The organism is Flavobacterium sp. 90 (assembly GCF_004339525.1).
GTDB lineage: Bacteria > Bacteroidota > Bacteroidia > Flavobacteriales > Flavobacteriaceae > Flavobacterium.
On record NZ_SMGE01000001.1, the window covers coordinates 5,824,429 to 5,882,099 of the forward strand.

General features: G+C 33.6%; 44 protein-coding genes (2 of these 44 only partly in view). 34 read left to right on the plus strand and 10 right to left on the minus strand.

The window, feature by feature from the left end:
• The 3 genes in view from C8C83_RS23760 to C8C83_RS23770 are tightly spaced (at most 5 nt apart) and all read left to right on the plus strand, a layout consistent with a single transcriptional unit that may run on beyond the window.
• On the plus strand, positions 1–923 hold the 3' portion of the coding sequence (locus tag C8C83_RS23760) for a toll/interleukin-1 receptor domain-containing protein (RefSeq protein WP_121331016.1). The gene continues 367 nt to the left of window position 1, outside the view; 923 of the gene's 1,290 nt are visible here — the last part of the coding sequence; its start codon lies beyond the left edge, outside the window; the stop codon is at positions 921–923.
• Between the two features lie 5 nt (positions 924–928).
• Positions 929–1,966, plus strand: coding sequence for a MoxR family ATPase (locus C8C83_RS23765; protein ID WP_121331017.1), 1,038 nt, complete (start codon positions 929–931; stop codon positions 1,964–1,966).
• A gap of 4 nt (positions 1,967–1,970) precedes the next feature.
• On the plus strand, positions 1,971–6,242 hold the full coding sequence (locus C8C83_RS23770; protein WP_121331018.1) for a hypothetical protein: 4,272 nt from the start codon (positions 1,971–1,973) through the stop codon (positions 6,240–6,242).
• A gap of 121 nt (positions 6,243–6,363) precedes the next feature.
• On the opposite strand, the gene C8C83_RS23775 is transcribed toward C8C83_RS23770, so the two are convergent.
• Positions 6,364–6,876 carry a hypothetical protein gene (locus C8C83_RS23775; protein WP_121331019.1) on the minus strand — a complete coding sequence of 171 codons (513 nt, stop codon included), beginning with the start codon at positions 6,874–6,876 and terminating at the stop codon, positions 6,364–6,366.
• A 415-nt stretch (positions 6,877–7,291) separates the two neighbouring features.
• Between C8C83_RS23775 and C8C83_RS23780 the strand changes: the two genes are divergently transcribed.
• The 5 genes from C8C83_RS23780 to C8C83_RS23800 all read left to right on the plus strand — a co-directional run bounded on the left by C8C83_RS23780 (position 7,292) and on the right by C8C83_RS23800 (position 11,492).
• Entirely contained in the window at positions 7,292–7,669 is a 378-nt protein-coding gene (locus C8C83_RS23780) for a VOC family protein (RefSeq protein WP_132011931.1), read from the plus strand.
• A gap of 349 nt (positions 7,670–8,018) precedes the next feature.
• On the plus strand, positions 8,019–8,636 hold the full coding sequence (locus C8C83_RS23785) for a Crp/Fnr family transcriptional regulator (protein WP_121331021.1): 618 nt from the start codon (positions 8,019–8,021) through the stop codon (positions 8,634–8,636).
• Between the two features lie 102 nt (positions 8,637–8,738).
• Positions 8,739–9,389: an NAD(P)-binding domain-containing protein gene (locus tag C8C83_RS23790; RefSeq protein WP_121331022.1), complete on the plus strand. Its 651-nt coding sequence runs from the start codon at positions 8,739–8,741 to the stop codon at positions 9,387–9,389.
• A 402-nt stretch (positions 9,390–9,791) separates the two neighbouring features.
• Complete coding sequence (locus C8C83_RS23795; RefSeq protein WP_121331023.1) at positions 9,792–10,529, plus strand: SDR family oxidoreductase; 738 nt, start codon at positions 9,792–9,794, stop codon at positions 10,527–10,529.
• A 45-nt stretch (positions 10,530–10,574) separates the two neighbouring features.
• Entirely contained in the window at positions 10,575–11,492 is a 918-nt protein-coding gene (locus C8C83_RS23800; RefSeq protein WP_121331446.1) for an AraC family transcriptional regulator, read from the plus strand.
• Between the two features lie 322 nt (positions 11,493–11,814).
• Here the strand turns inward: C8C83_RS23800 and C8C83_RS23805 are convergent, their stop codons facing one another.
• A complete protein-coding gene (locus tag C8C83_RS23805) occupies positions 11,815–14,187 on the minus strand; it encodes an arylsulfatase (protein ID WP_121331024.1) in 2,373 nt (790 codons plus the stop codon).
• Positions 14,188–14,508: 321 nt separating this feature from the next.
• On the opposite strand from C8C83_RS23805, the gene C8C83_RS23810 reads away from it, so the two are divergent.
• The 24 genes from C8C83_RS23810 (at position 14,509) to C8C83_RS23920 (ending at position 46,826) form a co-directional block, all read left to right on the plus strand.
• The gene (locus C8C83_RS23810) at positions 14,509–14,913 is read left to right on the plus strand and encodes a helix-turn-helix domain-containing protein (RefSeq protein WP_121331025.1); all 405 of its coding nucleotides are present in this window, start codon (positions 14,509–14,511) and stop codon (positions 14,911–14,913) included.
• Between the two features lie 300 nt (positions 14,914–15,213).
• The gene (locus C8C83_RS23815) at positions 15,214–16,281 is read left to right on the plus strand and encodes a DUF4291 family protein (RefSeq protein ID WP_121331026.1); all 1,068 of its coding nucleotides are present in this window, start codon (positions 15,214–15,216) and stop codon (positions 16,279–16,281) included.
• Positions 16,282–16,623: 342 nt separating this feature from the next.
• Entirely contained in the window at positions 16,624–17,220 is a 597-nt protein-coding gene (locus C8C83_RS23820) for a DUF4255 domain-containing protein (protein WP_121331027.1), read from the plus strand.
• Positions 17,221–17,222: 2 nt separating this feature from the next.
• Positions 17,223–18,065 (plus strand): hypothetical protein, encoded by an 843-nt coding sequence (locus tag C8C83_RS23825; protein ID WP_121331028.1) that lies wholly within the window; start codon positions 17,223–17,225, stop codon positions 18,063–18,065.
• A gap of 21 nt (positions 18,066–18,086) precedes the next feature.
• Positions 18,087–20,261: a phage tail sheath C-terminal domain-containing protein gene (locus C8C83_RS23830; RefSeq protein ID WP_121331029.1), complete on the plus strand. Its 2,175-nt coding sequence runs from the start codon at positions 18,087–18,089 to the stop codon at positions 20,259–20,261.
• Positions 20,262–20,292: 31 nt separating this feature from the next.
• On the plus strand, positions 20,293–20,721 hold the full coding sequence (locus tag C8C83_RS23835) for a phage tail protein (protein ID WP_008463601.1): 429 nt from the start codon (positions 20,293–20,295) through the stop codon (positions 20,719–20,721).
• Between the two features lie 2 nt (positions 20,722–20,723).
• Entirely contained in the window at positions 20,724–21,170 is a 447-nt protein-coding gene (locus C8C83_RS23840) for a phage tail protein (RefSeq protein WP_121331030.1), read from the plus strand.
• Positions 21,171–21,176: 6 nt separating this feature from the next.
• Positions 21,177–21,341, plus strand: coding sequence for a DUF5908 family protein (locus tag C8C83_RS27285; RefSeq protein ID WP_165877254.1), 165 nt, complete (start codon positions 21,177–21,179; stop codon positions 21,339–21,341).
• A gap of 2 nt (positions 21,342–21,343) precedes the next feature.
• Positions 21,344–22,039, plus strand: a complete 696-nt coding sequence (locus C8C83_RS23845) for a LysM peptidoglycan-binding domain-containing protein (protein WP_121331031.1) — start codon at positions 21,344–21,346, stop codon at positions 22,037–22,039.
• The gene (gene vgrG / locus C8C83_RS23850; protein WP_121331032.1) at positions 22,040–23,785 is read left to right on the plus strand and encodes a type VI secretion system tip protein VgrG; all 1,746 of its coding nucleotides are present in this window, start codon (positions 22,040–22,042) and stop codon (positions 23,783–23,785) included.
• A gap of 72 nt (positions 23,786–23,857) precedes the next feature.
• Positions 23,858–24,148 (plus strand): PAAR domain-containing protein, encoded by a 291-nt coding sequence (locus C8C83_RS23855; RefSeq protein ID WP_121331033.1) that lies wholly within the window; start codon positions 23,858–23,860, stop codon positions 24,146–24,148.
• Between the two features lie 2 nt (positions 24,149–24,150).
• A complete protein-coding gene (locus C8C83_RS23860) occupies positions 24,151–24,561 on the plus strand; it encodes a GPW/gp25 family protein (protein ID WP_121331034.1) in 411 nt (136 codons plus the stop codon).
• A 13-nt stretch (positions 24,562–24,574) separates the two neighbouring features.
• Complete coding sequence (locus C8C83_RS23865; protein WP_132011932.1) at positions 24,575–28,006, plus strand: baseplate J/gp47 family protein; 3,432 nt, start codon at positions 24,575–24,577, stop codon at positions 28,004–28,006.
• Positions 27,994–30,696, plus strand: a complete 2,703-nt coding sequence (locus C8C83_RS23870; protein WP_132011933.1) for a hypothetical protein — start codon at positions 27,994–27,996, stop codon at positions 30,694–30,696. Before C8C83_RS23865 ends, C8C83_RS23870 begins: the two co-directional genes overlap by 13 nt.
• A gap of 11 nt (positions 30,697–30,707) precedes the next feature.
• Entirely contained in the window at positions 30,708–34,163 is a 3,456-nt protein-coding gene (locus tag C8C83_RS23875; protein WP_121331035.1) for a hypothetical protein, read from the plus strand.
• Positions 34,147–35,907, plus strand: a complete 1,761-nt coding sequence (locus C8C83_RS23880) for a contractile injection system tape measure protein (RefSeq protein WP_132011934.1) — start codon at positions 34,147–34,149, stop codon at positions 35,905–35,907. Before C8C83_RS23875 ends, C8C83_RS23880 begins: the two co-directional genes overlap by 17 nt.
• Positions 35,908–35,918: 11 nt before the next feature.
• Positions 35,919–36,497, plus strand: coding sequence for a hypothetical protein (locus C8C83_RS23885; protein ID WP_121331036.1), 579 nt, complete (start codon positions 35,919–35,921; stop codon positions 36,495–36,497).
• Positions 36,494–37,321, plus strand: coding sequence for a DUF6734 family protein (locus tag C8C83_RS23890; RefSeq protein WP_121331037.1), 828 nt, complete (start codon positions 36,494–36,496; stop codon positions 37,319–37,321). Before C8C83_RS23885 ends, C8C83_RS23890 begins: the two co-directional genes overlap by 4 nt.
• Before the next feature lie 19 nt (positions 37,322–37,340).
• Positions 37,341–38,201, plus strand: coding sequence for a DUF6734 family protein (locus tag C8C83_RS23895; RefSeq protein ID WP_121331038.1), 861 nt, complete (start codon positions 37,341–37,343; stop codon positions 38,199–38,201).
• Positions 38,202–38,241: 40 nt separating this feature from the next.
• Positions 38,242–39,609, plus strand: a complete 1,368-nt coding sequence (locus tag C8C83_RS23900; protein ID WP_243653116.1) for a DUF4157 domain-containing protein — start codon at positions 38,242–38,244, stop codon at positions 39,607–39,609.
• Positions 39,610–39,613: 4 nt separating this feature from the next.
• Positions 39,614–43,876 carry a DUF4157 domain-containing protein gene (locus C8C83_RS23905; RefSeq protein WP_233566194.1) on the plus strand — a complete coding sequence of 1,421 codons (4,263 nt, stop codon included), beginning with the start codon at positions 39,614–39,616 and terminating at the stop codon, positions 43,874–43,876.
• Positions 43,877–43,888: 12 nt separating this feature from the next.
• The gene (locus C8C83_RS23910) at positions 43,889–44,506 is read left to right on the plus strand and encodes a hypothetical protein (RefSeq protein WP_121331039.1); all 618 of its coding nucleotides are present in this window, start codon (positions 43,889–43,891) and stop codon (positions 44,504–44,506) included.
• Between the two features lie 192 nt (positions 44,507–44,698).
• The gene (locus tag C8C83_RS23915) at positions 44,699–45,520 is read left to right on the plus strand and encodes a peptidoglycan-binding domain-containing protein (protein WP_121331040.1); all 822 of its coding nucleotides are present in this window, start codon (positions 44,699–44,701) and stop codon (positions 45,518–45,520) included.
• 1 nt (position 45,521) lies between these two features.
• Positions 45,522–46,826, plus strand: a complete 1,305-nt coding sequence (locus C8C83_RS23920) for an ATP-binding protein (RefSeq protein WP_121331041.1) — start codon at positions 45,522–45,524, stop codon at positions 46,824–46,826.
• Between the two features lie 17 nt (positions 46,827–46,843).
• On the opposite strand, the gene C8C83_RS23925 is transcribed toward C8C83_RS23920, so the two are convergent.
• Positions 46,844–47,488, minus strand: coding sequence for a Pr6Pr family membrane protein (locus C8C83_RS23925; protein ID WP_121331042.1), 645 nt, complete (start codon positions 47,486–47,488; stop codon positions 46,844–46,846).
• 284 nt (positions 47,489–47,772) lie between these two features.
• On the opposite strand from C8C83_RS23925, the gene C8C83_RS23930 reads away from it, so the two are divergent.
• Positions 47,773–48,693: a hypothetical protein gene (locus C8C83_RS23930; RefSeq protein ID WP_121331448.1), complete on the plus strand. Its 921-nt coding sequence runs from the start codon at positions 47,773–47,775 to the stop codon at positions 48,691–48,693.
• Here the strand turns inward: C8C83_RS23930 and C8C83_RS23935 are convergent, their stop codons facing one another.
• From C8C83_RS23935 to C8C83_RS23955, 5 genes are all read right to left on the minus strand, one after another.
• On the minus strand, positions 48,694–50,736 hold the full coding sequence (locus C8C83_RS23935) for a DKNYY domain-containing protein (RefSeq protein ID WP_121331043.1): 2,043 nt from the start codon (positions 50,734–50,736) through the stop codon (positions 48,694–48,696).
• A 191-nt stretch (positions 50,737–50,927) separates the two neighbouring features.
• Positions 50,928–51,503 carry an NAD(P)H-binding protein gene (locus C8C83_RS23940; RefSeq protein WP_121331044.1) on the minus strand — a complete coding sequence of 192 codons (576 nt, stop codon included), beginning with the start codon at positions 51,501–51,503 and terminating at the stop codon, positions 50,928–50,930.
• 28 nt (positions 51,504–51,531) lie between these two features.
• Complete coding sequence (locus C8C83_RS23945; protein ID WP_121331045.1) at positions 51,532–52,371, minus strand: SDR family oxidoreductase; 840 nt, start codon at positions 52,369–52,371, stop codon at positions 51,532–51,534.
• A 24-nt stretch (positions 52,372–52,395) separates the two neighbouring features.
• On the minus strand, positions 52,396–52,779 hold the full coding sequence (locus tag C8C83_RS23950; protein WP_121331046.1) for a nuclear transport factor 2 family protein: 384 nt from the start codon (positions 52,777–52,779) through the stop codon (positions 52,396–52,398).
• 85 nt (positions 52,780–52,864) lie between these two features.
• Complete coding sequence (locus tag C8C83_RS23955) at positions 52,865–53,842, minus strand: aldo/keto reductase (RefSeq protein ID WP_121331047.1); 978 nt, start codon at positions 53,840–53,842, stop codon at positions 52,865–52,867.
• Positions 53,843–54,024: 182 nt separating this feature from the next.
• Between C8C83_RS23955 and C8C83_RS23960 the strand changes: the two genes are divergently transcribed.
• The gene (locus C8C83_RS23960) at positions 54,025–54,921 is read left to right on the plus strand and encodes a helix-turn-helix domain-containing protein (protein WP_121331048.1); all 897 of its coding nucleotides are present in this window, start codon (positions 54,025–54,027) and stop codon (positions 54,919–54,921) included.
• Between the two features lie 339 nt (positions 54,922–55,260).
• Here the strand turns inward: C8C83_RS23960 and C8C83_RS23965 are convergent, their stop codons facing one another.
• Both C8C83_RS23965 and C8C83_RS23970 read right to left on the minus strand, forming a co-directional pair.
• The gene (locus tag C8C83_RS23965) at positions 55,261–56,880 is read right to left on the minus strand and encodes an arylsulfatase (protein WP_132011935.1); all 1,620 of its coding nucleotides are present in this window, start codon (positions 56,878–56,880) and stop codon (positions 55,261–55,263) included.
• A gap of 45 nt (positions 56,881–56,925) precedes the next feature.
• Positions 56,926–57,671, minus strand: partial view of a DUF2490 domain-containing protein gene (locus tag C8C83_RS23970; protein WP_121331049.1) — the 3' portion only. It continues 61 nt past the right edge of the window; 746 of the gene's 807 nt are visible here — the last part of the coding sequence; its start codon lies off the right edge, out of view; its stop codon occupies positions 56,926–56,928.

A 57,671-nucleotide genomic window follows, 5' to 3' on the forward strand; every position in this document is an offset into this window, starting at 1 on the left:
ATCTCCCGTATCTGGATATGACGGAAGAGGAATATGAAAACAATGATAAAAACAGATTTGAAATAAAACAGATAGCCTATCAACTATTTGTAGAAATCAAATCCAATTTCGGCAACAACACCAGCGCAAAAACAGATAAATATGTAAAGCCATCGGCAGAATTACTTAAGCTAATAATAAACAGAAATGAAGAAATAGGAGCCTTCAAATCTTTGGTTAGAAGAGCAAATTCACCTAATTGCAATATGTTTGTCTATGGTGCAACAAGACTCGATGTCCCTAAATACTTTAATTATCGTACCGATGAAACAGTAGAAAACATACCAGCATATCTATCAGTTAACAATCCATGCTATATGGATTTAAGAATGTTTAAGAATGCATCTTTTGACCTTGATTTACTTGCAAATTTCATTTCTGAGGTAAGACGAATATTTTCCCCTAAAACGGATACTGAAACTACTTTTGCAACTATTAATGAAGGTGTGTCTTTGTTGTATGATGGCCTTGCTGATTTCAGTATCAAGAGGTTGATAATACCTTTCTCATTTGGGGAATTAGATGCAAATGATGAAATTTATATAAAATGCTTCCTAAAACTTTTGAGTTTTTTTGATTTTGTTAAACCTGACAACTCAAAAACATATCTCTATTTTTTAATCCAAATTCAAGATTATAATGTTAAAGATTCCAAACTCTTTAAGGCTTTGAAAAAACATTATGGCATAAAAACATTTAGCATACTAAATGAAATACAGCTTTCTGATCTTGAGAAATGGAGTGAAATGGTAAATGAAGACAAACAATCAGATATCATGAAAAAAATTGAAAATGAATTAATGGCTGATGATAAAAGATTCCCTACCCGAATGGAATATTTGCGTAAACCTATAGAAAATGCATTAAACGAATTTTATAATTAGAAATCATGGTAAAAACGATACAAATAACACGGGAAAAAGACATTGAAAACTATCTGCCATCAAAGGCTTTAGAAAGTACTATGGATATGGCATTGGCATTAATGCGTCCTTTATTGCTTGCGGGAAAACCTGGTACAGGAAAAACTGATTTTGGGCATTGGTATGTAACAAATGCGAATAAAATGAAAGCCGAAAAAGGTGAAGAAACTGAGTTTAACAATGTATTTCAGTTCAATACAAAATCTACGTCAGTATACAATGATTTATTCTATGTATATGATGCTGTTTCTCATTTTCGGGATAAGGCAGGTGATAAAGATATTAGTGAATTCATAACCCTTACAGCTTTAGGGAAGGCAATGGTCTGCGCTAAAGGACTGAAAAACATTAAGGAAGCTAGATTAAAAAAAATAGCCACCAATTCTCAATTAGACCTAAAAGAGGCCAAACCCAAAAGTTTAGTAATCATTGATGAAATTGACAAAGCGCCAAGAGATTTTCCTAACGATTTACTGCATGAAATTGAGCATCTTTCTTTTACCATAAAGGAAACTTCTCCAATCATAACTATAGAATTAAATGATGAAGAAAAAAAGAATGTGATCATACTCCTCACCAGTAATGATGAAAAGAATTTGCCAGACGCTTTTTTGAGAAGGTGTCTGTTTCACTATATTGAATTTCCTGAACCTATCCCATTAAAGAAAATAATTCTGAGTAAACTGCTGGGAAGAAAACTTACTATTGAAGAAAACAAAAAGATAGATAATAGTGAAGAATTAAATGGATTTGAAGGATTGAATGACAAAATTGAAATTTTCTACAAAATTTTCCATAACAATTCAATAGAAAAAAAAGCTTACACTGCCGAATGTATCCAATGGATCAATTATTTACATGGAAAAAAATTACTACATCTTCCTTTGCAGGATTACCAAGTGACTTTATCGGCACTATTGAAAAAAAATGAAGATTTTCATGAAGCTGTAAAAATGCTAAAAAAAATGGAAGCAGATAAACTAATAGCAGAAAAGCAGGTATAGAATAATGGAAGAAGCTAACAAAAATCTCAATAACCATTTTTTTCTTTATGAGGGTTTACTGGACTCTCTTAAAGAGAAAGGATTCTCTGTGGATATTGAGGATTATGTTGTAGTAGCTCAACTCAAAGATCAATTATTGGATGGAAGTATAACATTTGATGAATATAAATTCTATTTGGCAGCTATTATCTGCAGAACAGAAGACGAACAACGAGAGTTTTATTTATTATTTGAAAATGAACTTCAAAAAAAGAAAAATGAGTTACATACGAAGCACCAAATCCTGAAGGAGAAAGTTGACGATATATACAATCAGAAAGCTGAAGAAGGAAAAATAATAAGTGAAAAACTAAGAAGAATTATCATAATCACTCTAAGTTGTTTCTCTGCTTTGGCTATTGTTATTTTGTTATTTATGCCAATTATAAAGACAGATGATTACAACGTAAAGAATTTTGGAAACCGTTCTATCGGTCATATTACAACAGATACCCCTATTGAATTTTCAATTTATGATAACCCTAAGAATTTACCTAAAAGCGCAACTCATCAGAGTTGTTGCGAACGCTTATTTGGCAAAGCAACAGATACTACCCGTTTAAAGGTAAAATGGTATATTGAGGGAGATACAATATCCAACAGCACCATAAATTATAAATTTAAAACTCCAGGTAAAAAAATGGTACAAGTCACTTTTGGAGACTTTGATACAATACCTAAAAAATATCCCGATATAATGGTCTGCGAACCTTGTCCAAAAATTAATATCCCAAAAAAAATATATCAGGGTGAGGACACAAAATTCGTTGCTAAATCTTCAAAAAACAAGCCGTTTGTCTGGGTGGTTGATGGGCAGAAAATGACTTCAAATGATAGTGTATTGATTAAGCAATTTGAAAAAGGAGAACACCACATCAGCTGTAAGACAGAGGGCCAGCAATGTGATCATAATAAAAGCTGTGACCAACTTTTTACTGTAATTGACCGTAATGAATTTAAAATAGATGTACATGTAACTCCTCCAAGTAATCCAAAACCAAGTTATTCGTCATTTTTTTATACCTTAGTTTTACTCTTAGTATTACTCTTTGTAATTTTGACACTAACTTTATTTGTCCCTTATTTATATGAAAAGTATGCCAATATAATTCGGAATTACTTCAAAAAACTAAACCACAAAAAAGCAGAAAAATACCTAAATGATGTAAGGGAACCTTTATTCATAGGTAACAAACCTCCCATAGATATTTCTTTTTTTAACAAGGAAAGATTAATCAAAAGAAAGGAAGCTATTCGACAATTAGGGTTGGACTTTCAAAAACGAATTGCCACAGAAGACAGCAAACTGAATTTGCCAGGCACTATCAATGCAAGTATCAAAAACTATGGATTAATAACTCCTTTATATCAAAATAAAAACAAAAAACAATCCTATCTTATTATCATTGATACAAGTAATGTTAATAGTCCGTTGGTTAAACTACACATTTTTGTATCTAATTATTTAAAAAATTACCCAGCAGATTTTGACGTTTATTATTATTATAAAGATCCTTTAAAGGTTTATAAAAACGACCCCGAAGCTACGATTGATATCAACACGCTTAAAGATAAATTTTATGAATCTGTACTTATTGTATTTGATGATGGTTACAATTTTTTAGATCCTAATTTTGGTGAGGTGTATAAGCCAGTAACCAAAGAATATAGTTATTGGATACAACGGGTTTTAATAACACCAATCCCATCAGATGATTGGTCTGTTAGTGAAAAAATACTTGCTTCCTTCTTTCATATTGTTCCAGTAGATGATATTGGTTTACTTTCTATTTTTTCATTATTACAAAAAGGCAGTTACAATCAGAAAATTATTGGAGCGAAAGATTTTAATAGCTATAGTATCAATTATGTTGACTTCGAAAATATTGAAGAATTAAAAGATTACATCACCAAAAATACTAAAGAAGGGAATGTTATAAGCAATCCTTTATTTCAATGGATTTGTGCCATAGCGGTATATCCGAAAATTACCTGGGAAATCATCCTCACAATTGGAGCTACCATAGACGAAAATATGGTTACTTATGAAAATGTACTTAAGATATGCCGAATAGCATGGGTACAACACAGTATGTTTCCAACACAGATTAGATTGGAGTTGTTAAAAGAGCTTGATATTTTGGTTGAGATAAAGGCTAGGAAAACCATTATTGTCTTATTGGAAGAAGAGTCGATTATACTTCCAAATACTTTTTCGGATAATGAAAGAAAGATTCAGCTCACCTATAACAAATTCATTTTGTATGCTATTGATCCAAAAGAGTTTCTAAAATACCAAGATGTAGAGAAGGAATTTTTAAAATTGTATCAGCAGGAAAAATTTATTGACTTACCTTTAAAGGTTTACTTGCAGGGGAATAACCCAATGAAACCAAATGAATGCTGGAAAAGTCCTTTAGAAATTAATGAGACAAAAAATCTGGATCATCTGGAGTATTATTACAATACTAAAACCAAAACCATTTCCAAACAGTCCATTGCTAAAAGAATAAAAAAGTTACTAATTTCATTTTGCCTGTTATCATTGGTGTCCCTATTAGCAATAATTTTTGTTGGTAGTAATGACTTAGGGAACAAAAAAGCAACAAAGTTAGTTGGATTAGAAAGAAACCAAGTAACTTCGTCGTGGAAAATTAATCTCACTAAAAACGAATGTTATAATGCCTTTAATCCACAAAGACTAATTGTAAAAAATGGCACAAAAGTAGTTTTTGAGAGTGCATTGCCAGCAAAAGGCAACTCAATTAAGCTAAAAGATTTCCAAAATGTGTATAACCATAAATTAGTATTTCAGCTTTTCTCTGATACTGATAAATATATAACTAAAACCATAAAAGCGGGTCAGGAAATTACTTTAAAAATCACCTCTGAGGATTGTACTAGAATTGATGCCCTTTACTATGGTAAAAACTATGAAATTTATAAAGATATACTCGAAAAACTACCTCTAAAAACAAAGAACGATATTGATAGTCAAATTCCAAATTCTGTGTTATTTTCTAGTGAAGTTGACTCCAGTTTTATTTATAAACTTTGTCTTGATTTGATTAAGAAAAAATTTCCTCTTCAGGAAATCATTATGGACAAAAACTTCATAAATAATAAATTAAAAAAGAATGATGAAAAAATACTATTCGCACCATTAAAAACTAAAAACAGTATAATCAATACTGCGAGCGAACTCGATTTTAGATTTTATAAGAAAGTTAGTAATCCAATAATATATCTACAGTATAATTCCAAAGTTTTAGAGGATAGTATGAACTTGTTTTATCAAAAATTAATCAATTCACAATTTAAAAATGTTGAATCACAATTAGATAATAAACCTGCTGACAAAAGTGAAGTACGTTACTTTTTTGACAGTCATAAAAATACAGCTGATGAATTAGCAAAAATAGCATCGAGTTTTTTTGGTCAACAAATTGTTTCTGCAAAAGTAGATCGTAATCAAAAAAATCAAATTGAGGTATGGATAAAAAAAGGAGAAATCCCCATTTGTAAATCCACACAATCTAGCGATATAAAATATATTATTTATTTTGATTATCAAAAAGTGAATTTGCCACCCGATGGTGCAACGTATCTTGATAAAACTTTAGATCAATTAAGACAAAATCCAAATCTTTCTGCTACAATCATTTCTTACTCAAGCGCTGGTGTGAAAATATCCGAAAAATGGGTGGATTCTGTAGTATTCTGGCTTCTCAAAAATGGTATTAATTCAAAAAGAATACGTTCAGTAGGCCTGGGGAATCAAGGATATCAAAAACAAAAATGTTTTGATCGCATTGAAATTGAGTTTATAGATGATACTCCACCCTTACCAAAAATTCTGTGGGTTGACGATCATCCGGAAAATAACCGTGATGCAATAAATAAGTTTGAATCTATTGGAATTGAAGTAGATTTAGTAAAAACTAATAATGAGGCAATTGCAAATATTTCTAAAAACAAGAATGGATATGATTTTATAATAACAGACATAGGTCGTAACAATGATGAAAAAGGAGTCAATGATAAAACTAAAGCTGGTGTGGAATTAATAAATAGTATAAGTGATAAATCAAAAATTATCATTTTCTCTTTTGCAGAAACAATAAAAAAATACCAATCTGAATTATTAAAAAATGGTGTAACACATTTTTATTCGGATTTTGACGAATTGGAAAGGTATATTTTAGGCACTTCAAAAGAAAGTGAAGTGAAAAGATAGGTTGCAAATCTTATTCTAAAATAGGATTCAAAATAAAACAGCATATGATGTTAAAAGTAAAGTCCCATTTCATTAGAAATGGGACTTTTTTTATAAAGCTTAAAATATAAACAAACTTATATTATTTAGTAAAATTATTTCCTCTAGCTTCAATATCTTTCAGACAATGCATCAAACATCCTCCATATTTATAGAGATATGGCTTATCCATTCTTATTCTGGGTCTATTGGATTCTGGATCTAAATTTTTATAACTATAATTTTCAAAATTTAAAATGTAATCTCCAGCTAAATCATCATAGCTTAAAACTGTAAAATCTGAAAGATTTAATCGTTTTAAAAATTCAACTAAATCTATCTCTTCTAAATCATCTAAATCGGTATTTAATCCTTCATATTCTTCAAGTACACAAGTTTTGTTATCTTCATTTAAAATGAATTCTGTATCAATATAAAAATTAAATAACTCGTCAAGTGTCATTCCCTCTTTGCATATATCTTGTAACCTTTCAACCGCACTACGTGTTTCATCCTTATATGGAATTATTAAGTAACCATCTTCGTAAAAATGTGGTATTTTATTATCAATTTCTATTTTTTCATCTGCGAAAATAAGAGTAATATATTGTCCCATTTTTTGATCAATTCTTTAAAAGATTGGTTATTGAGTAAAACGAAAATACTCCATTTTTTTATTTATTACATTTCTTTCACGCTATTAAACTTAAAAACAATCGAAAATACTATCCGCTTTTTAACATTTAACGTCCACAAGACATACAAACTGCTTCAAATAAAAAAGCAAAACAATTATCACAAATTCAATTGAAAATACGCCAACTCTTTTTAAATCATTCATAAAATGGTATATAATTTGTAGCGTAGACATAACAAAAATTAAATGAAAATCGCTATTCAACTTTTCATAATATTTTTTTTAAAAAAGTTTGGATAAAGGATATTATTTATCTTTGAAATTCATGATTTTTGATAATTTAAAATGACAAAGGAACGAGATCGATAGTGAAAATATTTAAACGATAACTTAAATGAATGCAAAACTTGACGCAATAATTCTATATGTAAAAAACATTCAGCTTCTTAAAAAGTTCTATGTCGAAAACTTCAATTTGAAAGTTCTTGAAGAAGATGAAATTTGGGTTTTACTCAACGCAGGAAATGTAAATATTGGGTTTCATAAAATTGGAGAAAAGTACATGCAGCAAATTAATCCTAATCACAAATTTGACAATAATACTAAAATCGTTTTTGAGATTGACGACGACTTACAAATGATTAGAAAAGAGTTTATTGAAAAAAATATTCCCATGCGGGAACTAAAAACTTTTGACAATTATAACTTTTGGCTTTGTGACGGAATTGACCCTGAAGGAAATGTATTTCAACTCAAGAAAAGGAAAAGCTAATCAAGGATAAGTTTCATAAAATGAAGATCGCTTTAGCTTAAACGTGTTTTTAATGACGTCCAAAAACCTGTAAACAGAAGATTAAAAGTTAGGCTTAGTAGATTTTTGTATTTCCTGTAAAGTTGCCCCAACTGAATTCAAGCAATTTAGTAAACACGAACTAGTATTGCTATTACTAAAAAAACGGACTTTTTCATAGCTTAATCATAACCCTTTATTCTTTATTAAAACTTTACCATAAGATTAATCAATAGTCTTTTTATACTAAACGAAAAGCAGTAATGCGTTTGAAAAATGTATAAATTTGTGTCTGTTAAATAATTTTGTGCAATAGCTTACAAACCAATAAATGAATAAAATAGGATCAATAACCTCTGTAGAACCTTTGCTTGATTACTTCAAGAAAAAGGGTTATGTATTAAATGATAGAGAGAAAGATTTGGTAAAAGAAAAGTTTCATTCCAGACTTTACAGAAAAAGACAATATATTTTACAGGAAGGTGACATTTGCACACAATTTAATTTTGTGATCAAAGGTTGTATTAGAACCTATAATGTTGATAAGAAAGGTAACATCCATATCTTAGAATTTGGAACTGAAAATTATTGGATAAACGATCTTGGAAGTTTTCACAGGATGAAACCTTCTACCCTGAATATTGATGCTTTAGAAGATACGGTTGTTTTACAAATAAGTCACGAAGATCTTATCTCACTATATAAACAATTCCCTATTTTCGACCGTATTTTCAGAGTATTAATAGAAAACGGTTTTATTCATTTACAAGAACGTTTATTGCAAAACATTAGTTCAACTGCAGAGGAACGTTATGAATATTTTTTGAATAACTATTCTCAGCTTCTTAACCGTATATCTCAGGTTCAAATAGCGGCTTTCCTGGGTGTAACTCCTGAGTTTTTAAGCCGATTAAGAAACCAGCGCAGCAAGCTTTCCCAAAATTCTTAATCTACATCAAGACTATTTCTTAAACTACATCATTGGATAACCACTATCCACTGTCGGACATTTGTATCAACAAATTATAGTTAACATTAAATAGAAATAGTTATGACACAAAAATCAAAAGTTGCAGTTATCGGTCTGGGAAATATCGGAGCTGCTATTGCTACAAATCTTACAAAAGGAAATCGTTCCGTAATTGTTGCTGATAAAACAATTGAAAAAGCAAACCAGCTTTCTCAAAAATTAGGTAATCTGGTACAACCAGCAACCATTGCTGATGCCATTAAAGAAGCAGATATTGTTGTGTTAGCCATTTATTTTGATCCTATCAAAGAGTTTTTTAAAACCTATGCAACAGAATTACAAGGTAAAATTATTGTAGATCCTTCTAACCCAATTGCTCTTGATGAAAATGGTGGTTTCAAAAAAATAATTGGTTCAGACGAATCGGCTGGACAAATACTTTCTACATTATTACCTAATGGTGCAAAATTAGCAAAAGCACTAGGAACATTAGGAGCAGCATCTCTTGTAAATGCCTCTTTTCAAACTCCCGAAAAAGCAGTTGAGTTTTATACAACTGATGACATCACTATTAATGACGAAATTGAAAATTTAATTCGTGACAATGGTTTTGAACCATTACGAGTTGGAGGTCTTGATCAATCTATTCGTATTGAAGTATTTGGAGACTTACATGAATTTGGTGCATTGGGCAAAACCGTTACGCTAAGTGAAGCTAAACAGGCTGTTTAATTAACTTTTTTCTTTGTTCGAAAAGGGAACAGACTTCGAACAAAAAAATACCCTGAACTAAATACAGTTCGCTAATCCGATATAAAAAATGTTTGACGATGTAAATCTTTGGCTGAAAACCAATATTTCCCAGCATTAATAATATATTATAATTATTTAAAAATACCTGCTTTTAAGAAAAGCAGGTATTTTTTTAATTTAATACTGCTGCATCTAAACAAAAAAATTGATTTTAAAGTAATAATTTTAAGATAGTTTAAGAGTAATTACTACTTTAAATGGCAAACCACATACCTAATAGTGCAGCTGCAACTATCTGACTTGACTACAATATCTTCCAACTTGACTACATGGAACAAAAAACAACTTACGACTTTTGTACTTCATTATAAAAGAATAAAAATGAAAAAACTTATTGAAAAAGTTGTTGTAATTACTGGAGCAAGCAGTGGAATAGGAAAAGCAATTGCATTAAAACTTGCTGAACATGGAGCAAAAGTTGTCCTGGGTGCCCGTAACAAGGATAAACTTGCAGAACTAGCTGATGAAATAGAAAAAACAGCTGGAGAAGTGAAATATGTTGTTATCGATGTTAAGAAAAAAGAAGATTTAGATGTTTTAATTCATACAGCAGTTAGTTTTTACGGTAGATTGGACGTGCTTATAAACAATGCCGGCATGAGTGAACTTAGCAGAATTGATGATTTAGATATTGATGGCTGGGAAGAAATGATTGATGTAAATATTAAAGGTGTTCTCTATGGAATAGCTGCTGCAATTCCTGTTTTTAAGCAGCAAAAATCTGGACATATTATCAATATAATCTCGACATCGGGAATAAAAATTGTACCCATGCAAGGCGTTTATGCAGGAACGAAAAATGCGGTGCGTACTATAACAGAAGCATTTAGACAAGAGTCAAATGGAGAAATACGTATTACAGGAATTTCTCCCGGATTTGTAAAAACAGATTTTGCAGAAAATATTAAAAATGATGTGATGAAATCTGTTATTAAAGAGAATATGGAAAAAATGGCCATCAGCCCAAATGCTGTTGCTAATGCTGTACTTTATGCAATTGAGCAGCCTGCCGATGTTGAAATAGGAGATATAGTTATCCGCCCGGCAGTACAGAATTAAATTTGCCTGTCGCATACAAAATTAAGTTGTACATTTATGGTTAAGATGAAACACGATAACTCAAATATGCTGGCTTTTTCAAGTATTTCTCAATTGATGCAGTATCTTGAACAACCCTCTCCAAAACATCCACTTATAGTTCTGGTAAATTATGATGAAGCGGCAGCAACTGTGTTTGAAAAAAACCAAAAGATTTGTATTGATTTTTATAAAATTTCATTTAAAACCAATTTTAAAGGACGTGTAAAATATGGACAAGGATATTATGATTTTGAGGAAGGCGGTTTAGCTTTTTTAAAACCAAAACAAGTTGTATTTTCTTCAGATAATCCAGACAGCTATCAAGGTTATTCACTCTACTTTCACCCTGACTTCATAAGAAATTACCCTTTAGGAAGTTCTATAACACAATATGGCTTTTTTTCTTACGCTGTTTCAGAAGGATTGTTTTTATCTGCAAAAGAAAAGGAAATAATCCGAAATTTATTTGATACAATAGGCACTGAATTAGAAAACAATATCGATCATTTTAGTCAGGATGTTCTGGTTTCGCAAATAGAATTGTTACTGAATTATAGTAATCGTTTTTACAATCGCCAATTTATTACCCGAAAAACGCTAAACCATGACATCATAACTGCATTAGACCATTTATTAGAGGTATATTTTACAAAAAATATCACTTCAGAACAGGGTTTACCATCTGTAGAATACTTCAGTACTCAGTTAAATTTATCGCCGCGTTACTTAAGTGATCTTTTAGGTTCAGTTACAGGTCAAAATACGCAGCAATATATTCAGGACAAACTAATTAATCAGTCTAAAGACCTACTTAGTTCCACTTCATTATCTGTAGCGGAGATTGCCTACAAATTAGGATTTGAACATCCACAATCTTTCAATAAACTTTTTAAAACCAAAACGAATCAATCTCCTTTGCAATATAGGGAATCTTTTAACTGATCAATTGTATTATAAATATGCCTAGGGAATAGATATAATACAAAAATCAAACGCTATTTTGACCGGGATTTACATCCTTCTTTTTTACTTCTTTTGATTATAAAATTTAAACCGTTTGATGTTTTAATCTCTATTTTGTAAGTAGTAACTAGTCCGTTATTTTTGTAAACTTCGATTCTAATCTTGAAAAATCAAATCAATTACAGCATAAATTCCAGTTCTTTTTAAATCATTTATAAAATGACTTATAACTTGTATCGCAGAGGTCACAAAAAAATCCCATTTCTAACGAAACGGGATTTTTTTATGCTTCTTTTTTCTTCTACTTCAAATCAATATCAACCTTATCAATTATTCCTGTAAACTTAAATGGAAGTTTATAGGATTTTGCAACCGGAGATCCTGTATCTTCTCCAATTCCGAAAGTATCGATTCCAAAACGAGCCGCGACGGTTTTATCGATTCTGCCTTCTCCGACTAACTTATCGTTAATATAAAGTTTTCCGGTTCCGCCTTTTCCGGTTCCCCCTCCATCATAAGCAAAATCAAATCTGACCGTACTTTTTCCCAATGGCAATGATTCTTTCGAAGTAATCACGTAACGGTTATCATCAAAATAATTATAATGATACACCAGTTTTCCGTTCTGTACATAAAAAACAAATCCTGCTGAACTTCCACCAGAAGCCACAATAACACCGCTGTCTGATTTTGATTTTAGTTCAATTTCAGCCGTAATACTGTGCGATTTATTTTTAGTATTCGGAGAAGCTGTTTCTGCCAGTCTGATTGCCCCTGAATAAAAAGTAAAATGCTTACGTTTAGGATCAGACGGAGTAGGTTTCGGCGAAATCAATCTGCCTGTTCCTCTGTCATCTAACGGATAGACATTATATTTCTTTGCTTCTTCCTCAAAAATTGCCTTTAATTCTTTCAATTTTTCAGGATTTTTCTTTGCTAAATCAACAGATTCACTGTAATCTTCATCAATATTATAAAGTTCCCATTTGTCTTTATCCCAATTTCCAGGTGCAAAGTCCTGTTTCCAGGGAAAAGTATGCTGGGCAGCAGCAACCCAGCCATTATCATAAATGGCTCTGTTGCTAAAAATCTCAAAATATTGTCTGGTTCTAACAGGTTTAGCGTTTTTATCTGCAAAAGTCGATAAGAAAGAAACACCATCCATAGGTTTTTGCTCTACGCCATCAACGGTTTTTGGAGCCGGAAGATGAGAAGCCTCTAAAATTGTAGGAAGCACATCTATTAAATGAACAAACTGACTGCGCATCCCGCCTTTATCTTTAATTACTTTTGGCCAGCTTACAACCATTGGGTTTCGGCTTCCGCCAAAGTGAGAAGCTACTTGTTTTACCCATTGAAAAGGCGCATTTCCTGCCCACGCCCATCCTACAGGATAATGCGGTTCTGTATCAGGATCACCAATTTGATCTAAATGTTTTAAGTTATCAGCCAAAGGTGTTGCTATACCGCTCAATGCTTTTATCTCATTTACCGTTCCTTCCATTCCTCCTTCTGAACTTGCTCCGTTGTCCCCTACTATATAAAATATCAACGTATTATCGGCATCCGGAAGTTTATTAATAGCTTCTAAAAGCCTTCCTGTTTCATGATCCGCAAACGAAAGATATCCGGCATAATTTTCCATTAAACGTGCAAATAATTTTTTCTGATCTTCCGAAAGTTTGTCCCAAGGCGTAACCCAGTCCGGTCTTGGAGTAAGTTTTGTTCCTGGCGGAATAATTCCCATTTTCAACTGGCGCTCGTAAGTCTCTTGTCTTACAACATCCCAGCCTTTGTCAAATTGACCTCTAAATTTTTCGCGCCATTCTTTTGGTGCATGATGCGGAGCGTGTGCAGCACCGGGAGCAAAATACATCATGACTGGCTTTTGAGGTGCAACCGATTTACTGTATTGCAGCCAGTTAATTGCTCTATCTGTCATATCCGTCATAAAATGATAACCTTGTTCAGGAGATTTATCCGGCTCAACCGCTTTTGTGTTTTCAAAAAGAACCGGGTAATACTGATGTGTTTCTCCTGCATTAAATCCATAAAAATAATCAAATCCTAAACCCGTAGGCCAGCGGTCAAAAGGACCAGCCACTGAAGTCTCCCAATCTGGTGTATTATGATTTTTTCCAAACCAACTCGTACTATACCCATTTCCTTTTAAAATTCTGCCTGATGTTGCAGTAGTTTTTGGAATCATGCAATTATAACTCGGATACCCAGTCGCCCATTCCGCCAAAAAGCCTGAACCAGCATTGTGATGATTTCTTCCTGTCAATAACGCAGCTCTGGAAGGCCCACAAATCGAAGTAGTATGAAATCTATTGTATTTTAAGCCATTAGCCGCAAGCTTATCCAATTCTGGAGTAGGAACTGGTCCGCCAAAAGTACTTACTTGTCCAAAACCAACATCATCTAAAAGTATGATTATCACATTTGGCGCTCCTTGCGGAGGTGTAACAAGTTTTGGCCATTCTTCTTTTGAATCTTTATAAGTTTCTCCAATTTTACCGCCAAAAGGAGGTTCTGGAATTGGCAATGTAGTCCGGTCTAATTCTCCAGAATCTGTTTTTTCTGTTACGGAATCCGTTTTCTGAGATTGATTACAGCTGAAAAAAAATACAGCCAAAATCAAAAGCAGTTTTGGGTAAGTAAAGTGTTTCATATTTCTAAATTTTGTGACAACACTAATTTACAAACATGGCAATTACAAAAAATTTTATAAATGTTGCAAATTATAATCTGCAACAAACTTTTTTTAAACTATAGTTAAGTCATCCTTAAACTAAAATCACAAATTCTTATATTATCTTATAAATTCACTTGCAAATAGGCTAATTTCTTCAAATCTTCCCAAAAATGGTTTGTATGAACTTTTCATAATATCGTTTTTAAATTTAGATTACGGATATTTTTCTATCTTTGAAATTCAGGATTTTTATCCGAATGGCTTTACATTTGGGCCTTTAGAAAATTGATATTCATTATGGAACAGAAAATACATCAGGGAAGAAACGTAAAACGATTCAGAGAAATGCTTGGAGTCAAACAAGATGCATTGGCTTTTGATTTGGGAAATGACTGGAATCAGAAGAAAATTTCTATACTGGAGCAGAAAGATATTATTGAAGATGGTCTGTTGAAACAAATTTCGGCAGTATTAAGAATCCCTGTTGAAGCTTTTCAAAATTTTGATGAAGAGCAAGCAGTTAATATTATTTCTAATACATTTGGAGAACACGCCTTTACTAATTCATTTAATGGAACACTTAATATCCATCCAATTGACAAATTGATTCAACTTCACGAAGAAAAAATTGTGCTATACGAGCGAATGTTGAAAGAAAAAGAGGAAATGATGGCAAGACTTGAAAAATTACTTGATAAATAATCTATATTTAAAGATATAATAATTCAAAAAAAGAGACTAGAAAGTCTCTTTTTTTTGATAGTATTTACCCGTGCTGGCGCGAGTGCAATGTCATTAAGTTAAGCTTTTTTGAACTATAATTTTTATAAAAACGCAAAGTCGCGAAATGACAAAACCTTTGCGATTTCGCGACTTTGCGTGAGATTTATGCGATATAGTATTAAAAATATTTTTCCTTAACTTAATGACATTGCGCGCTAGCGAGCAAATTCAGAAAACATTCAGACAACTTTAACCAAAAACCAAATCATTAATAAACAAATGAACCAAAGAGAAACTGATTTAATTACAATAAAAAAATTTATAGCCGAGAAAGACGGTGATGGATTTTTTAATAGCAAAATTTCTTTTATTCACGTCTATGAAGACGATGAAGAAATTCTTTTACTTCTTTGTCAAATCTTCGAATCTGACTGGCATAAAGATCATGAATATATGGCGAGGGATTTTCAGGAAATTTCAAATCCTCTTACGGCAGAATCTTTATTTAAAGTAGCATTTTCTGATTTTGAATACCTTAGATGGAATGAATACTTTCCTTTGCAAAGAAAATGTACTTGGGCACTTGCCGACATTGGTACTAATGAAGCTAAAAAATATTTAGAACAAATAGAAGAACAAGCCAATGAAACAATAGCTAAATACGCCATCAAAAGACTAGACTTATGGGATTTTGAATTCAGAAGAAAAGTTTCTGTCTTAGGAGAATCAAGCTATAAAGGTTTTGCGATAGCGCTTGAAAGTTATTCGGAAAGGCTAAAAGAATTACCCCAAAATGGACAAAATATCATAGGATATCTAATGAAAAACCTTCATACTATTGATACTCCGCCATATAATTATATAGCAAAGGAATATATTGTATTATATCTTGTTAATGAAAAAAGTACAGCTGCTTCTATTATAGAAAGCCAAGATCGTGAGAAACCTGATTATAGTAGTTTGAAAGCAAATTCATTACAACAAAGTTTTCTATCAATAATACACAATTACAACTCGAGAGAAAAAGAAAATCAAGAAAGTGTATTGGCTATTTGGATAAAAAAAGAGGTCTTTAAAGAGATTTTACAAAAAGTAACACCAAATTGGAATCCCGATTATGATTATTTTGGAAAAGAACTCGAAAGGCAAACCATACAACTTGATTTAAAGGAAGAAGATTTTGAGAAATTGATAAAAGAAAATATTGAATTTGTATTCGACATTTCTGATTTTATTAAAGAACAAAAACAATATATCAGCCAAAATCAGATCGATAAACTAATGCTTCCAAAAGAAAGGATAGTTGATTTTGAAACACCCGAACTCATCGATGAGAGATGGATGTAAACAACTTTAACCTCACAAAAACAGAACATAACTAAATTATTTAGTGACAAAACGCAAAAGCTTCGGAGAAATCCGGAGCTTTTTTTTGCTCATAATCTTACTGATTTCAAGGAATCACAAATCGAACACAACTAACTAACAACCAATATCTTAAATAAATCAAAAAAGGGGAATTTTCCCCTTTTCTGGTACACTTACATTTATCTAATTTAGTCAAATCTTAAAAGCCCTGTTAATCACAAGTTTAAAGCACAGTCAGAAGCCCCAATTCTAATTACACTCTGCGCCTCTTATTCCTTTCCATACATTTCAATTAGTATTTATAATAAATTTTATCCAAAGATGATTTTTGAAGTAATACAAATAATTTCAGAACAAGTAAACAACTATCTCGAAGAAATTGGGTTAGAGAAATCTATTGTCCCTGAAAATATTGCTTTTTTAGAATCTCAAAAAGACGATACAGGCGAAGTATTAAAAGATGGCGTGGCACTTACCGTAATCAATTTAGCCGAAGAAGCTACTTTAAAAAACTTCCCAAATCATAGTACTGAAAATACTAAAACAATTTACAAAAACAGTGTCATCAATTTAAATCTCTATATCCTTTTTAGTGCAAATAGAGATAAATACGTCAATTCTCTTAAGGATATTTCGAAAATTATTGAGTTTTTTCAGGGGAAAAAGCTTTTTACTCAAGCCAATACCATCTTTAACAGAAACAGCAGCGCAATGAGCAATGTAGACAACTTTAGATTTACGGTTGAGCTCTACACTCCCACTTTTGAAGAATTAAATTATATCTGGGGAACATTGGGTGGAAAACAGCTTCCATCGGCTTTATATAAAGTGAGCATGATACAAATTGAGCGCAATATTACCCAGGCAGAAGGACAGCTTATTGGTGAATTTTCAGGTGTAACCAAAAGAAAAGAATAGTCATGAGTTATTCTAGTACATACGGATTGTTATTTGAAGTAACGCTTCTTCACAATTATTTTTTGAATAATGGAGAAAAAACTTTTGCAAGCATGCCTCCTGCTGATCAGGAAAAAATGCTTCAGCAATTTAATACAGACGCATTTTCGACAATAACACCAACTTTGGAAACCAATTCTGTACTCAAAAACTACAAAATGGTATTCAAAAAAACTAAAACAGGTTTCAGTATATACATCAAAGTCAAAGAAGCAAATGCATTCGACCCATTTATAGAAGTCCCTGTTGATTTGAACTTGAATTTTTTAATCAAAATTAATGACTATCAATTTGAAAATTATACTAATCTTGATTTTGCTCCTACTCAGGTATATCTTTTCAGTAATGTAAAACCATTAACTGAACCGGTTTCGTTTAAATATCTTCCAAAAATAAATGACAACAAACTTATTTCAAATGCCTATTTAGTATCTGAAAAAACTACTGTCAATTTAATTTCTACACTTCAGCCATCAGAACAGCAAGGTGTTTTTGGGCTTATTTCATTAACCGCAAAAGGCGACAATATTTTGGGGAATATTGTAGACGAATTTGGAAAATTGATAAGTCCAAATTTTAAAATTCATTTTGATAATCGAAAAACACTTTGGAAATATATCAACCGTAAAGCAGGAACCATAATCGAAACCAAAACCGTAAAACCACTAACACGCTCCGGTTTTGTAGAAATTGACCCGCTTAATGACTTTGATCCTTCAGAACCGGCAGAAAGTCAATACCCAAATCCATCTGTAAAATCAATACTAAAAATCGATAGTGATTACTATTCAGAAATATTTATTTAATAATTAAAAAACAATTCAATTATGGCAACAACTTACAAAACGCCTGGAGTATATGTTGAGGAAATCGTAAAGTTTCCCCCTTCTGTTGCCCAGGTAGAGACAGCGATTCCTGCTTTTATTGGCTATACAGAAAAAGCCACTAACAAGATTAATGGAGATTTGAAATTGAAACCAACAAGAATAACATCTCTTTTGGAGTACGAACGTTTTTTTGGCTTTGCAAAACCAGAGACAACAATTAGTGTTACCATTAATGATATAGTTGATAATGGCACGACAGCAAGAACTGTTATTGTAAATCAACCATCGAGCAGACAGCCTTTTTTGATGTATTATTCGCTGCAATTGTTTTTTGCAAATGGCGGTGGTCCATGTTACATTATATCAGTTGGCCGTTATGGCGATGATTTGGATGACGCTGACGCAAAAGTAACCTCTATAAATGATAGTTCACAATTAAAAAAAGGTTTGCTTGAACTAGAAAAAATGGATGAACCTACACTTATCCTTTTTCCGGATGCTACTCAAGTAACCGGTATCAATACAACTGATTTTTATGGCTTGTATAATGATGCCTTAAACCAATGTAGAAATCTGCAGGATCGTTTTACAATAATTGACACGCTTAGCTATGATGCTACCAGCCCAACAGATACAAACGTTGACGACTTGAGAGGAGTTATTAGTTCAGAGAAAGATACTTTAAAATATGGAGCTGCTTATTATCCGCATTTAGAGACTATTCTGGATTACAGATACAATGCAAGCGAAATTATGATTAAGCATTTTACCTCGCCTACGCCTAATGCAATGTCAACTGTATTGAGCGATTTATCAGGTTCAAAAAATGCAATTGTACCATTAATCAACAAATTAAAAACAGTTCCGGGAACAAATGATAATCTAACCGGAAGTATAGCCGACGTTTTGAAGTTTATTGAATCAACAAACGGCTTTAGTAATGCAGCAGCAACTGCAGCGGCAAAAGCAGTTATCACCGGAGGAGGAACACAAGCAGATGCAGATGCCGCAGCTGCAGCCGCAGGAACTTTTACGGTGGCAAAAAACAATGACTTTATACTCTTATTCGAAGCTTTGAATAAAGATCTCGCCAATCTTATAGGAGAAAAAGAAAAAATTAAAAAAGCAGCATTAGCAGCAATAGCTTCTGATGAAGAAGATCAACCAACCAGAGACGCTATTACGGCAGCTTTAAAAACGCTCACTGATCCTTTTGAATTGGACGATAAAATTGAAAGCGTTAAAACCAATTTGGCTGATTTATTAGGAAAAGCAAAAACTGCAAATAACAAAGTAAAAATAACAGCAAATATTAAAGGAGCGCCAGGTGTTCCAACGGTACTATCTGAAATTGCAAAAATCTTGCATTTCACAGCACCGGATTCTATCCTTGACTTGCCTGTAGCTATTACCTTTGATGTTGATCTTTTTGCACCTATTGCAGCTAATATTGATGCAATTACTGCTGCTGTAACACTCGCAAAACCAAATGATACAAATAACGGCGCCATGAATGGTCGTTTTCTGGCAGATATTACAGAGCTTGATAACGTAACCTACAATAAAATACTTTCCGAAATTTCTAATCTTTCTATAACGCTGCCGCCAAGTTCTGCCATAGCAGGAATTTATGCAAGAGTTGATAGTGATCGCGGAGTATGGAAAGCACCGGCAAATGTTAGTTTAAACTATGTCATCACGCCTACGGTAAAAATCACTAATAATATACAAGACGGATTAAATATTGATACCGTTGCAGGAAAATCTATTAATGCTATCAGAACATTTACCGGCAAAGGAACCTTGGTTTGGGGGTCAAGAACCTTAGCTGGTAACGATAGCGAATGGCGTTATGTTCCGGTTCGCCGATTTTTTAATATGGCGGAAGAATCCATTAAAAAAGCAAGCGAACAATTCGTTTTTGAACCTAACGATGCCAATACCTGGATAAGAGTAAGAGCTATGATTGAGAATTTTTTAATTCTTCAATGGAGAGCCGGAGCTTTGGCGGGAGCAAAACCAGAACAAGCATTCTATGTAAGAATCGGACTGGGACAAACCATGTCTGCGGTGGATATTTTAGACGGTAAAATGATAATCGAAATTGGTTTGGCAGTAGTTCGTCCAGCGGAGTTTATCATCCTTCGTTTCTCTCACAAAATGCAGGAATCTTAATTAAATAATCATCATTAAAAAAATATAGATCATGAGTTATCCATTATCAAAGTTTCATTTCTCAGTTGACTGGGGTGGAACAAAAATAGGTTTTACAGAAGTTTCCGGATTAGATGTAGAAACTGAAGTTATTGAATACCGTCAGGGCGCTAGTCCGGAATACAGCAAAATAAAGATGCCGGGCATGCAAAAGTTCTCTAACATTACCATGAAAAGAGGAACTTTTAAAAGCGATAATGAATATTATGCGTGGTGGAATACGGTAAAACTAAACACCATCGAAAGAAGAGATATTACCATCAAATTACTTAACGAGGAACACGAACCGGTGATTACCTGGAAAGTAAAAAATGCATGGCCTACAAAAGTGCAATCAACTGATTTAAAAGCCGATGGAAACGAAGTTGCTATCGAGTCTATAGAATTGGTTCACGAAGGCTTATCTATTCAAAATGACTAATCATGGCTAATTATTATCCACCCGTAGGTTTTCATTTTCTGGTTGAATTTGATCAACTGGGAACAAAAGAAAAAGACCATCAATTTCAATCGGTATCAGGACTTTCTGTAGATCTTGAAACGGAAGAATTTGTCGAGGGTGGAGAAAACAGATTCAAACACAAAGTCCCTGTAAAGACCAAATATCCAAATTTGGTTCTCAAAAGAGGGATCCTTATTGATTCTGACGTGATAGAATGGTGCCGAAAAGCAATAGAAAATTTCGAATTTAAGCCTGTTGATTTAACGGTAAAACTCTTGGATCAGGACCACAAACCTTTAATGCACTGGAAAGTTGTACATGCCTATCCAGTAAAATGGGCAGTTGAAGATTTTAGCGCTTTAGAAAGCAAAATTGTTATTGAAAGCTTTGAGCTTACTTATAATTATTTCACTCTTCATAAAAAATAATTTACCATGCCAATTGAAATCAAAGAGCTTCACATTAAAATAAACGTGAGCGAAAATTCAAATTCGGGTGCAAAACCAGCTTCTTCTTCTTCATCCAGTAATGAAAAAGATAATGTGGCTGAGTGTGTCGAGCAAGTAATGAAGATTATCGAACGTAAAAAAGAACGCTGATTATGACAACGACTAATGGTGAATTAAAAAAACTGAAGATCATTGCTTACAGCGATCCTCAATTCAACAATCCCGTTTCGGGGACTGAAGAGTTTATTACTTTGATGAATCCTGAAAAATATACTTTTCATTACAAGATAGAGCAAGATACAACCCAAGCCGCCGGAACGAGCAGTCCTGCGCCAAGATTTACAGCGATTGCTCCGGAGGAATTAGAATTGGATTTTGTTTTTGATCGAACAGGCGTTATTGCCGGAAAAGAAAGTACCGAAAATGGTGTTATTGACGACATTGAGCATTTTAGAAAAGTAATTTTAGAATATAATGGTACAGAACACAAACCAAATTACTTGAAAATTGCTTGGGGAAGTCTGATATTCAAAGGATCTCTCACAGAAATGACCATTGAGTATAAACTTTTCAGACCAGACGGAACGCCAATTAGAGCTATTGCAAAAGGGAAATTTAAAGGAGTTGTTGAAGATGAGTTAAGAGCAAAACAGCAAAACAACCAATCTCCTGATTTAACACATACCAGAACTGTAAAAGCTGGCGATACGCTTCCGCTAATGTCTTTTAATATCTACGGCGATTCAAAATATTATCTCGAAGTAGCCCGAGCCAACAAGATTATCAATTTCAGAAAGCTAAAAATTGGTCAAAAAATATTCTTCCCTCCTCTTCAAAAACAACAATAGATGAACAATAGCGGCGTCATACAAACCAGTAAAAGTGCAGATTTAGTAACGCACAAATTGCTCATTGAGGGAACTGAGCTGTCTGGTATTTATCAGGTTATGAGCATTGTAGTTCATAATGAAGTGAATAGAATACCGATGGCGCAAATTATTTTGACTGATGGAGATGCTTCTGCAAGAGATTTTAAATTAAGTAACGAAGATTTGCTTGTTCCGGGGAAAAAAATTGAAATAAAAGCCGGCTATCACAGTGACGAAGAAACTATTTATAAAGGAATAGTTGTAAAACATTCGATAAAAATAAAAGACAAATCATCGTTGTTAATTGTGGAATGCAAAGACGAAGCCGTAAAAATGACTATTGGCAGAAAAAGCAAATATTTTTATGACGTAAAAGACAGTGATGCTTTTGAAGACATTATAGGCACTTACGGATTACAAAAAGAAGTTGAAAGCACTAATTATAGTCACAAAGAGTTAGTGCAATACAATACTTCCGATTGGGATTTTATAGTTTCTCGTGCGCAAGCCAATGGAAAATTATGTTTTGTTGAAAATGGCAAAATCACGATTAAAAAACCAGATTTGACTTCTGAAGCAGTTGAAACAGTTGCTTTTGGTGCCAGTATGCTTGATTTTGATGCCGAAATTGATGCTCGAAATCAGTTTGCCAAAGTTTCCTCTTACAGTTGGAATGCATCCAATCAGGAATTATTAGAAATTGAAGCCAAAGATCCCAGTGTAAGTCTAAACGGAAATTTATCTCCTTCGGATTTATCCGATGTTGGAAAGTTAGAAAACTTAGAGTTGCGTCACGGCGGTCATGTTACCGATACCGAATTACAGGATTGGGCGGATGCAAAATTATTATTTCAACAACTGTCAAAAGTTCGCGGAACAGTAAAATTTCAAGGCATTCCCGCAGTAAAACCCAACACGATTATTATGCTTGAAGGCGTTGGAGATCGTTTTAATGGCAAAGCATACATTACAGGAGTTTTCCACGAAATCGCAAGCGGTAATTGGACTGTAAACGCACAATTTGGATTAAATCCTGAATGGTTTTCTGAAACTTATGATGTCAATACGCCATCGGCTTCAGGAATAATTCCATCCATAAAAGGATTGCATATTGGTATTGTAACACAACTTCAGGACGATCCCGACGGCGAAGACAGAATTTTGGTCAAAATACCAATTATCAATAACGAAGAGCAAGGTATTTGGTGCAGAGTTGCGGCTCTGGATGCAGGTGACAACAGAGGTACTTTTTTTATGCCCGAAATTGAAGACGAAGTAATTATTGGCTTTATTAACGAAGATCCCAATGATGCGATTGTAGTAGGAATGCTTCACAGCAGTGCAAAACCTGCTCCGCTCAAAGCATCTGACGATAACCATCAAAAAGGAATTTTTACAAGAAGCGAAATGAAAGTGCTTTTTGATGATGATAAAAAATCGATCGCCATTGAAACTCCCGCAGGCAAAAAAATAACACTCGACGAAGACAAAGGATCAATAGTTATTGAAGACGAAAATTCGAACATCATTACAATCGACAGCGCGGGAATAAAGATGGAAAGTGCCGGCGATATTTCGATAAAGGCAACTGGCGATGTAAAAATTGAAGGTACAAATGTAAATCTAAAAGCAACCGCCCAATTTAAAGCCGAAGGCAATGCCGGCGCAGAAATGTCATCAGCAGCTGTGGCGATCGTTAAAGGCAGTATTGTTCAGATAAATTAGTTTGTTCCTTCGATTACTTTCAGTTCTAAAAATCTTAATCAAAGACCAACAACCAACAACAAACAATAAATCATGGGAGCACCAGCCGCAAGAATCAACGATATGCATGTTTGCCCAATGGTAACAGGAACTGTACCTCATGTAGGCGGACCAATATTACCACCAGGCTCTCCTACAGTACTGATAGGCGGTCAACCGGCAGCATGTCTGGGAGATATGATCGTTTGCACCGGACCACCGGATAGTATTATAGCGGGGTCAAGTACCGTGCTTATTGGAGGAAAATCAGCCGCAAGAATGGGAGATTCCACTGCGCATGGCGGAACAATTGTAATAGGATGTCCAACCGTTTTAATAGGCTAATTATGGAAAATAAAGAAGCTTTTTTAGGTACTGGATGGAGTTTTCCGCCAGAGTTTAAGAAAAATAATAAAGCAGTCGTAATGACCTCTGATGAGGCAGATATTAAAAGCAGTTTAGAGATATTGCTTTCTACCAAAATCGGCGAGCGTATTATGCTGCCCAGATATGGCTGTAATATGGACGAATTACTTTTTGAATCATTAGACAGAACACTAAAAACCTATGTTTCAGAACTAATAAAAACGGCCATTTTATATTATGAACCACGAATTGATGTTGATAAAATTGACATAACACAAAGCGATGATTTAGAAGGAGAGTTACTGGTCATAATCGATTACAGAATAAGAACTACAAACTCAAGAAGCAATCTTGTTTATCCGTTTTATAAAGGAGAAGGCACTAATATTTAAAAGTTTATAAGCTATGAATACCGACGGCAGCCAAATAGACAATGTTATTTTTAAAAGAAATGGAGTCAATCAGGAAGAACGCTTTAGTGACGCATTAGAGCCTGGAAACCTGAAACTTCATGACTTTACTATTGAAGACTGGCTGTTGTTTGCTTATAATTTTGCAAAACAAGTCAACTTTTTCGACACGAATAACGATAAAAAACCAGAAGGAGATTGGCAGGAATTTTTTAGCTATTTTGGTTTTTCAAAAGATAATCTTCCCGATGGTATCTATAAAAGAACAGATAAAAAATATGATGATTTAAAAGAAGGCATTACCAAAACACTATCAAATGCCAATATCAATCAAGACCTTACTCCTCACCTTACCTTGTTTGTGTGTTTCCTGAAATTATTGGAATTATCCCAAAACAAACTTAATGGTATTACAAAAAAGCATTTAGATTTCTTTTATAAAGACATACTTCAAATCGAAAAACTTCCTGCACAAGCAGATAAGGTTAGTATCATTTTTGAATTGGCAAAAAAAATCGCCGAAGAAAAAATCGCCGTAAATACAGAACTTGACGCAGGAAAAGATCCTGATGGCAAAAAATTAATATACAAAACCACAGAAGAATTTATTGCCAATAAAGCCAATATAGCGTACCTAAAAAGCGTGTATAATGATGTTGAATTGGGTCAAATAAAATACAGCGACGTTGCAAATTCGCTTGACGGAAAAGGTGAACCCTTAAAAGAAGACGCTAAATATTGGTTTCCTTTTGGATATACATCCAAAGAAAAAAAATACCCAAAATTGGACGATGCCAAATTAGGTTTTGCAATAGCTTCAGAATTATTTAATCTTAAGGAAGGTGATAGAAATATTGCTATCACAATTACTTTCGTTGATAATCTATTTTTTCATAAACCTATTACTGTAGACGATCTTCTAGAAAACATCAGTATTTTGTATAGTGGAAAAAAAGCATGGATTGGAAATTTTAAACTTAGCAAAAGCACTCTTTTTAAAACTGGAAGTCTATCTTCCGGCATTGGCGGTAAACAATTAACATTGGTTTTTGAGATACCAAAAGATGATCCGGCAATTGTTGGTTATGACCAGAAAGTTTTAAGCGAATTTTTCTCAACAGAACTTCCTGTAATTCGATTTTTAATCCATACGCAAGATCCAAAAGGACACAATCTTTTTAGAACTTTAGTGACAAACACAATAGACCGCATTAACGTAAAAGTTGACGTTAAGGATGTGAAATCTCTATTGTTAGAAAGTGATAATGGTTTGCTTAATGCTGCAAAACCCTTTTATCCTTTTACAACCCAACCCGAAAAAAACAGTTCCTTTATAATAAACTATCCTGAAATTTTTTCTAAAAAATGGACAGATGCCGATATTCATATCAAGTGGAAAAACACTCCATTATCTTTTGAAACTCATTATGCTTCTTACAAAGAAAGTTTTCTTGAAACTATAAGTAAACAAAGTTTTATTGATGCAATTTTCAGCGACGATAGCAGTGAAGCCAAAATGAATGCCAATCAACCTGAAAATGGAATCGCAAAAAGAACCGCTCCGGAACCAAGAAACGTTCCAGAGCCAAGAAACATTCCAGAACCAAGAACTACTGCAGAACCAACAACTACTGCAGGAACTACCGATCCACTTCCAACAAGCCCAAATGATCCAATTGTTACAGAAGGCTATTTTAAAGCAACATTATCTGTTTTAAATAAAGAAGTTTGGGAGGATCAGAATAAAACTGTCAATTTATTTGATGGTCCTAATGATGATAAATTATATGAATCTAACATCAATGTAAAAGGAAACACGTATGACATTGACAAAAGCGGCCCGATACGATTGACATTAAACCATTCGTTTTTACATTCTTTATTTCCAAAAATATATACGCTGGCAATATTGAATATGACTACAAAGCCAACAACGCCTATTCCAAATGAGCCTTACACGCCAGTTGTAGAAAGCATAAGTCTGAATTATTCTGCTGAGGAAACTATTGATTTTGAACACTACGAGTCTAACCGAATAAAATTGTTTCATGAAGCTCCTTTTGGTCAGCGCGAAGAACATTCGTATTTGAAACAACAAGCCATCAATAAAGAAATTTTAGATGCAGAAAAGCCAATTACCAATTGTTTGGTTCCGGATTATTGCAACGGAGGAGAATTTTATATAGGACTTAACGATGCCGAAATATCACAGCAAATTTCATTATTATTTCAAATATTAGAAGGAAGCGAAAATATCAGCGTTGACACTTTTAAAGGAAAAGAAAAAGTATCATGGTACATATTATGCGATAATTATTGGAAAAATCTTGATAAGGATATTTTGGGAAATGGTATCGATAACTTTTTAAAATCGGGAATCGTAAAATTTAATATTCCAAAACAGGCATCTAATGACAATACGTTATTTCCCGCCAATACAATTTGGGTAAAAGCAAAAATGCACAAAGATTATGATGCTGTTTGCAAAGTTATCGATGTGAAAACTCAGGTTGTTACCGCAGAATTCTTTGATAATAACAATAATTTATCTCATTTAGACAGCACATTACCCGCCAAAACTATCTCTAAATTAATTACCAGAGTTCCGCAAATTAAAAGCATTGACCAGCCTTTTAATTCATTTTCCGGAAAACCATTGGAGTCAGATCCCTCCTATTATCTCCGCGTAAGCGAACGTTTGCGACACAAAAACAGAGCAATAACACTTTGGGATTATGAACATCTGATTTTACAGGAATTTCCAAGTGTTTTTAGAGTAAAATGCCTTAACCACACTTTTATTTCGGGTACAAGTACCTCGTTTTTATCTCCGGGAAATGTAACACTTGTAGTAATTCCGGATATCGTGGACAAAAATGTATTCGATATTTACGAACCAAGAGTAAGCACAGCAACATTGAACAGCATAGAAAATTTTATCAATTCTAAAAATTCGATGCAAGTGTCTGCAAAAGTAATTAATCCTGATTACGAGAAAGTTATCATAAAACTGGACGTGAAGTTTTATCCACAATACGATGAGAATTTTTATAAAAAACAGCTCAACGAAGATCTTATAAAATTTTTATCGCCTTGGGCATTTGATACTTCTAAGCAAATCATATTTGGAGTTGAGTTACAACGAAGTATTGTTATAGAATATATCGAAAATTTACATTACGTAGATTTTTTATCTCAGCTTGAAATGGCAATATATATCGATAAAAAAACAAATAAGGATAAACCTCAAACATTAGACGATACAACAGATAATGTGAACAATGTAAAGTTTTTAGACTTTTTAACGACACTTTCCCCATCAAGTCCAAAAAACATTTTAGTCTCTGTTAAAAACCACATTATCGGTACCAACATAATAACTTGTAAAAAAACAACCCCAGAAGAACCTGAAAAATGTCAATACTAAACCAACATATCACCATTCCTAAAAAATCAGCAACAGATGACGATTTGGATTTCTTTTATTTGAGAAAAAAAGGAATCGAATATATAGAGTCTTTTGGCAGTAAATTCTGGACTGATTTTAACGAGCATGATCCGGGTATTACGATGCTGGAAATGCTTTGCTACGCTATTTCGGATCTTGGAATGAGACTCGATCTTCCTATCGAAAATATATTAGAATCTGATGACAGTAATAAAGGCATTCCTAAACAGTTTTTTAAAGCTTCAGAAGTGTTGTCATCAAGTCCTGTCACGCAAAATGATTACCGAAAACTATTTATAGACATAGATGGAGTTAGAAACTGCTGGCTTGCAAAACATAAAAAAACAGTCTATGTAGATTGCCAAAAAGATAAGCTTTCTTATGATTTAAAGGATTATCAAAATCTGCCCGACAATTTGAGAAAATCTTTTGAAATCAATGGTTTATACGATCTTTATGTGGATTTTGTAAGTTCAAAACCTGCAGATATAGAGATCGTTAAAGAAAATATTAGAAAGCAATATCATGCAAACAGAAACCTTTGTGAAGATCTTGTTGACATAAAAAAAGTAGTAGACTACCAAATAAAAATATGTGCAGATATTGAAGTAGATACAGAAGCAGATGAAGAATTAGTTCATGCAAATGTAATGTATGCTCTGGAAAGTTACTTATCGACAACGGTCAACTTTTATTCGCTAAAGCAAATGATTGACAAAGGATATTCGACTTTGGAAATTTTTGACGGTCCATCTTTAGCACATGGTTTTATTGATACTAAAGAATTGCTTATCGCCGATTTGAGAAACGAAGTACGCCTTTCAGATATCATGAGAATAATAATGTCAGTCCCAGATGTATTGTTAATTAAAGATATTTCTCTTGGGAATTGTGGCGGTGATGACTTGGAAAACAAATGGCTTATCTGTCTTGCACCTTACGAAAAACCTGTTATTTGTCCTAAAAGCGTCTTCAATTATAACAAAGGATTATTGCCCTTAAATATCAATTTGGCTCATGTAAAAAAATATTCGGATGACATAAAAGCCGAAAAAGACAAAGCGACAACCAACGCCAGCCAGAATAAAGAATTAGAAATACCAAATGGCGAATATCTAAACACTGATTTTTATACTACCATACAAAATGATTTTCCCGAGACCTATGGTATTGGCGAAGTTGGACTTCCTTCGATAGCATCTGTTGAACGTAAATCTAAAGCAAAACAATTAAAAGGATATCTTTTATTTTTTGATCAGATATTGGGGAGTTATTTTAAACAATTAGGACAAGTTAGCGAATTGCTTTCTGTAAGCGGAAATTTGTCCCGAACTCTTTTTACGCAAGTTGTTAAAGACATTGAAGGCGCGAATGACATTGTGGACGGATATGAAAATTACAACGATGAAACGATTACCGCGCTGCTTTTTGATCAGCAGGACAATAATATCGAACGAAGAAATAAAATTCTAGACCATCTTTTGTCCCGTTTTGCCGAGAATTTTTCGGAATACGTATTTGTAAACAAAACCATTTATGGCAACACCACAGATCAGGTTGTATTGCGAGACAAAGAAAACTTTTTGAAAGATTATAAAGTAGTAAGCAAAGACCGCGGAAATGCCTTCGATTATTACAAACAACCCATTACCAATTTATGGAATACTAATAATGTTTCAGGAGCCGAAAAAAGGATTTCGAGACTCATTGGTATTAGAGATTACAGTCGCAGAAATCTTTCTAATTCGTTTGTCCAAATGTATAATTTTATTGATACAGACAATCAATCGGTTTATAGATGGCGTATTGTAGATAAACATAATGATATTGTACTTTCATCGACAGCAGAATACTTTGATACTTCTGCTGCAAATAAGGAGCTTTATTTTGCTGTATTACAAATCATTCAGACTCGGGAATATAAAATAAAAGAGGCTTTTAAAAACGGAACCGTAACAGATTTATCCATTATCGATAATATTTTAATTCAAAAGTCAGATGCCGGAAAATATTCTTATGACATTATAAACCCGGCAATCACAGGCAAGAAAAACCCAAACCTCATTATTGCCCGCAGATTTGAATACTATACAAATTTACCGGATTTAGAAAAATCGATTCTGGATTTAATTCACTTCATGAAAGAAGATTTTACCGAGGAAGGAATGTTTTTGGTAGAACATATGATGCTTCGTCCGGATGTAAATCTGACTACAGTAAATCCGGATACATTCATGCCAATCTGCGCTGATGAATGCGACAATTGCGAACCAATAGATCCCTACTCCTATCGTGTGAGCGTTGTGTTGCCGGGATATACCTTGCGATTTGCCAATACCGATTTTAGAAATTATATAGAAAAAATAATTAAAGAAGAACTGCCTGCTCATGTTCTCGCAAAAATATGCTGGATTGGTTATAGGGAAAAAGATGTAAAAGATCCCGCAGAAAACCAGCTTGTTCAATTTGAAAAAGTCTATAAAGACTACTTATTTGCCAAAACTAATTTGAATCAAGAGCAGCCGGAACCACAATTAATCAGCTTTATTAAGTCATTAACCACTCTGGACAATGTTTACCCAACCGGAAGATTGTTTGACTGCAGCGATGAAAACGAGCGATTGTCAGATAAAATTATACTAGGAAAAACGAATTTAGGATCACTATAAAAACTATTCCCATGTCAGCAAAACTTTCAACAATAACAACACAATACCGCCGATTCACAAAGAATCAGGTACTTACCGAAGGAAACCTTAATGAGGTAGTAGATTTTTTTGACGATCAGGATCGCCTTTCCCGCATTTACCTGAGTGGCGTTGGTATCGTTTGCGGATTTTATTCTGCTTATAATCCAGATCAACAAACTATTTCAATAACACAAGGAAATGGTATAACGACAGATGGTGATCTTTTTAAATTATATCAGGCGGATGTATTGGGAAACAAAAAAATCGATTTTGATTCCCAAACCTATACGCATTGCAAAATTTATGATAATAAAAAGGCGGCTTACAAACCCTTCTTTTATGATGGGTCAGACAAGCAATTGCCTCTTTTTGAACTCTTGACAAAAGACCAACAAAAAAAGGAGAAGGATCCCAATTTTGCTTTAGCAGAATTTAGCGCAAATACAAAATTTGACTTTAAAGATACTGTGCTTCTTTTGTATCTGGAGTCTTATGAAAAAGAATCTGACCTTTGTGTAAGTCTTTCGTGTGACAATCAGGGATTGGAAATTGTAGGTAATTTTAAAGTTTTAATTGTCAGCAAAGCCGTTGCCGCGCAAATAATGAGTCATGACAGCATGATTGGCAAAATCAATTATGCTAATTTATATTATACATTACCCGACCTAAAATCAAACAGAATTGTACTTAAACCTGATGATTTTGTACATCTTGAAGCCATAAAACAAACTTTTACCAAAGGGATTTTCAAAAATAATGTTGTTAAAAATCTACAGGAAGGTTACAATCAATTACTGAAAGGTTTAAATATGCCAGAGGTTTTAGATGCAATTCAGAAAAAGACAGACGAACTATTTAATTTTGAAGGAGATCCTGTACTTCCTTCCGATTTTCAATACAGATATGATCTGCTGAACGATCTTGTTGATACTTACAACGAAATCAGAGCGCTCTTGCTTGCTATAGACGATAGTTATTGTTCTCCTGATATTAATGCTTTTCCAAAACATTTAATGCTGGGCGAATTAATAAAAACGGAACCTTGTTATGAATTCCGTCATGCTTTTTACAAATCGCCATTGCTTACAGGAGAAAGCCTAAGCGCTTGCAATGACTGTCTTGCAGATGGTGAAGTTCCAGTTAAAGATTCGGATAAAAAGGAGAAAGACGTATCAGCAGATGAAATAAAAATATGCTATGGCGAAGGCACCGCCAGACAAAGAATGTACAGTCTTATTCTGCGAAGTGCGCAATTATTAGAAAACTATAACTCAGCATTTGATTTTATAAAAATTACGCCGTCTTTGCAATTGGGTAAATTGGGTAAAAAAGCAATTCCGTTTTACAATAATGTAAACGATTCGCTTATAAAAGCCTGGGATTTTGATAAAACCATTTTAGGACTAGAAAAAAACAATGTTAGTTACCATGATGATTTATTAGATACTAAAAATCCACTTGAAATTCATCTTGACAGTGATTTCTATAGAATCGAAGGACATCAGGGACGTAATTACAAAGAAGCGCTAAAAGCCATCCAGCAAATAAGACTTGATAACGGTCTTGGATTCAACATAATGATCCTTGCCGTAAATGCAAATGAACTGGATAAAACCATTCAGAATTTCACCAAATATTACCTGAAAAAAAATAATGGTTACGAGCATAAAGCAGGCGTCGTTCCCGGAGGTACTTTTATAATGATTTATCTGGAAGAAAAAGTGCCTTATTATTACTATTACAACAACCGCAGACCATCTTTAACCGGTGATTTTGAAAAATTTGCTGAAGGAATTCCGATTTTAAATCCAATTGTTGCCGATTTTTCAATCCCATATTTATGTTGTGACGAAAACAATATAAGTCTTAGTTTGCCTGTAGATAAAATTTGTTTTGACAGCAACACTCCGCCTCTGCCTTTTAAAATTTCTCCGGCGGGAGGTTTTGTGAAAGCCAATGTTAGATACGATCAAAACGGAGGAATAACAGTAAACGAACTTGGAGCGCTTGTGTTTGATCCAAATTTTGTGAGCAAAGAGTTAATTGGTCAAACCATAACCTTTACAGTTAATAATTTTGATACGGACTGCGCGATAACCATTTTTGAAAAACCGAAATTCGATTTTGTTGCAGTTCCTTTAAGTCCATCAGGAATTAGTGAAACCGAAGTTACTTTTACCATAACCGGAGAAAATATTGCCGGCAATAAATATATCTGGGATTTTGGAGACAAAACCAATCTTGTGGCAGATGATAAAACAGAAATAAAACATACCTACAAGTACAATAGTGAATCACAGAAAAAATTCACATTTGATGTTGTTCTTAATGCAGATAATGGTAATTGTGGTTTTCACATCAGTCATCAAGTAAGCTTTGAAATTGAAGACCCAAAAGTACTGATAAATGGCAAATTAGTGGATAAAATATCCTTTTGCAGAAACGATAAACCGGCGATACTTACCCTTGAACCAAATGTAAAAGGAGCTATTATTTCCGGAGAAGGAGTTCTTCTGATAACAAGAGCAGGAGTTCAGTTTAATCCGGCGAGTGTTTCTCCGGGTACTACAAGCGTAACTATTTTGATAGACGAAAAACCTTCTAATCTTACAATCACGCTTTTAGATCTGCCTACTGCAAGTTTTGCTTTTGTAATAGATCCGGCAGGAAATCTAATCTTAACCAACAACTCTGTAAATGCCGCAACTTACACTTGGCAAATTGATCAGGAAATAATAAGTACGGATAAAAAAGACCCAATAACAAGACAAACTTCTTTATATAAAGATTCTTCTATTTCCGTTGCATTGACTGCCGAAGGCAAATGTGGTTCACTAACCGATGGTCCAAAATTAATCGAGCTTAGAAAAGCACCTCAAGTAAATACATGCCTTGACAATGCTGATTTATTTGTAAAAGAGTCCATTGAAACTACTACCAATTTAAGAGATACTTCGGTTATAAATAAATTCAATAAGGAGACTGTCAATTTCATTTCTGAAACTGAAAACAGATTTATCGATGTTCAAAAAGACCTTGAAAATTACATCAACGGTAAGTCAAATGCTAAATTAACTGAAATCTTCAAACAAGAATATTTCAATTCTATAAATACAGTTGTTACTGCTGCGATTAGATTGCAAAATCTAAATCAGATTGCTGCGGTACAAACACTTATCAAATTAAATACTTCTTTGTTTTATACTATTTTGAGATGTCAGGATCCGGAAACGCTTAAGGCTTCTGAAAAACAAATTTTCCCTACAGGAGTGCTCTTTAATAATTTATTTGAAAATTTTATCGCAATAAAATTCAATGCCGATACCAACGGATCACTGAAAGACTTTTTGTTGAGTATGTTAAAAGTATTCTCAAAAGTCGACATTATACTGAATAATTTAAATAAACAAATAGACGAACTTACAACTAGTGCTAAATTCAAATAAACATATCATCAATAAAGTTTTCCTTGAGATAAATACCAATTCGAAAGAAAAAGGATATTATCTCAAGGACAATATTGATGCGTTTTTGCAACAGGAAATATTCAAGGCTTTAGAAAATTACTTTAATGAATTGGATTCTAAAAATCCTTCGCAAAGCATACAATTAGACAAGCTCAACCTTGATATTGCTATCAATCAAAATTTGGATTTCGAAGATTTTAAAGAACAAATCTTAAACAAAATCACCAAACAAGTCGAAGAAGTTTTTGAAAAAGAAGATTCAAATATAGAAGGTTATAAAGTCATCAAAGCACAGGAAAAAGAAATAGAAAGCTTTTTTTATTTTCTGGAAACAGGCACAAATACTTGGTGGACAAGCCAAAATCAGGATCAAAAAATAGTAGACGAAACTGCATTTGATGATGTCTTAAGTGATGAAAGCTTTCCGCTTAAATGGAAAAATGCAATACAAAAAACAATTGCAAGAACACGATTTATCAAACAATTTAGTAATAACCAAATTGTAACCATTATTAAAAAAGGGATATTACTTAAAAAAAATAGTTCTGAAAACAACACCGAAACAATCAGAATTGAAGCGATAAAAAAACAAATTGAATCCAGTATTTCAAAAAATCAATTGATTCCAAATCAAAGATTTTTAATGTGGGAAATTGTTGTTTTAAGCCTTTTGGAAACAAGAGATTCAATTGTAAAACAAAAGCTTTCAGAGTTGATTTATAATGTGTTTGAATTTCATAAAAAGAACAGTTTTTTGCAACACAAAGAACTTTTTCTAAAGGAAATTAAAAATCAGATTGAGAATCAAAACGAACTGAAATTGCTGGCGAATCTTGATGCTATTATTCTGTATATCGAAAAAAAAATAGACAGAATTATTCTAAAAGGAAAAGCAACGGAAATAGAAAATGGAATAGAAACTTTCAAAGAAAATAAAGCAACAATTAAAACTGAGACAGAAACAGAAATAGAAAATAAGACAGAGAAAAAAACAGAAACAGAATCAGAAATAGAAACAGGAAAAGTTTCAGAAAATAACGAAAAGACAATGCCTGATTCTGATTTGATTTCGTTAAAAAACAAAAAAGAAACTGTTCACAACGACGAGAAAAATATCGAATCTATATCAAATGATTCAGAAGAAAAAACGCCAGATAATGACGAAGAAGTAATCGATAAAAAAGAGCTTTCTCCTGAAAAAAAAGAATACCTATCAGACATAGATATTAGCGGTTTATATGTTGATAATGCAGGTTTAATGCTGATTCATCCGTTTTTGAAATCGCTGTTCGTTAATTGCAAATTACTAGATAAAGACAATACGATAAATGATCCCGAAGTTGCCACGCATCTTTTGCATTATATCGCTACGGGAAAAGAACAGGATTACGAAAACGCGATGACTTTCGAAAAATTCTTGTGTAATATTTCAATAGATGAACCTATTGAACGAAACATTGTACTTTCTGAAGAAATGAAAAAAGAAGCGGCAGAATTGCTGCAAGCGGTATTGGACAATTGGGATATAATGAAAACATCATCGGCAGAATTACTGCAAAACGAATTTTTGCAACGTCCCGGAAAACTGAGCGTTAATGGAGACGAAAGTCCTGTAATAATTATAGAACGAAAAACACAAGATGTTTTATTAGAGAAATTAAGCTGGAATCTGAGCATCATAAAATTGGCTTGGAAAAAACGAATCGTATATGTTAACTGGTAAAAATTATAGATATGAATGTTGAAAACACCTCTTTTTTAGAATACGATAAAAGAAATATTCGCGGCTTTCAGCAAATGGCTTTAGAGTTTTTATTTAATAATGTAAACATGTCTAAAGTGGTCTTTTGCGGAGGCATTGCGGACTATATTAATCTTCGCGAATATTATGACATTACCATCAATGATATCGATATAATTTTTGAAAACGAACAGGATTTACAACCCATGATAAGCAAATTGCCAACAAGAAGATACCCGTCTAAATTCTATAAAACAAAAAACGGAGAAGCTTTAGTAAATATATTCAGAGTTGGAGAAACTTCGATTAATATAGACAGTTTTCCAAGGGATTTTTCTAACGCAACTCATATACAATCGCCTTTGTTGGGTAAAATGGTCTGGCATACCTCATTTGAAGAAAGTAAAATAAATCACAATAACGAAATACATCTAAACACCTCACAAGCAAAAGGTAACGATTATGAATGGAAACGATTGTACAAACACAGCCGAAAAGCTTCTTTGTACAACAATGTAACTTTCCTGGAAGAAAAAAACTTAATTCATACTATTAAAAAAAATATATTATGAGGGAAGAGCCAAGAATAATTTACAGCTTAGATGCATTTCCTATTAGTAACAATCGATGGAATGAAGGGAATAAATTTAAAGAAACGATTTATTCGACCGCATTGAGCGTACTATACAGCCATTTATGGTATAAGGATATTGAGCTTTATGCTGATGAAACGGCTTATAAATTTCTGTATATGCTTCCGTGCAGAGTTAGTAAAATTAGCAGTAATAAAGACACTGTTATTTGGATGAAATCAAAAATTGATGTAATCGAAAAACAAACTAAACCTTTTATACATCTTGATAATGATGCCTTTATAAAGAAAAAAATATATTTTGATTTTGAGAAGGTAATCGTCGAACAGAACGATTATGAATTGTACAGTATGTACCAATATCGGTTAGATTTTTTTAATCAGTTTACTCAGGATTTAGACTATTGGAAACCGGATTTAGGATATGCATTTAACTGCGGAGTATTAGGTTTTAGAGACCTTGAACTTCGGGATAAGTTTTTAAAAGCTTTTTATGCTTTGGAGGAAATTTTTATAAAAAATAATAATCCGGGAATAACAAAAGTAGAACCTTGTATTGTTTTAGAACAATATAATCTTGCAGCATTATTACATCATCATAATATAAAACCAACATTATTACTGTGGAAAAAAAACTTGTTCGAAAACAGTCAGCTCGCAGATAAAATTGGTTACACACACATTGCGGGTCAAAAAAAATACAGAATTGAAATTGTTCAGGAAATAGAAAACAGACTTTCTAAACTGTTTCCATATTGGTACAAAGAGGTAAAAAATGCCTTGGCAAAAGAAGGTATTGTTTAAAAACTATAAATAGCTAAATATGAAACAACGACACAAGATGATTTATAGCCTTGATGTGCTTCCTATAACAAATAATCGATGGAATATGGGAGACAAACTAAAGGAAACAATCTATATGACTGCGCTAAGTATCTTATATAGCCATTTGTGGTATGATGAAATTGAGCTTTATGTAGATGAAATAGGCTTTAAGTTTCTATATATGCTTCCGTGTGCTGTTACCAAAGTGCAAAATGATAACAGAATAGAACTTTGGATGAAATCTAAAATTAATGCTATGGAACTACAAACAAAACCATTTGTTCATGTAGACACCGACATATTTATTAAGAAAAAAATAGATTTTAGTTTTGATGATGTAATAGTAGAACGCAAAGAAGATACTTATGAAGTTCATTACAAAAAGCAAGTAGAATTCTTTAATAAATACACCAATAACTTGCCTTATTGGCACAACAATTTGGGCTATTCTTATAATTGCGGAATATTTGGTTTTAACGATCTCAAGCTTCGCGATGAATTTATAAAAAGCTATTATGACTTGGAGAAAATATACGTCGAAAACCAAAACAGCTTTTCTGTATTGAAACAAGAAGGTTATGAGACTTGTATTTTAATCGAACAATATACGCTTGCATCGCTATTGAATTATAAAAACAATAATCCTACAACATTATTGAAAGGCGAAAATATTACAGAGCAAGGAAAATACGCCGATAATATTGGGTATTCTCATTTTTTTGGAATGAAAAAGTATGAAAAATATGTTGTTGACGAGATTGAACTTCGGCTCTCTAAAATATTTCCGTATTGGTACAGGCAAATAAAAAACGCATTAGAGAAAGAAGGTGTTGTGGCGAATAATCTTCAGTTTGTTTAGTGAAACAAATTATGAATCCAAAATGGTAAAATAATACATCATGAGAGAATTTGAACAAAAAAAAATAGCGACCTCCTCTTCTTCTCCTTTTTTTGGACCAAAAATTCAAAAGAAACTAACCACAGGAACTGTTGGAGATAAATATGAAACAGAAGCCGATAATGTTGCTGATAAAGTAGTAAACAAACGTAAAACTGGAGGTTTACTGCAATCCAGAAGCGAAGAAGGTGTTCAGCAAAAACCTATTTCTGAAACCATATCAACAGTTCAAAAACAAGATTTGGCACAAGAAAAACCTTTACAAAAAAAGGGCAAGGAAAAAGAAGACGACAAGAAAGTCCAAAAAAAATCTGATAAAGACGAAGATAAAAAAGTACAGAAAAAAGGAGAAAAAGACGAAGACAAAAAAGTCCAAAAGAAATCTGATAAAGACGAAGATAAAAAAGTACAGAAAAAAGGAGAAAAAGACGAAGACAAGAAAGTCCAAAAGAAATCTGATAAGGACGAAGATAAAAAAGTACAGAAAAAAGGGGAAAAAGAAGAAGACAAGAAAGTCCAAAAAAAATCCGATAAGGACGAAGACAAAAAAGTTCAGAAAAAAGGAGAAAAAGACGAAGACAAGAAAGTTCAAAAGAAATGTGCTGATTGCGAGGGCGAAGACAAAAAGGCTCAGAAAAAAGAAGACAAAAAGGAAGAGAAAAAACCCGTTCAGGCAAAATTAGACGATTCAAACTCAGTAAATGAAGGAGTTGAAACTAACCTCAACAGCTCAAAAGGCGGTGGAAACGGAATGGACAAAAACACAAAGCAAGAAATGGAATCTGGTTTTGGAGCCGATTTTAGCAATGTAAACATCCACACAGACAGCAAAGCCGTTAAAATGAGTGAAGAATTGGGCGCACAAGCTTTTACACATGGTAATGATGTCTATTTCAATAAAGGAAAATACAATCCCGAATCCAAAGAAGGTAAACATTTGCTTGCGCACGAACTTACGCACACGATTCAGCAAACGGGAAGTAAGACATCGAATAATGTTCAGAAATTATCCGATTCTGATTGTGGTACAACTACAACCTTAAATTTATCCGGCTCGTGTTCTGAATTTGAAAACACCTGTTATACTGAAACTTTTATTCCTTCTAAAAGTGATGCTTTAAAAATAGTTATTGATGTAGATTATGTGACTCCTGTTGGCTCCTGGGTTAAAGAAGATTTCAGTGCTCAGGTTATCAAATGTGGTCTTTTAGATAACACTAATATAGGTTCAAAAAGATTATCACCGGGTAATATGCCTTCGACCTTAGAATTTAAGATTGCAAGTGTTACTCCGGGAGATAAATATTTCATTAGAATATATTCAAGATCAAGTTCGGCTTTAAAATCAAATTACACTGTAAGTCAATAAAAATATGCCAGTCTTAACCAAAAAAACAAATACGAATCCTTCGCACTCCGCGTCACATCATGACAAGGGGAAGGAATCTTTTTTTGGTGTACAGGCAAAATTGAATATAGGAAAATCTAACGATAAATATGAAGCTGAAGCCGATAGAGTTGCAGACCAAGTCGTTAGTAATAAACAAACAACAAAAGCAGACACTTTCTTTTCGCCATCACCGGTAGTACAAAAAAAACTGGCGGTTGATGTTCAAAAACGAGAAGAACAAAACAAAAAGATTCAGCGAAAAACTATAGCCGAAACCATAACTCCTGTTGTACAGCTTAAAGAGGAATTAATCCAAAATAAACTCGATTCCCGAGTACCGGAAAAACGAGAAATTAATCCGGCCTTTTCTTCAAAAACATTAATTCAGCATAAACTTGAAGATAAAGTTCAGAAAAAAGAGGAAACAATTCAGAATAAGACAGTTGTCAAAAAACCAGAAACTACGGCAACAAACACACTTTCACTAAAACCTTTAATCCAAAATAAAGGCGAAGAGGAAAATGTACAACAGAAAAAAGAAGACGATAAACAAGGTAAAGACGAGGATAAACAAATACAAAAAAGTCCTTCCGGCGATGCCAATCCAAGCGATAATTCTAATTTAGAATCTAACTTAAACAGCAGTAAAGGCGGAGGTTCTCCGCTATCCGGAAAAGTAAAAACTGAAATGGAATCCGGTATTGGAGCCGATTTCAGCAAGGTGCGTATACACAATGACTCTAATGCTGTTCAAATGAATAAGCAATTGGGAGCTCAGGCTTTTGCTACCGGAAACAATATTTATTTTAACGAAGGAAAATACAATCCAAATTCGAAAGACGGTAAACATTTACTCGCCCACGAATTAACACATACCGTACAACAAGGAGCAGCTATTCGAAGAAAACCGGATCCAATCTCCCCTGCTCCGGAAATGATTCAGGGTTCGTTATTGTCCTTTGCGATTCCTGATTTTATAAAAAACAATGTAAGACACGTTCCCGGTTACACACTACTTACCGTTGTAGCAGGTTATGATCCTTTGAATGATGTAAATGTCGAAAGAAATGCCATCAATCTTATCGAAGGATTTATGGGATTGATTCCGTTTGGGACAGCCATATTTGATAAATTACAAGAATATGGTATTATTGATCGTGTCTTTAATTGGGTCAATACTCGTTTGGGCGAATTGGGTCTTAGCATGGATTCGTTACTCAAACTCGTTCAGGACGCTTGGGACGAATCTTCGGTTACAACTTTTATAGATGTTGCCAGAACTAAATTTAATGACTTAGTAAATCGTGTAACGACTTTTGCAACTTCGCTTGTCGATCAGGTAATTACCTGGATAAAAGAAGCCTTGATTGGTGTTGCTGAACCTCTGTTGGCAGAAAACAAAGCGTGGTCATTAATCAAAAAAATAATCAAATACGATCCATTACGTGATGTCGCAGTCAATGCAACAACGGTCGAAATATTAGAAGATTTCTTAATACTGATCGACAAGCAAACAGAGCTTGAGCAAATGCGTGAAAAAGGCACACTGCAAAAAACTGCCGATTGGCTTGACACTCAGGTTGGAACTTTCAATTCATTGTTAGGCGAACTACGAGGACTTATAACCGCAGCCTGGAATGCTATTCAACCTGCAAATCTGGCAAACATTGGTGATAGTCTCTCTGCGCTAGCTTCTCAGGCTGGAACATTCCTACAAAAAGTTTGGGATTTTGCATCAGGTGTTGCGCTAAAAGTATTAGAACTTGTTAAAGATTCACTATTAGGATGGCTGTCTTCTCAAGCTGCAACTGTAAGAGGTTATTCGCTTGTGAAAGTAATTATCGGAAAAGATCCTTTTACAAAAGAAGTTGTTCCCCGCACAATTCCAAATCTAATACGAGGTTTTATGAGCCTAATGGATGGCGGAGAAGAACAATATGCACAAATGGTTGAATCTGGTGCAATAGCCAGAATTGCGGGCGAAGTTGAAGCCGCAGTAGCAGCGCTTAACATGACGCCAGAATCTATAGTACAGCTCTTTACTGATATCTGGGATTCGATGACGATCAATGATCTTATTCATCCGATAGATGCATTCTTGAGAATCATTGACAAATTTGGAGAACCTATTGGCCGATTAATTGCTTTTGTAGCAGAAATTGTCCGAATTGTAATTATTGCGATTCTCGAAATCATGAATTTCCCTTTTGACCTTATCGGAAATATCATTACGAGAGCATTAGAAGCTATTGAAGACATCAAGAAAGATCCAATTGGTTTCTTGAAAAACATACTGAGAGCGCTTAAACAAGGATTTATACAGTTCTTTGACAATATTGTAACCCATTTAATAAATGGTGTAACCGGCTGGCTGATGAGCGAGTTGAAAGATGCCAATATTCCAGTACTTACTGATTTCTCTTTACGCGGCGTTATTGCCTGGGTATTAGAAGTACTGAATATTTCGATGGAAAAAATCTGGGAAAAACTTGCTGCACATCCTCGTATTGGACCTGCAAGAGTTGCCAGACTCCGCAGCATGATTAATACGCTTGAAGGTATCTGGACATTTATTAAAGATGTTCAGGAACGCGGTATGGCAGCCATTTGGGATAAAATACAAGAGCAACTTAGTAATTTATGGAATACCGTTCTCGATGCTGTTAAAAACTTTGTCATGGAACGCATTGTTAACAGAATAACAGCCAAACTTTTAAGCATGTTAGACCCAACCGGAATCATGGCAGTGATAAACGGCGCTATGGCTTTCTTTAATGCGATACAAAGTTTTATAAAATACTTACGTGAAATGCTCGAAGTTGTCAATTCGTTTGTCAACGGAGTTGCAGATCTTGCCCGAGGCAATGTTGCCACAGCAGCCAATTATCTCGAAAGAACCATGGGACAAGCCATGCCTGTCGTAATAGGATTCCTGGCAAATCAGGTTGGTTTAACCGGAATTGGCGCAAGAATTGGCGAAATGATTATTTCTGTACAACAAATGGTTGATGAGGCATTGACTTGGCTGGTAAATAAAGCAGTAGATACAGGAATGAATATGCTGGACAGACTTATGGCAATGGGTGCAAGTGTCAGGGATGCTATTTTGGGATGGCTCGGATTGAGAAAAGAATTTGTTGCTGATAATGGAGAAAATCATACTTTATATTTTACTGGAGATGAAAATGCTCCTGTTTTAACTATAGCCAGTAATCCAATCGCATTTACAACATTTATAACTTCAGTTGATGTTGGTAATGATCCTGTGAAAACAAATTCTAAAGCTCAAGCCTTAATTGTTGCTGGGCAAATTGATGCTAAAAAAAGAGAATCTGTTGCTGCACCAACTCCTGCAGAAGAAAATGCAAATAGCGAAAGAAAAAAACGAGAACTTGAGGCCTTATTAATCCAACTAAGTAACCATGCAAAATCTCTTTTTGGTGTATCAGATGCTGAATTACCCGAATCCGTAATTGATCAACAACAAGAAAGCAAAGGCGGTGATATCGTTGCTAAAAAAATGACCGCATCCATACTTACAAAAAAAGGTCCTGCAGGCTCAGAACCGACACAAAGAAGTCATGCTTTTTATGACAAACTTGCCAAACGCAAAAATGGAGGAAGTAGTTATTACATTAGAGGTCATTTATTAAATCATAACACACATGGCCCAGGAACATGGGAAAACATGACTCCATTGTCAAGAGAAGGAAACAGTGCACATGAAGGATCTGTAGAGTCCCTTGTTAAAGCAGCTGTTCAATCAGGAGCAATAGTTTTTTACTCTGTCGAACCAAAAAACTATATTGGAAATTTAAGTACGCCAAATGATGCAGATCCTACAATTAAAGAAATCAGAGAAGCAGAACAGTTTGTACCGAGAACTTTAGATTGTAAAGCTGTATTACTTGAAAAAAATGGAAATAATTATACTGAAAAAGCTGGAGGTAATATTGCTACAATTCCTGTAAATAATCCAGTTGACACAAATATTAATTCATACGAAATAAGCACTACAAGCAGAGCAAGAGTCAGTATAATAAATAGTTCAATAGATGATTTAGTAAACAATACTATTGGAATTAGAAGCGGAACTATGACTGCTATCCAAAACAAAGCAAAAACCATTGCAAATCTTAGATTGTATAGTCAAATAAAAGACGAATTCCCTAACATACCTGAAAATGCAGTTATTAGAGCTGCTATTAACTCACTTCAAGAATTATCAAATGTTGTTATTAATTAAAAAAACAGACCCATGGAAAATATTTTTGACAAAATAGATTTAACCTTTTTAGAAATTAGCCAAAACGAAAAAATAAATAAACAAAAACAGGATTTTAATTCTTCTACAAATAATGACCTCCTTTTAGAAGGACAAAAAGCGGGCTTAGATCATAACACATTATCTTTTTTTAAAGAATCAAATGGGTATGAGATGAGTTGGGAAAAAGATTCTCAAAGCAACATTTCGGGAAAAATTAATATTTTAAAATTAGAATACATTTTAAAAGGTATAAAAAGTAATTACTCCAGCTTATCAGATAAGGATCCTCTTTATAATTTCCATCCTATTGATCAATTTACAGATGAAGCTCATTGCGGTATTTTTATAAACAGCATCGCTAATAATAGAATGTTCTTTCACAGAGATGGAGAATCTGAAACTATTGATTTAATGATTGATTTTAATGCTTACATGGAGTTAGCATTAGAAGCAAGAGGATTTTTTTATTGGCAAAAGTATATCATTGAAAAATTATATGATATCTCAAGTCCAGAAAGTGAAAGTTTTAAAAAACAGATGCCTGAAATATTTAGTGATTTTAAACTTGAAAGTTTTGATAATAAATATGAAAACTTGAAACTTAAATAAAATATAAACACTCTTCTAAAAAGGTCTTCAGGCAATAAAAAAAGAATATGCTAAAGAAGAAAAAATGATATAACCTCTATTAGTGAAACATAAGGAAAACTATTTATTACGGCTATTTTGGCCACCAAAATAAAATAAAAACTGGAGAGGTTGTAGAGACAATAATTTGAAAACATTTAAAACAATAAAGTCATGCAAAAAACATTCTACCAAAAAGAGTTGGCTATTAAAGCAACACAACAAAGAAACGGAGCAAACAACAACAAGAAAGACGTCGAAAAAATTCAGTCTTGGCTTAATTTATTTGCTATGCAGAATCCTGGCTCAGGAACGGCAACGGGTATTGATGGCGATTTTGGTCCTGCGACAGAAAAGGCTGTATTGAATTATCAAAAATTCAACAGTTTGCCTCAAAACGGAAATGTAGATCAAAACTTGTTCGAAAAACTTGCGTTGCCGCTCAAAAAAGCTTTTGAAAGTCCAATATCAGGAAGTAATCTGAGAGAATTAATTCTCAATACGGCTCAAAATCATCTCAAAAATCATCCTTTTGAACTTACAATCAACAATCAAAGTAATACCGGACCTTGGGTTCGCAGTTATATGGACGGTCATGAAGGAACAGACTGGTTTTGGTGTATGGGCTTTGTTGAGGCCATTATCGATCAGGCAGCATCTGCTCAGGGAAAAAACTTTAAAAACCTGATGCCGTTAACTTACAGTTGTGATATTGTTGGTGCAACTGGTCTTCAGAAAAAAATACTGACTCGTTATCAAACGGCAAGAACGAATTCGGCTTTGATAAAACCTGCAGATATATTTCTGCTTCAAAAAACGCCAAACGATTGGATTCATACCGGAATTGTAACTGCAGTTCACGGCGATATCATTGAAACTATAGAAGGAAATACAAATTCTGATGGTTCTCATAATGGAAACGCTGTCATGAACAGAATCAGAAACTTTAAACAATCCAAAATTGACTTTTTTTCAATTGAATCATTAGTAGCATAAAATGGAAAACATATTCACATACCTAAAAAATCAATTCGCGTTTCAGCTTGATGCTCTTTTTCAGGTTGAGAATCAAATGGAAAAACCTGTTTTAAATCAGCTTGGTTCAAATGGTTTTATTGATGAATTTATCATCGAAAATAACCTGTCCGAAATTGATATTCTTATCTTAGGATTATCTATGGTTCCGCATCTGAAGCCTGATTTTTTGAGTTCGATTATTGCGGAATATTTGCCAAATGGCGGTGAACTTCCTGAGTTTGGCGGACTGAAAACAAAGAATCATCGCGGAATTTTACCAACGGGCGAAACCGCTCAGTTTTTAATTGCCGGAAATGATCTGGAAAACCGAATTTCATTCTATAATTACTTGCACAATCAATCTTATCTTTATCAAAAAGGTATTATCAAAATAGAATCTGTTGCCAATGGCGAACCTAAACTGAGTGGTTTATTAATTTTAGAAGATGAATACATCGAAAAATTCATAACCGGAAAAATTCTGAAACCTCAACTAAGCAGTATTTTCCCTGCGCAATTAATAGAAACGCAATTAGATTGGGACGATTTGGTTTTGAATACTTCTACTTTAAATCAGATAAAAGAAATAGAAACCTGGCTCAAATTCAACGAAATTCTGTTGCATGAATGGGATATGAAAGCCAAAATAAAACCCGGTTTCAGAGTCATGTTTTACGGAACACCGGGAACCGGAAAAACACTTACAGCTTCGCTTTTAGGAAAATACACGCAAAGAGATGTTTATCGAATTGATTTATCGATGGTGATTTCGAAATACATCGGCGAGACCGAAAAAAATCTTTCTTCTCTTTTTGACAAAGCTGCGGATAAAGACTGGATTCTGTTTTTTGATGAAGCCGATGCTGTTTTCGGAAAAAGAACCAATGTCAGAGATGCACACGATAAATATGCCAATCAGGAAGTTTCGTATTTGCTGCAGCGTATCGAAAATCATCCGGGATTGGTTATTCTGGCTTCTAATTTTAAAACCAATATCGATACGGCTTTCACGCGAAGATTTCAATCTATCATTGAGTTTGAAGTGCCTTCTTACAGCGAACGTTTAAAACTTTGGCAAAATAATTTACCTAAAGGAATTAAAATTGCCGAAGATGTAAATCTTAATGAAATTTCGAAAAAATACGACATTACAGGCGCTAATATTGTCAACATCATTCAATATGCTTGTCTGCGAACTTTAGAAGATCAAAACAAAAGCATCAATCTTAATCATTTACTTCAGGGAATTAAAAAAGAATATGCAAAAGAGGGCAAAATGATGTAATTGAAAAGTAGTAAATTCTAACTGTATTTTTTAATTCTTAATTTCCCAATTCCAATTAAAATAAGTGACATAACAACAAAAGAAACTAATACAAACATACCGTTTTGCATTGCTTTTGTAAAACCAATTTTGGTTACGTTTATAAAAGGATAAGGATAAAAATCTGTGTATAATCCGTGAAATAGGGTGTAAATCATATAAAGCACAGGATAAATTAACCAGATTAGTATAGATTTCCAGTGTATATTTTCCTTTTGTGTAAAGAAATACCAATACAACAGAAACAATAAGGGAACAACGGTATGAAAAATTTCGGTGTTAAGCTTATGAATTCCTGTCAGATCTTGCAAAGGCCTTAAAATAATATTATACACTAAACCTACAATTAAAATATAAACTGTTATAGCTGTCAGCGTACTATTTCTGTGGAAAAAAGCATAAGCCTGAGACGTTTTCATGAATAAAATAACGCCGCAACACAAAGCAACAATAGAATTTGTGAGAATAGTAAAGAAACTGAAAAATCTCAGAATTGACTCCAGAATTGCAAATTCATTGCTTTTTAGTAAAAGATAAAACTGCGTGGGCAAAGCAAAACTTTCCAATATGAGAATTAAAATCAAGATTGGTCTGGCTAAACTTTTACCTTTTTTGTTTATCATTTTTTCTATTGTTATCCATTATAATTTCAGCAAGCTTGCTCATGCATAATATAAAATAGCAACTACATACTTTCTTAAGAAAATAGATTACCTAATATTAGTTTATACCTGATAAACAAATATATAATTATTATTTATATCGTCAATAACGGTATGGTTCTGTTACGTTTTAGATAGAATTACAATTTTAAAAGTCCATTTCTCCCAAAATGGGCTTTTTTTATTTGATCCCACCGATAACCGTAAAAAGTTAATTCGTATTTTTAATGTTCAACAAAATCAATATGAAACAGTTTAAAATATTTATTTTAGTAGTTATATCTATTTCTGTGTTTTCATGCTCAACAGTTTTGAATAGTCCAAAAATTGATTATCTCACCAGCAACTACTGCCAGCCTACAATTGAATATGATTATTCTAAACTCGAAGTTTTTCCGGATAAAGTACCCAATCACGACAGTATCTTAAAAGCTAATTTATCTGAACATGATATCCTGATAAGCAATGCTATTGGTATTGAAAGCTATCTCACAGAATATCTTCAAATAAAAAAAGACACTTTGAAAAGACTGGTCTTAAAACAAAAAATTACAGATCGATTAATTCTTACCAGTATAGAGATAAATGCATTGGCATCAGAATTAGATTGTAATGGCGAACGTATCGATAAACTAGCCAATTTTGTTAACGATCTCAATAATAAAAAAACCAGAAATCTTACTGTTGCTTCTGTAACTATTGGCGCACTAACTACTGTTGCAACTGTTTTAATAAAAAACAATAATTCGAGTAATATCGTTGGCGTAAGCGGTGGATTATTAAGTGCCGGATTAGGAGCGCTGACTATTGCTCCTAAAGGGAAAAAAATCAACTTAAAACTACAAAGAAATCTGCTCAGAAATATTTGGTTCAATGATAATTCTGATGGTGCATATCCCAATTCTATTTGGAAAATTTTAAACGAAAAACAATTTAGTAATTCAGGAAAAAACGATCTTCAGGAAAGCATTAAAAACAGATGGCTGCAATACAATTTTGATGGAAAAATAGATGCCGAAACCGAAAAGCTCTTTTTCTATGATGGCGGAATTTACACCGCAGATGATTTATATTCCAGAGCCAATATGCTAAATGAACTGCAAGCTACTATTCGTTCTCTCGAACAAGATTTAAAAAGTTTATCAGTAAGACTAAATAGTATTTAATTACCGAACATAATACGGAATACTATACAAACATCTCACAGGTTTTCTATCTATCATTGCCGGAATCCAGTCTGGAGATAATTTTAAGACTCTTTCTAATTCTTTTCCTGAACCATAACCAAAATCACGAATAATTTTTATCTCAGACAAACTGCCGTCTTTTTCAATTTTTATAGTTGCAAAAACTCCTCCTCTGGGCGATTCGTCATCAAATAATAATTCTTTTGGTGTAATATAATTTTTCGTTAAAAAAAAATGAAATTTTTCAATTCCTCCCGGAAATGTTGGTCTTATCTCTACTTCAGAAACTGAAAAAACCCGATTTTCCTCAAACTGTTTCTTTTTGTCCTGTGTAATTGATTTCTGAAGCACAATTGTTCTCTTATTTCCATACTTTTTAGCAAGATCAATTGGTTCAAAAGCCGGGTCCCATTTACGGTCAAATACTTTTCCTAAAAAACGATACGAAATTTCGTCTGAGATTTTTACAAGCCAAAAACCTTCTGAATTTTTAAATAAATAAAAATCCGAAATTGGCGTTGAATCATTGCCGCAGAAACCACCTCTATATCCAGAAAAACAAGCCAGTAATTCTATAGCTGTACTTTTAATAATCTTTACATTTCGGCAGTACAAGTAGTTTTTATCGATTAAAAATATATTGAGCGTTCGTGCAGATTTTGCATCAATATCTTTCAGTATTTTTATTTTGTGATCGCGTTCTTCATAATAAAGAACAACATTTTTATCTTTATAATATTTCATGCTTTGATCCATTGCTACGAATGTTTCTGCATCAAATCCGGTTTTTTTATTATCACAGTAAATACGATCATTCATTTTAGAAAAACTAAAATCAATAATAACCTTATTGGAACCGTCAAAATCATCAATATCTTTTTTTTGTGCTTTTGCCAATGCCAGTTGCTTTTGACTTAAATTTTCGTAGAAAGATTTTGTGCGAGTTACATAAGCCTGATTTTTATAAAATACAATCCCTGAAAAATAATTGTAAGCAGTATTCGTACTGCTTACTTTTTCGGTATATTTAAAAGGCAGTTTTTCAATTACATCTTTTTTCGATTCCTGATCATATCCTATTTCATAAATTCCGTTTTTATCATAAAAACAAGCTGAATTAAAATAGAATCCGAAAGAAGGCAGATCAACTATTTTATAAATTTCATCACCATCTCTAAAAAGATTTTTTCCGTCAGTAATGTAACGGTCTTGATTATTAACACTCCAGACTTTAATTTGGCTGCGTTTATCTAGCTGCATTCGTGTTTTCCTTCCCTGATAATATACATCGTTCTTATATCTTGTATAACTTCCTGATAGCGCTTGTAAGGAGTCAGGATTCATGTCATCAACCAGATGTTCCCTATTAAAAACGAACTTTTTTGTTTTAAAAAAATCATAATTCACATATTGATACGGTTCTTTACCAAAAGAAGCAATTTCGCCTTTGGAATACATATGATTTTTATCGTGACAAAAATCATTCGGATTAGTATTTGCCGATGCGCCATCAGAACCTTCAATCTTTTTATCGAAGTAATAAATATAATTTTTGTCTTTAAAATATAAAACCTGATCCTCCCTACTCAAATTTTTACTGGGATTAGCCTGAAAAGTTGCTACATCAATGCCTTTTAATTCGGTTGAATTTTTGAATACTTTATACTTTGTTTTCCACAAAAAATCCATTTCTTGATTCGTTCCTAAAACGGTAAAACCTAAAGTATCTGTATTAATAAATTCTCCTTTGACATAGATTCCGTTTTTATCAAATGCAAAAGCAGATTCTTTATTTTCTTTAATCGAAAAAGAAGCTAAATCAGGATAAATAACCATATGTGTGCAATAGTCCTGATAAACCACATAATCTTTGTTGATGATGTACGCTGGATTTTCAACAAAATTGCATCCTCCAGATCCGTATTCTACTTTTAATGCCGGATCTGCCAATGCCGGAATACTACTGTTTTGACAGCTAAATAACAATCCTAAACTAATGGTTATAAAAAACTTTCTTATCATCGATTTTTGTTTAGTAGAAAAAGCTTTTGAATTTTGAACTTTTCATAGAAGTAAAAAAACAAAATTTATTTCATTACAAGAGTACTGAAACCAAAATCTTTAAAGTAAATTTCCTTCTTATAAATATAGAGGCGCAAAAACCAGAAAAGGTTGGGAAGTCATAAAATTTAACCAACTAATAAAGGTTTTTTTTATTCAGGTCTGCTTATTCCTAAGTTTTCTTTTTTATATAAATCAGGCTCATCAATGATTTTAGAAATAAAAAGCGCAATACTTTTTCTGGAAACTGCAGATCCCGTTTCGGCAGTTCCTTTTCTGGTTATGATATAATCAATTTCATTACCATTGGTAAACCAATCCGGACGTAAAATGGTATAATCTAAACCTGATTCCTCTACAATATCCGCCAATTTTCTGTAAGGTAACAAAACAGATTTCAAAGGTGTATCGTAAATGCCTATTGAACTTATGGCAATGATGCGGGTTATCTCATTTTCCTGCATCGATTTGACAATATTTTTTATCATTGGCTCAAGATTACCTGCAAGGTTTACGTATACAATCTCTTGTCCGGTAATAGCTTTATTTACATCATTGTAATTCAATGCATCTCCTTCAATAATACTACAATCTTCAGATTCACTTTTTGACAAGCTATTTTTGTTTCGCAGAAACAAGGTAAGGTCAATATTTCCAAGTTCTTTTATTGCTCCAATTACATACTTTGCCAGACTCCCGCCAGCGCCTATAATAATAACTTTTATCATATTTATTTTTTACTGTTGAAATATCAATTTATTCTGCATTAGGATTAAGTTCTCCGTACCAATAAGCCGATGTTACACCGCCATCCATTAAGAAATCACTTCCTGTTATAAAAGCGCCGTCTCTGCCCATTAACAAAGCTCCTAAAACCCCTACTTCATCAGGAGTTCCCGCTCTTCCAACAGGAGAAATTTCCAACATTTTGCGATAACCTTCTCCTCTGGGGCCATTTAATTCATCATTGGCAAGCGGAGTAATAATTATCCCCGGACTAATCGTATTGATTCTTGCGCCTCGTTTCCCCCAACGCACTGCTTCTGCTTTCGCTCTAAGTGAATTTCCTCTTTTTGATAATTGATAAGCATATAATGAACCATCAACTGCATCAGATTGCAAAAAAGGAAGCAATAATAACTCTTCTGTTGGTGTAGTTGCCAGCGCTTTATCCTGCTTGGGCGTTAAAGATGGTAATCGATGTCCGGATTGTGATGCGATTACAACTCCTGATCCTCCCTCTTCAATAGCATTTCCAAATTCTTCTAAAATCAAAGCTGTGCCGTACAAATCCACTTTGAATATTGTAGATGGCGATGCCTGAGATGGCGAAACTCCAGCTGCATGGATTAATCCCGTAATTCCTCCAATAGATTTAGCGGTATCAACAAGCGCCAAAACTGATTCTCTTGATGAAATATTGACAATTGTTGTACTAACGTCAAATCCTGCATCAGAGAGCACTTTTGCTGCAGCATCATTATTTTCCTGATGAAGATCTGCAAGTAAAATATGTTTTCCTGAACCCACTCTTCGGGCAATCGCCTGACCAATAGACCCGGCACCAATAACTACAATAACTGATTTTTTTCTCATGCTTTCATTTTTTAATTTACTTGTTTAAAATGTGGTTGCTACAGATTTGAGAATTATCCACTTTCCATTTCGTTTTTCAAAATTCATGATTTGCTGCAAACGCCAGTTATTTTGCATGCCCCAGATTCTGGCATTTAAAAGATTCTGACACATAAAAACAGCTTTATCTCCATCAATATTTACCGTAGTTTTTACCTCAGAATAAGAATAGTATTTCATTCGTTCGCTTTCAATTTCCAAAAACCATTCTTCTTTTGACTGTACATATCCTGTGATATGAGTAAGTGTAAAATGAGCATCGAGAATCTTATTCATTTCTAAAGTATTCCCATCAATCATAAGCTTTGTTAACTGACGGGAAGTTTCAAGAATTGCTGTTTTATCAGCATCGATTTTATTACTTTCCATGATAGTTTGTGTTTTTGACAGGGTTTGTGGATAGAAATTATTTGAATTCCAAATGAATATCAAAAACCATAATATAAAGTTCTTATTATTCTTCTGACAAGCCAAGTAATCCTTCATTTAGTCTCGCTCCCTGAAAAGTTATTTTTGAAAGTCCTTCTTCAATTTCCTCTAAGTCATTAGCCGAAAGATCAACACTAACCGATTTAATATTATCGTCTAAAAACGCTATTTTATCCATTCCCGGAATTGGTACTATAAATGATTTTTGAGCCAAAAGCCAAGCCAATGCTATTTGAACCGGCGTTGCATTTTTTCTATTAGCAATTTTTGTAAGTAATTCTACAACTGGCATATTAGCTCTAATAGCTTCTGGTGTAAAACGTGGAAAAGCAGCACGAAGATCAGTATCACTGTCAAATTTAGTATCAGGCGTAATTTTACCCGTTAAAAAACCAGTTCCAATTGGAGCCCAAGGCACAAAACCTATTCCTAATGCTTCACAAAGAGGTAAAACTTTAGCTTCGGGTTCTCTTGTCCAAATTGAATATTGATTTTGTACAGCAGAAACAGGCTGAATAATATGTGCACGCTCAATTGTTTCAGCGCCAGCTTCTGAAAGCCCAAAATACTTCACTTTTCCTTCCTGAATTAAATCCTTAATTGTTCCCGCAACATCTTCGATTGGTACATTAGGATCTACGCGATGTTGATACAATAAATCAATATAATCCGTTTGTAATCTTTTTAAAGAAGCCTCAACAACTTTACGAATATGTTCCGGTTTACTGTTAATTCCGGTGTCAGAAATCATTCCGAATTTTGTCGCTATAATCACCTCTTTACGAAATGGTTTTAACGATTCTCCAACCAGTTCTTCATTTGTAAAAGGTCCGTAAGCTTCGGCAGTATCAAAAAAAGTAATACCTTTTTCATAAGCCGAACGAATTACTTTAATTCCATCATTTATATCTGCAGCCTTTCCTGTTCCAAAACTCAAATTCATACATCCCATTCCCAAAGCCGAAACTTCTAAACCTTGTGTTCCTAATATTCTTGTTTTCATTTTAGTATTATTTTATATTATTAGATCTAATTATTAAGACAGTACAAATTTCCATCAATACTAAATGATCTTTATAATACATCTTACGGTAATTATTACCATTTTTACTGATTTGCATAATCAGGTTAACTTACTAAGAATCTGAGTGCTATATTTGTACTAATAAATTTAAAGAAGGCAAAATGGGACACATTATAGAAGTCGAAAAAGTTTCGCAGTACAACGAACTTAAAGGCGTTGAAACACAGCATCCTTTAATAAGTGTTTTCAACAATTCAGCAACAAAAGCACTGCCAAATAACAGTCGTATGCACTTTGGTCTTTATGCTATTTTTTTGAAAGATGGAAAATGCGGTGAATTAAAATACGGACGAAATAATTATGATTATGATGATGGAACAATGGTTTTTATTGCGCCGGGACAAGTCATAGAAGTCAACAATCAAATTGATTACCAGCCTTCGGGTATGGCGCTTCTATTTCATCCTGATTTAATAAAAGCAACTTCTTTAGGAAAGCAAATGAATCAATATTCTTTTTTTTCATATGATTCAAACGAAGCTCTTCATCTGTCTTTAAAAGAGCAGCAGATTATTAAAGATTTATTCGATAAATTACAGTACGAACTAAGCCAGTCTATTGACAAACACAGCAAAAGTATCATCACAAACAATATAGAACTTCTGCTTAATTATTGTATCCGTTTTTATGACAGACAGTTTATAACCAGAGAAAACATCAATACTGATATCTTATCAAAATTTGAAAATCTGCTGAATGATTATTTTCTATCAGAAATTGCACAAGAAACCGGACTTCCGCTTGTAGGTTATTTTGCAGATCATTTACATCTTTCTCCTAATTATTTTGGTGATTTAATCAAAAAAGAAACCGGTAAAACGGCACAGGAACATATTCAATTGAAATTAATAAGTCTTGCTAAAGAAAGGATTTTTAACACTAACAAATCTATGAGTCAAATCGCTTTTGAACTGGGTTTTAAATATCCGCAACATTTTAATCGAATGTTCAAAAAAAACACCGGATATACTCCTATAGAATATAGAAATCTGAATTAAATTTTAATTATAAAAGTTCCAAAATCAAATAATTTTGATGATTTGTAATTAAGGGAAATTTTATTCCGTTAGAGAAACAATCAGATTACAAGAGTACTGAAACCAAAATCTTTAAAGTAAATTTCCTTCTTATAAATATAGAGGCGCAAAAACCGGAAAAGGTTGGGAAAGCATTTTGGTTTATTATTAATGCTTTTGAACCTACAGCAAAAGAAGATGAAATATAGAAGTATTTTTTTAGCTAAAAGTTTATAAAACATAAGTGGCCGGAATTTCTCCCGACCACCACTAATTTATAGTATTCCCTTTTTTTAAGATGACATAAATTATTATAATTTATTATTTTTTTGGATCGACACTTAAAGGTGGCAGTGCCAAATGTTTACTATTTAATAATTCTTTAGCTTGTTCAATTGTTCTGAATTTTCCAATTTCCAATGGTCCGCCATATGCACCGCTTTGTTGAGGTCTTGGAGGTGACGCAGCATAAGTTTTCATCAGCTCAATAATAACCTGATCGAATATTACCATTGTCCATGTTTTTTCGGTAAAACTATTCATGAACAGATCGTAACGTTCCTGAGGATCTTGCCATAAATCATAAACAGCAGGAACTGTTGCTACATAAGTTTGATCGCCTCTCCAGCCCAATTGCTGACCTGGTGTATCGCTTCCTGCCTGAGCTCCGTTATCTCCACGAGTATTAAATACTGCTTTCCATTTTCCGATGCGCACAGCTCCGGGAGACAATTCGTTTTCTGTAAAATAAAACCATCTGTCACGAAGCGGTTTTCCTTTTTTGAATAAAACATTAGACATATCATAGCTATCAAAAACTATAGGCTTGCCTTCTCTGTCATTTTTTGGAAGTTCGACACCGGCAAGACCTGCAAATGTTGCCATTAAATCTAAACCTCCCACAATGTCATGACTTACACTTCCGGCTTCAATTTGTCCAGGCCACCATGCAATCGCCGGTACACGGCTTCCTCCTTCTCTATCAGTTCCTTTAGATCCTCTAAACGGAGTATATCCAGCATCTGGATGAACATCTTGCCAGGCGCCATTGTCAACTGTATAAATCACGATCGTATTATCTGCAATCCCCAGCTCTCGAATTTTATCCATTATACGACCTACGTTATAATCCATTTCTACAACGGCATCGCCATATTTGCTTTTTGCCGGAGATTTACCCGCGAATTGTTTTGACGGTAAATTAGGCTGATGATTTTTTGCAAAATTGATACACATAAAAAATGGATCTTTTGACTTACCATATTCATCAAGCTGTTTCAAATTATTATCTACCATATTTATGTCTAATTCGGCAATATTTTCTTCTGTTACCGGACCTGTATCACGTGCTGGTTTTCCTGCTTCTCCTTCAAGAATACCTTTTGTTGCTTTTTTTATATAATCAGAAATTTCAGGAGCCATATCAGGATTCCACGATGGAAAACAATACGTATAGGCATTTAAATGGTACAAAACTACATTTTGCATTTTATCAAAACCATGTGCGATTGGCATGGCATAATCAGCTTCGCCTAAGTGCCATTTTCCTGAAAAATAAGTTTTGTAATTTGCTTTTTTCAATACAGATGCCAAAGTCCATTCCGCTGCAGGAAGTCCGCCTCCTTCACCCTGAAAAGCAACGGTTGTCATACCACTTCGATTTGGGATTCTTCCTGTAATCATTGCCGCTCTTCCCGGCGTACAGCTTGGCTGCCCGTAAAAGGACCAGAATTGCATTCCTTCTTTTGCCATTCTATCCAAATTTGGAGTCGGCATTCCGCGGCCTACACCTCCTCCATAAACGCCTAGATCTCCCCAACCGGTATCATCAGAAATCACCATAATAATATTAGGCTTCTTTTTGGTTTGTCCATTTATAATTCCAATAAAAATGAAACAGAACAAACTTGCAAAAATTAATTGTAAGCTACTTTTTTTCATGATTTTAAATTTAATGATTATATAACTGCTTAATGTATGTTCGTATTAATCTGCGCCACCATCAACACTGTCAAAAGTTTCTCTTTCTTTAGGTCGAATACTATATTTTACAGATACCATTGGCCCGTAGTAAACATCAAATTGGTTTCCGTTTGTACGAAGTTGCATTTGACCAATTATACCGCCCAGGAAGTGAAGATTGGGAGTTATACCGGCGGTATAATAAACCGATAATCTAAAAATGTCAAAATGTTCTTCGGCATAATCTTTCTTGGCAAACTTTAGCATAAGCTCTGCATAATACCCAATATTGGGCGCAAGAAATATGGGTTTTTCCTTCGTTTGAGCCAGAAAGTGATTTACACCAAATCTTGCTCTAATCCTTGGAATTACTTGTTGCTGCCCGGTTCTGTCGTCGAAAAATTTAGTTTCAAAACGCACTTGTTCAAAGAGTGATCCTTTGGGCATGTTCTGGGTAAAAGTTCCCATCAAAATCAATCTGTTTTCGAGCGTTTCATAATTGCCCATTTCTTCAACCGCATACTTTTGATTGTGGGCATAACCAAGCCAAAATTTCATTTTTTCGAAACCTGAATAAACAATCCACGGTCTTACTACAACGCGCTGCGTATATTCAAACGGATTGGTGGTATTATAAGCGCCTTGTGTTACTAATTGAAAATCGACCTGACCGCTTAAATGCCATTTATCGTATATGGGAAAAGCAATATCTCCTTCTGTAATAGAAGCCGGAATGAAACCCATGGTGTATGGTGCATCTAATTGTGCGT

Excerpts from the sequence above, each read along its gene's own strand:
- C8C83_RS23910 (WP_121331039.1), top strand. The coding sequence starts at position 43,889 with ATGGAAAATATTTTTGACAAAATAGATTTAACCTTTTTAGAAATTAGC.
- C8C83_RS23775 (WP_121331019.1), bottom strand. The coding sequence starts at position 6,876 with ATGGGACAATATATTACTCTTATTTTCGCAGATGAAAAAATAGAAATT.
- C8C83_RS23765 (WP_121331017.1), top strand. The coding sequence starts at position 929 with ATGGTAAAAACGATACAAATAACACGGGAAAAAGACATTGAAAACTAT.
- C8C83_RS23935 (WP_121331043.1), bottom strand. The coding sequence starts at position 50,736 with ATGATAAGAAAGTTTTTTATAACCATTAGTTTAGGATTGTTATTTAGC.
- C8C83_RS23905 (WP_233566194.1), top strand. The coding sequence starts at position 39,614 with ATGCCAGTCTTAACCAAAAAAACAAATACGAATCCTTCGCACTCCGCG.
- C8C83_RS23930 (WP_121331448.1), top strand. The coding sequence starts at position 47,773 with ATGAAACAGTTTAAAATATTTATTTTAGTAGTTATATCTATTTCTGTG.
- C8C83_RS23920 (WP_121331041.1), top strand. The coding sequence starts at position 45,522 with ATGGAAAACATATTCACATACCTAAAAAATCAATTCGCGTTTCAGCTT.
- C8C83_RS23915 (WP_121331040.1), top strand. The coding sequence starts at position 44,699 with ATGCAAAAAACATTCTACCAAAAAGAGTTGGCTATTAAAGCAACACAA.
- C8C83_RS23860 (WP_121331034.1), top strand. The coding sequence starts at position 24,151 with ATGGAAAATAAAGAAGCTTTTTTAGGTACTGGATGGAGTTTTCCGCCA.
- C8C83_RS23780 (WP_132011931.1), top strand. The coding sequence starts at position 7,292 with ATGAATGCAAAACTTGACGCAATAATTCTATATGTAAAAAACATTCAG.
- C8C83_RS23770 (WP_121331018.1), top strand. The coding sequence starts at position 1,971 with ATGGAAGAAGCTAACAAAAATCTCAATAACCATTTTTTTCTTTATGAG.
- C8C83_RS23895 (WP_121331038.1), top strand. The coding sequence starts at position 37,341 with ATGAAACAACGACACAAGATGATTTATAGCCTTGATGTGCTTCCTATA.
- C8C83_RS23875 (WP_121331035.1), top strand. The coding sequence starts at position 30,708 with ATGTCAGCAAAACTTTCAACAATAACAACACAATACCGCCGATTCACA.
- C8C83_RS27285 (WP_165877254.1), top strand. The coding sequence starts at position 21,177 with ATGCCAATTGAAATCAAAGAGCTTCACATTAAAATAAACGTGAGCGAA.
- C8C83_RS23960 (WP_121331048.1), top strand. The coding sequence starts at position 54,025 with ATGGGACACATTATAGAAGTCGAAAAAGTTTCGCAGTACAACGAACTT.
- C8C83_RS23885 (WP_121331036.1), top strand. The coding sequence starts at position 35,919 with ATGAATGTTGAAAACACCTCTTTTTTAGAATACGATAAAAGAAATATT.
- C8C83_RS23785 (WP_121331021.1), top strand. The coding sequence starts at position 8,019 with ATGAATAAAATAGGATCAATAACCTCTGTAGAACCTTTGCTTGATTAC.
- C8C83_RS23790 (WP_121331022.1), top strand. The coding sequence starts at position 8,739 with ATGACACAAAAATCAAAAGTTGCAGTTATCGGTCTGGGAAATATCGGA.
- C8C83_RS23845 (WP_121331031.1), top strand. The coding sequence starts at position 21,344 with ATGACAACGACTAATGGTGAATTAAAAAAACTGAAGATCATTGCTTAC.
- C8C83_RS23950 (WP_121331046.1), bottom strand. The coding sequence starts at position 52,779 with ATGGAAAGTAATAAAATCGATGCTGATAAAACAGCAATTCTTGAAACT.
- C8C83_RS23855 (WP_121331033.1), top strand. The coding sequence starts at position 23,858 with ATGGGAGCACCAGCCGCAAGAATCAACGATATGCATGTTTGCCCAATG.
- C8C83_RS23945 (WP_121331045.1), bottom strand. The coding sequence starts at position 52,371 with ATGAGAAAAAAATCAGTTATTGTAGTTATTGGTGCCGGGTCTATTGGT.
- vgrG (WP_121331032.1), top strand. The coding sequence starts at position 22,040 with ATGAACAATAGCGGCGTCATACAAACCAGTAAAAGTGCAGATTTAGTA.
- C8C83_RS23830 (WP_121331029.1), top strand. The coding sequence starts at position 18,087 with ATGGCAACAACTTACAAAACGCCTGGAGTATATGTTGAGGAAATCGTA.
- C8C83_RS23940 (WP_121331044.1), bottom strand. The coding sequence starts at position 51,503 with ATGATAAAAGTTATTATTATAGGCGCTGGCGGGAGTCTGGCAAAGTAT.
- C8C83_RS23825 (WP_121331028.1), top strand. The coding sequence starts at position 17,223 with ATGAGTTATTCTAGTACATACGGATTGTTATTTGAAGTAACGCTTCTT.
- C8C83_RS23805 (WP_121331024.1), bottom strand. The coding sequence starts at position 14,187 with ATGAAACACTTTACTTACCCAAAACTGCTTTTGATTTTGGCTGTATTT.
- C8C83_RS23865 (WP_132011932.1), top strand. The coding sequence starts at position 24,575 with ATGAATACCGACGGCAGCCAAATAGACAATGTTATTTTTAAAAGAAAT.
- C8C83_RS23965 (WP_132011935.1), bottom strand. The coding sequence starts at position 56,880 with ATGAAAAAAAGTAGCTTACAATTAATTTTTGCAAGTTTGTTCTGTTTC.
- C8C83_RS23820 (WP_121331027.1), top strand. The coding sequence starts at position 16,624 with ATGATTTTTGAAGTAATACAAATAATTTCAGAACAAGTAAACAACTAT.
- C8C83_RS23900 (WP_243653116.1), top strand. The coding sequence starts at position 38,242 with ATGAGAGAATTTGAACAAAAAAAAATAGCGACCTCCTCTTCTTCTCCT.
- C8C83_RS23870 (WP_132011933.1), top strand. The coding sequence starts at position 27,994 with ATGTCAATACTAAACCAACATATCACCATTCCTAAAAAATCAGCAACA.
- C8C83_RS23795 (WP_121331023.1), top strand. The coding sequence starts at position 9,792 with ATGAAAAAACTTATTGAAAAAGTTGTTGTAATTACTGGAGCAAGCAGT.
- C8C83_RS23925 (WP_121331042.1), bottom strand. The coding sequence starts at position 47,488 with ATGATAAACAAAAAAGGTAAAAGTTTAGCCAGACCAATCTTGATTTTA.
- C8C83_RS23890 (WP_121331037.1), top strand. The coding sequence starts at position 36,494 with ATGAGGGAAGAGCCAAGAATAATTTACAGCTTAGATGCATTTCCTATT.
- C8C83_RS23810 (WP_121331025.1), top strand. The coding sequence starts at position 14,509 with ATGGAACAGAAAATACATCAGGGAAGAAACGTAAAACGATTCAGAGAA.
- C8C83_RS23840 (WP_121331030.1), top strand. The coding sequence starts at position 20,724 with ATGGCTAATTATTATCCACCCGTAGGTTTTCATTTTCTGGTTGAATTT.
- C8C83_RS23955 (WP_121331047.1), bottom strand. The coding sequence starts at position 53,842 with ATGAAAACAAGAATATTAGGAACACAAGGTTTAGAAGTTTCGGCTTTG.
- C8C83_RS23815 (WP_121331026.1), top strand. The coding sequence starts at position 15,214 with ATGAACCAAAGAGAAACTGATTTAATTACAATAAAAAAATTTATAGCC.
- C8C83_RS23835 (WP_008463601.1), top strand. The coding sequence starts at position 20,293 with ATGAGTTATCCATTATCAAAGTTTCATTTCTCAGTTGACTGGGGTGGA.
- C8C83_RS23800 (WP_121331446.1), top strand. The coding sequence starts at position 10,575 with ATGAAACACGATAACTCAAATATGCTGGCTTTTTCAAGTATTTCTCAA.